The sequence below is a fragment of the Variovorax sp. LjRoot175 genome (assembly GCF_964253805.1).
Lineage (GTDB): Bacteria > Pseudomonadota > Gammaproteobacteria > Burkholderiales > Burkholderiaceae_C > Variovorax.
This window is the reverse complement of sequence record NZ_CAXURY020000001.1, coordinates 5,126,186-5,180,965: the sequence shown is the minus strand read 5'-3', so window position 1 is coordinate 5,180,965 and position 54,780 is coordinate 5,126,186. Positions and strand designations below refer to the sequence as shown.

Sequence of the window (54,780 nt, the reverse complement as noted above, 5' to 3'; positions counted from 1 at the left end):
GCGGGCGAGAAGGCCAACTCGCGCAACTCGGCATCGTTTGCCCTCGTGCCGGGCGGCTTCGACAACATCTACTACGGCTTGATGCTGCGCAAGGACGATCCAGCGTTCAAAGCCCTGGTCGACGGCGTGCTCGGCAACCTCATGAAGAGCGGCGAGTACGACAAGCTCTACAAGAAGTGGTTCGAGTCGCCGATTCCGCCGCGCAACGTGAGTCTTTCCTTTCCGATGACGGAAAAGCTGAAGGAGCGAGTCAAGGCGCCCAGCGACAGGATCGACTGAAGAACCATCTGCAACTGACCGGAGCTCGGCGTGTTCGAAGTCCTTTTCGAAACAGTCCAGGACGGAGAGGAGCTGTATCTCACCTGGCTGCTCAATGGTTTGGCTTGGACGGTGGCTCTGGCGCTGGCAGGCTGGTGTTTTGCCTTCGTCTTGGGGGTGCTGGTCGGATGCTGTCGGACATCCCCCAACCGGGGCATAGCGCTGGCCGCGCGGCTCTATGTGGAGGTTTTCCGCAATATTCCAATCATCGTCCAGATGTTCCTTTGGTATTTCGTACTGCCGGAACTGCTACCAGCCGATCTCGGCAGTGCGATGAAGAAGATGCCGCCCCCCTGGGGTGCGTTCGTTCCGGCCCTCATCGCGCTTTCGCTCTACACCGGAGCGCGCGTGGCCGAGCAAGTCAAAGCGGGTATCGAGGCGTTGCCCTACGGCCAGCGTTCAGCAGCCAGGGCACTCGGCATGAGCGAGCTAAGGGTGTATCGCACCATCCTGCTTCCGCAGGCGCTGCGAATCATCATGCCGACGCTGACCAGCGAGGTGATGGGCATCTTCAAGAACACGTCCGTAGCTCTAACCATCGGGCTTCTCGAACTCACCGCCCAAGCCCGACAAATTAACGAGTTCACCTTCAAGACGTTCCAAGCCTTTGGCGCGGCGACCCTTCTCTATCTGCTGCTCGCTCTCTTCGTCTACACAATCATGCATGGCTTGGAACGGCGCCTTCGCACGCCTGGCTCGGAACTCACGATCGCGCGGCGCCGCTTCTTCTTGTTGAGGAAGGAGCCTGCAAAGCCATGAATCACTTCGATTTCTCCGTGATTGCGCAGGCCTACCCGTTCCTGCTCAAAGGATTGGTGTTCTCGCTGGAGCTTACCGCGGTCGGCTTCGTCGGAGGGTTGGTACTCGGTATCGGCTTGGCTCTTGTGCGGCACCTTGAAGTTCCGGTGGCATCGCAACTGGCAAGCGCGTACGTCACGCTGATTCGCTCAGTGCCGCTGATCATGGTGCTCTTCTGGTTCTTCTTCCTCATGCCGCTCGTGCTGATGTGGATGACAGGAGCTTCAAGGCCGGTGCAGATCGGACCTGTGTGGACGGCCTTCGTGACCTTCACATTGTTCGAGGCCGCCTACTACGCCGAGATCATCCGCGCCGGGTTCAAGTCGATAGCAAAGGGGCAGTATGGCGCTTGCAGAGCGTTGGGAATGTCCACCTGGCAGAGCTATCGGCTGATCATCCTCCCGCAGGTCCTGCGGGTTGTCAGTCCGATCCTGCTCACGCAGACGATCATCCTGTTTCAGGACACGTCGCTGGTCTACGTGCTTTCCGTGACCGATCTCTTGGGTGCAGCGTCGAAGATCGCCCAACGTGATGGGCGCCTCGTCGAGATGTACCTGGCGGTCGCCGTGATTTACATGGTGCTTTGCTCGATCACGTCGCAACTCGTTGCCGTACTGAAGAATCGCTATGCAGTTCCAGGACGGCGCTAGAGTCCCAATAATCCGGTCATGAGCACATCGACCAGGAAGGCCAGGAAGACTTCGACAGCCGTCGCAGGAACGCCCGTCGAACGACTGTTCGCGGTCCTCAACCTGGCGGCCAAGATGGGCATGATCTCCGCAGCCGATATCGTCTACCTCCTCGATCTGCCCAGGCCTACGGCTCACCGGATGATTGCCTCGCTGGAGGAACTGCAGTTTCTTCAGAAGATGCCGGTCAAGGGCAAGTACGCCGTCGCGCCCAAGCTGGTCGGATTGGCGACCTCGATCCTGAGCTCCACGATTGTCTACGCGCCCATCCAGGCGCTGTTGACCGCCGTTGCACAAAAGACCGGAGAGACTTGTGGGCTGGCACTGATGTCCTTCGGCGAGGTCGAGTACATCGCAAGCGTCATGGGCCAGTCGCCGCTCACGCTGCAGTTCCAGGCTGGGCAAAAGGCGCCGCTGCACTGCACGTCCAGCGGTCAGGTCTTTCTTGCAGCGTTGCCGCCGGATGAACTCGCAAAGTTCATGGCCTCCGGCCCCTGGGAGCCGCTGACGCCCAAGACCGTCACCGAACCGAAGGGGCTTCTCGAGCGCCTCCGAAAGGTGAAGAACCAAGGTTATGCGGCCAACGAGTCCGAGTACATCGTGGGCGTCGTCGGTGCCGCAGTACCCATACAGGGCACAGATGGCCAGGTTGTGGCGGCGCTCACGATTTCTGCGCCGAAGAGCCGACGCACGCTCGAGGAAGTCGTCGCGATGGTACCTACGTTGACGACCTACGCAGATCGGATCAGGAGGGCGATCCAACCTAGACTGACGCAATGAACCAAGCCCAAATACTGGCGTCCATGGTGCAGCTCGGCGACAACGACTCCGCCACTCAAGCCGGACATCGCCCTGGCGTTCTTGTCCGAGTACCTCGAGCGGATGCACCTGACGATGAATCAGGCGGACTACGAAGGCCTTCTGTACACCGGCGCTTTGGTGTGGAAGCTCAAGCAGAGATGAAATAAGGACTAGAAGCCGGGGGTCAATGGAGTTGCCGGCTGCGCCCGCCCTGCGCGGATACGGGTCGCTTGCGCCAACGCGTGGGTGGTTCCTCGCCCTCGTCCTGTTCCTCTCACTCCCGCATCGTGTACACGATGACCAGGTAGCTGACCGGGACCTCCTGGACTTGCTCGATGCCATGCAACGCGCTCGCTTCGAACAGAAGGGAGTCCCCGGGTTTCAAGTCCATCGCCTTGGTGCCATACCGGTAGCGCACCCTGCCCGAAGTCAGGTGGAGGAACTTCATTCCCGGGTGCTGGAAGCCGACATAGGGCTTGGCATCAGGCAACAGCCGCACAAGATAGGGCTCCACGAACAGATTGCCCGACAGCAGGTGCCCCAGCAGCTCATACCGGTAGTGCTCCACCGCGCCGATGCGATCCACAACGATGCCATGGCCGGCGCGCACGAGCGACAGATCCGACCTGCTGCGCTGATCTGAGAAGAAGCGCGACAGCGAGACATCCAGGCCCTCGGCGATTCGGCTGAGCGTCTCCACCGAAGGGGACACCAACCCGCGCTCGACGCGCGAGAGCAGCGAGCTCGAGACTCCGCACTGCGCGGCAAGCTCGCCGCCCGTTTTGCCTGCCGCAATGCGAAGCGCCTTGATCTGCTCTCCAAGTCGCGATAGCGGTTCGCTTTTCGCGGGTGCGACCCGAGCACGCGGACGCAACAGGCTGGCAGGAAGCCTCAGCTTTTCGGCCGTCGGGAAGGGTGACGCCTGTGCTCTAAACACAGGCGCCACCATAAGAAGCTTCAGGTCCTTTTGGGCTTCGGCACCGCATGCGCCCAAGGACGTCAAGTGTTTCAATCGACGGCGAGACAAAGCCGCACTCGATGCGATACGGCATCGACCGGGAGACCACTGTCGCGATGGCCAGAGTCCCTTCGGAGATATGGGGGGCCAGGCGCAGCGCTCGAATGTGCAGCCCGACGCTAGCCGGCGTAGCGCTGCGCCTTGGCCGAGACTCTGTTCTGGCACTCGGAGGCAGCCACACCGCAGGCTTGCGAGCCGTGCGGAGAGGAGACGGGGACGATCGTTTCCTCACAGGGCCAACCCTTCTGCCGGCACGAAGCTTGGAAACCTTTGCGCTGTTCACCATAGGCTGCCGATGCAGCGTCAGACTATTGAGCGCTTCTCGCCGGATGCCCGCAGGAATCCGGCACCGGGGCGCATTGCCTGCCCGCCCCCGTTTCGCCATCGTTTATCTCTGGGCGCGATCGCCCACATGAGAGAACTGCCTTTTCCATGTGCACTCCTTGTGGCAGTGAGGACAGCCTCAAGCCCGCCTGAAAGAGGCAAAGTTTACATCAAATAGTCGGCTTACGACTATTCCGTAAAGGACTTAACGATCGGGAGGTATGCCCGTCTCCCTCTATCAAGCCGAGTACCAAGCTTTGCGCAAGCTTATGCGCAGCATCCGGATGAAGGCGGGACTTACCCAGGCGCAGATGGCCGAGGCTTTGGGTGTGGGTCAGTCTTACGTGTCGAAACTTGAGCGAGGTGAGAATTTCGTCGACGTTCTGCTGTACGCGAGGTGGTGTGCCGCCTGCGGCGTAAGAGCGGGCGCCAATCTGGACAAGTTGTTGGCGACCTTAGATAGACACCTCTGTTGACCTGCGACGATCTAATCCTTTGGTTCTGGCCGGGGCGAATATCAAGTGGGGTGAGAACTGAATCGAGGCAGGAATATGCAGGCAACAACTAGATAGGATCTCAGCGGTCTCGGCGCCACCGGCCCGAATCCGCACACACACTGGCCCGTGCGCCGTTCAGCCAGACTTGCTCTTCATCCAGTTGCAACGAGGTCGAAGCGTCGATGTCGAAGTCGATCCGAAGTGCGCGCGCGACATCGGCATTCTCGATGGGAAGCTCCCAGGTCAGGAATACCTGGGTGCAATCCTGGTCGGATGAGAAGTCGGCCACATGGAAGCCGCCGCTGCGGCGCTTGATGACGGCGTGCGGCTGGCCGGTATCGAATATCACAGCCGTACCCCTGGCAAGCGGGATTCGATGACCTGTAGCGGGGAAATGCAAGTCCAGACCCCGGTCCTCGCTCAGGAAGAGATTGCAGAAGGCCGCACCGCCATAGTGTTCGCCGTCATGATGGTACTTGGCGCCGCGGCAGGCCATGAGGGCTACGTCACAGGAGGCAAGCACCTCAGGCAGGCCGAGCGTGCGCGTCCAATCGGACACCGCCTTCACGCAGTGCCTGTAGTCCGGCCAGCGCGCACGCGCTCGCGCCAGAGGCAATGCCTCGACGTCTCCGGATTCCAGGCCCAAGCGCAACGATGTCTCCCTTTCCCAATCTGCCATCAGCCTTGCGGAGGGCGCAGGCACGTCGACCGTGCCAGACAGCACCACATCACTCACGCTTCGACTGCGGATGGCATCGCCACTCCAGAAATAGGAAGCAAGAAGGTCTCGCACGCGATGCGGTTGAGGGGGGTGGCTCATCCGACCAGTGTAGTAATCGGCGATGGATCGCCCATCGCAAGCAGCCGTGCTGCGGTTGGCGCTGTTGTGGCAGGATGCGGCCAGAACCAGGCGATCGAACTCGCCGACTGCAACTCAACTTCCCGGCCCATCCCATGTCCACGTTTCCGGACGACATCTACACCGAGCCTTCCAACCTGGATGGAAGAACCCTCTCCAACCTCGGTCCGCTGCGCAGGATGGCGGGCCTGTGGCAGGGCGAGAAGGGCGTGGACGTCAAGCCCAAGGCGCAGGGACCGAAGACGCAGGTCTATGTAGAGCACTACGAATTGCAGCCGATCGATCCCCAGACCAACGGCCCGCAAGTGCTGTATGGCCTGCGCTATCACACCTACATCCACAAGCCGGGCCTGACCAAGATGTATCACGATCAGGTCGGCTACTGGTTGTGGGAACCTGCCACCGGCACCGTCATGCACACACTGGCGATTCCGCGAGGCCAGGTAGCGATGGCGAGCGGCCAAGTGAAGGCGGACGCAGATCGCTTTGAACTCGTCGCTACGCGCGGGAGCCTCGTGAACGGCATCGTGTCCAACGCGTTCATCGAGCATGCTTTCACCACGCTGGAGTGGCGTATCGAGGTCGCGTTCAATGCCGATGGCACCTGGTCGTACAACCAAGATACCGTCATGCAGATCCAAGGACTTGCTGAACCCTTTCATCACACCGACCGCAACACACTCACGAAGATCGGTGAGCCGGCTCCCAATCCGTTGGCAATGCAGGATTGAGCGTCGACGCCAGGATCGGTGGCGAACAGTCAGAATGCACCAAGCCCATTGCCCGTCGCTGCATTTCCCCCGGCTTGCCCTGATGGCGCTCGCGGTCGCTCTGCTGGGCGGCTGCGCTTCCGCGCCAGCTTCAGCGCCATCGCAGCCATCAACAGTGCTCCCGACGCCCATGCCCGCGGCCGTGGACGACGCAGAGCTCCGCAAGCGGTTCGCACAGTGGGTCGCGGACTTCCGCGCGACCGCGCGCGCAGGAGGCATCGGCGAGGCCACGCTGCGCAGCGCATTCGACAATGTCCAGTACCTGCCGCGCGTCATCGAACTGGATCGTGTGCAGCCCGAACTCACGCGCACGGTCTGGGACTATCTTGATAGAACCGTGACCGCCCAGCGTGTTGCGGCGGGCCAGGACAAGCTCCTGCAGGTTCGCAACGAAGCCGAAGCGGCGGCCTCGCGCTACGGCGTCCCGCCCAGCATCGTGGTCGCCATCTGGGGCATGGAGAGCAACTACGGCAGCAATTACGGCAGTACCCCGACCATCGACGCGCTGGCGACGCTGGGTTTCGAGGGGCGTCGCGCGGACTGGGCGCGCGCTGAGTTGCTCGCGGCGCTGAAGATCGTCGACAACGGCGACATCGATCGCGAACACCTGGTCGGCTCCTGGGCTGGTGCCATGGGCCAGACCCAGTTCCTGCCGTCGAACTTCCTGGCCTACGCGGTGGATGCCGATGGCGATGGCCGGCGTGACATCTGGGGCAGCATGGCGGACGTGATGGCCTCGACCGCCAACTTCCTGTTGCGCGCGGGCTGGCAGGCGGACAAGCCTTGGGGCGTCGAGGTCCGGTTGCCGACTGGCTTCGACTACGGTCGGGCCGACACAGCCGTGCGCCAGTCCACGGCCCAATGGGCCGGCGAGGGGCTGCGAAGCGCGGACGGTCAGCCACTGCCGGAGTTTGCGGACGGCACGATCCTGCTGCCCGCAGGCGCCCGCGGGCCGGCCTTCCTGGTCGGATCGAACTTCCGAGCCATCTTGCGCTACAACAACTCGACCAGCTATGCGCTCGCGGTCGGCCTTCTTGCGCAACGCCTGACTGGCGGCCCCGACGTGCAGTCCCCTTGGCCGCGGGATCTGGCCGCTCTCACGCGCAGCCAACTGATCGAGCTCCAGAGCGCGCTCAATCAGCGTGGCTTTGCCAGCGGAGCGCCCGACGGCGTGATGGGCCCCGCCACCCGTGACGGCCTGCGCCGCTATCAACGCAGTGTCGGCTTGCCCGCGGACGGCTATCCAAGCGCAGAGTTGCTTCAGCGCCTGCAACAGCGCTAGCCGAGGTCTGCGAGCATCGTGCCGCGGCAATTGGGAGACCCGCAACGGCAGGGATAGTCCGAGGCCGGCGAGCCGTCGTCCGCTGTCAGGCAATAGTCGATGAACAGTTCGTCCCCCGCGTTCACGGGAGCGATCGTCTGGAACTTCAGCAACAACTGGCCTGCGTCGTCGTACTCCTCGACCGCTTCGCAGTTCGGGTCGCAGGCGTGATTCAGGTGGCGAGTGCCATTGCCTCCCTTGGCGCCATCGATGGTTTCCCGGTTGGACAAGGTGAACAGGTAAGTGAGCTGGTCATCCCAAACCCTCGAGGCGATCTCCTGCTGTGAGTAGCGCCGGCCTTCGTAGATACCCAGCAATGCGAAAGCGGGCAACGCGCGCGTCGCGAAGGCGCCGAGGCCGTGGACTTCGCTGGGCCCCACCCTGAGGCAGGGGGTCGAGGAATGGTGTTTGCGAAGCTTTGCCATGTGAGTCGGATTTGTAGACGGAGCCCGAACTTGCCGAAGGCCGTATCGGGTAGTTGAACAGGTTCTTTCTGAAGCCGCTCCAGATCGGCGGTTTCATCCGAACAGCTGGGCCACGGCGCCATTTTTGAATACTTTAGTATTGTTTATTGCGCACGCAAGGACTAAGCTGGCACCCGTCGGATGAAGATCAAAAAAGGAGGAACGATGACCAGCGTTCCATCGGCGCGCGCCTTGCGCGGCCTTGCTTATGTGTCCCTGGTGTTCCTGGCTTGGTGCGGCGGTGACGACGGAGGCGGCGGCAGAGCGCAGGGCGCCAACGCGGCGCTCGCGGACGTGTCCGCATCGAGCAACAGGCCGGCGCCGGGCGGAGAGCCTGCGATCCTGACCAGTCCGCCCCCCGGCACCAAGTTCGCCAGCCGCAGCGCGACCTTCGTCTGGACCAACACCGGCGCCAACCAGTACGGCTTCGCGATCCAGTCGACCTCCTCGGCGACACCGGTGGTCGACACCGTGACCAGCGCGACCACGCTGACGGTGACGAACCTGCCCACGGACGGCGCGGGACTCGTGGTCCGGCTGCGTTCCCGATTCAAGGGAAAGTGGCTGCCATCCAACGAGTACAGCTTCACGGCAGCCGGATACACCGCGGCGCAGTCCACCGCTGCCGTCAAGCCCTGGTCCGATCCGATCGCGCTGCCGCTCGTGCCCGCCTCGGCCGCCAACCTGCCGGACGGCAAGCTGCTGCTGTGGGCGGCCCGCTCGCCCACCAGCTTCAGCTCGAGCAGCAACGAGGCCTACACCTACACCTCGGTGTTCGACCCCGCCACGCGATCGTCGAGCCCCCTCACGGTCACGGCCACGGGCCACCAGATGTTCTGCCCCGGCCTCAGCATGCTGGCCGACGGCAGCGTGCTGGTCACCGGCGGCAGCGATGCGGTGAAGACCTCGATCTACGACCCGGCGCTGGGCGGCTGGGTGACGGGTGCGCAACTCGGGATCGCACGTGCCTACCAATCCAGCACGACGATGTCCGACGGCTCCGTATTCACGGTCGGCGGTTCGTGGAACGGCGGGCTGGGCGGCAAGTATGGCGAGGTGTGGTCGGCCAGCACCAGGACTTGGCGCACGCTGTCCGGCGTACCGGCCAACATGCCGGACGCGAGCAATGTCTCCAACCCGCCGCTGGCCGGCCCGGACGAGGCCGGGGTCTACCGAGGCGACAACCACATGTGGCTGTTCGGCGCCGCCGGCGGCTGGGTGTTCCACGCCGGTCCCGCCGCCGCGATGCACTGGATCGACACGCTCGGCAGCGGTGCCATCCTGCAGGCCGGCCCGCGCAGCGACGACCCGTACGCCATGACCGCCAGCGCCGTGATGTACGACATCGGCAAGATCCTCAAGCTCGGCGGCGCGCCGAACCACGACAGCGGCAACGCCTTCAAGACCGCCTACATCATCGACATCAATGCCGGCGCGCCGAACCCACCCACGGTGCGCAAGGTCTCGCCCATGGCCTATGGCCGCACCTTCGTCAACAGCGTGGTGCTGCCCAACGGCGAGGTGCTTGCGATCGGCGGCCAGACGCAGCCCGTGACCTTCTCCGACTCCTTCAGCGTGCTGGCTACCGAGCTGTGGAGCCCGGTGCTCGAGAGCTTCATCACCCTGCCGCCGATGCAGAGACCGCGCAACTACCACAGCGTGGCGTTGCTGCTGCTGGACGGACGCGTGCTGGCGGGCGGCGGCGGGCTGTGCGCCTGCCCTGCCGACCACCCGGACGCGGAGATCTACACGCCACCCTACCTGCTGGCGCCCGACGGAACGCCGGCACCCCGCCCGGCCATCACGGCCGCGCCGGCCACCGCCACATGGGGCAGCCAGATCGCCGTGGCCACCGACCGCGCGGCGGCCAGCTTTGCACTGGTGCGCATGGCGTCGGCCACTCACTCGGTCAACACCGACCAGCGTCGCATCCCGCTCTCCTTCACGGGCACGGCAGGCAACTACCAGCTGGGCATTCCGGCCGATCGCGGCGTGGTGCTGCCGGGCAACTACATGCTGTTCGCGCTGGACGGCAGCGGCGTGCCCAGCGTGGCGCGCACCATCAACATCCGCTAGTGGCCGGCGCGCTTCGCAAGCTGAGGCTCCCGATGGCGCTGGCGCTCGCAACCGCACTGGCCGCGGGCCTGGCGTGGCGCGAACCCGCCGTGCCGGCCTCGGTGGCGCGCGGCGCGCGCCTGTTCGAGGGCACCGAGCCGCTCGCCGGCACGCTGTCCGGCCACAACGTGCCGCTGCCGGTCGCAGCGACGCGCTGCACCCAGTGCCACGCCGGCCCTGGCAAGTCCGCCGCCGCGGCCTCCAATTTCGCGCCGCCGCTGGACCGGCGCCAGCTGCGCGAAGCCCGCCCGCGCCGGGGCGGCCCGCCCGTCGCGTACGAGCAGGCGTCCTTCTGCCGCACGCTGCGCACAGGCGTCGATCCGGCCCACGTCGTGTTGCCCCGAGCCATGCCGCGCTTCGATGCCGACGATGGCCAGTGCGCGGCCTTGTGGGACTACCTGACGCAGGGCCTCCCCGAATGAACGCGCATCGCCCCCTCGTCCCATCCCGGGTTGCATCCCCCGGGCGCCGGCGCCTGCTTGCCGCCGGTGCGCTGGCGTGGCTGGGGGTGCCGCCGGCCGCCCGTGCCAACGCCGGCGTCGGTCCGGTGATGCCGGCCGTGGCGGCCCCGGCCTTGCCGTTGCGGCGCCACGACGGCGCCGCGCCGACGCTTGCGGCGCAGCTGCGCGGCGCCCCGACCGTCGTTCAATTAATGTTCACCGGCTGCAGCACGGTCTGCCCGATCCAGGGCGCCTTGTTCTCGGCGCTGCAGGCCGCATTGCTGGCCGAGCGCGATGCGGCGGCGCGCCTGCTGTCGCTGAGCATCGACCCGCTGGCCGACGACCCCGCCGCCCTGAGCGACTGGCTGCGGCGTTTCGGCGCCAGGCCCGCATGGAGCGCGGCGGCGCCTGCCCCCGAGGCGCTCGAGCCGATGCTCTCGCTGTTCAAGGGGGGCGCGGCCGCGGGCGACCGCCATACCGGCCAGGTTTATCTGTTCGATCGCCACGCTCGGCTGGTCTGGCGTACCAGTGAGCTGCCGCCGGCGGCCGAGGTCATGGCCGCGCTACGGCGCGTTGCGTAGCCGCAACCTCAGGCCTACGGGCGACATCGTGAACGCCAGGCGCTCCTGCACTTCCGTGCCGTCGGCGGTGGATACGTCCGCGATCTCGAACGCGCCGAGCAGCATGGCGGCCACCATCTTCATCTCCGACAGCGCGAGGTAGCGGCCGGGACAGGTGCGCGGCCCGGCGCCGAAAGGCATGGCGACCCGCTTGGCCGAGCCCGCGGCCCGGCCCGGGCCATCCCCGGCGAGCCAGCGTTCCGGCCGGAACGCCTCGGGATCGGCGAAATGCGCGGCATTCACGGCCCCGGGGCGCATCAGGCACATCACCGGCGTGCCGGCAGGCACTGCCACACCGTCCACCACGGTATCGCGCACGGCCTCCTGGATGAGGAGCGGGGCGACCGGCTTCAGCCGCATCGTCTCGTGCGCGCAGGCTTCCACGAAATCGAGCTGGCCCAGCTGCTCGTGGGTGGGATGCGATCCCTCGCCGATCACGCTGCGCACTTCCTCGGCGGCCCGTTGCGCGGCCTCGGGATGGCGATGCAGCAGCCAGACCATCCACGCCAGCGTGTTGGCCGTCGTGTCCTCGCCGGCCAGCAGCATGGTCAGCATGTTGCCGGAAACGTCCTCGTCGGTCAGCTCGGAGCCGGGCCGGTCGCGCTCGGCGACCATGGCTTCGATGAGGTTGCGGGGGTGCTCGCGCAGTTCAGGCTCGTCGGCGAGCCGTTGCCTCGCGGCGGCGATGAAGCCGTTCACGGCGCCGTGCACCGCCGCCAGATCCGCTTCCACCGCCCGGTCGCGCCGCGTCAGCCAGCGCGGCAGCGGCGACAGCACGCGCTTGGCCAGCGCGGGCAGCAGCTTGTCCAGGTGCTGCTGGATCACCTCCTCGTCCGACTCCAACGTGTTGATGTCCGTGCCGAAGGCCAGGCCCGCGGTCACATCGACGGTGTAGCGCATCAGGTCCGCCTGCAGGTCGATCGGCTGTCCGGCCTCCGCGGCCCGGCGCCAGCGGCCCTCGAAACGCTGCGTGACCTTTACCAGCGTCGGATGGAAGGCCTTGATGTGGGTCGGGTCCAGGCCGCGCAGCACCATGGGCCGGTGCCGCCTCCATTCGTCGCCGTTGATGGTGAACAGGCCATTGAAGCCCAGCGAGCGAGCCGCCGCGTTGAGCTTTGCGCCGCGCTGGAATCCGTCGGGCCGGTTGCGCAGCACCGCGGCGACCGTCCCCGGGTTGGAGATGACGACGAACTCGCGGGAGGCGATGCGGAAGCGGTAGATCTCGCCGTACTCGCGCGCCCACTGCTCGACCTTCTGGTGCAGGCGTTCGCGCTCGATCTGGAGGGCATTGCCCAGCAGAGGCAGGCCGCGCGGCCCCGGCAGCTCGCGAATGCGCCGCACGGGTGCATCCGCACGCGGTCCATCGGTGGTGATCGCCATGTCGGTCCCTTCGTGTGCCGGCGCGCTAAAAGCGCGGCATCTTATCTCGACCCACGGGAGGCCATTCAGAAGCCGAACTGGAAGAGCTGGTTGTTCAGCCAGCGCCGCAGCACGTCCACGGGCCGCGGCGCGGGCGCCTGCTGCAGCCGCGGGGCCACGCCACGTTCCATGCGCAGCACCGGCCGATCGGCGCCCTGGGCGCACGCGACGAAGCCCATGCGCTGCATGAAGCGGATCATCCGGCGGTTGGAAGACGGCACCTCGCCGACAAGCCGGTGCAGGCCGGCATCGCGCGCCGCTTCGAGCAGGCGATCGAGCAATTGCTCGGCCAGCCCCTGGCCCTGCCAGAAGTCGGCCACGACAAGCGTCAGCTCCGCGCAGTCGCCGTCCGCGCCGACGTCGTAGCGCGCCTCCCCGATCACCTCCTCGTCGTGGTCCAGCCTCAGCGTTGCGACGAAGCCGGCATGGCGAACGCCGTCCACGTTGACCAGATCCAGCAGCATGGCCGGCGAGCAGGCACCGAAGCCGCGGCCGAAGCGCTCGCATCGCGAGGCGGCCGACAGCCTGGCGACGAAGCCGCCGAAGCGCTTCGCGTCGTCGGAGCGCAGGGAACGGATCTGGGCCGGTACGCCGTTGCGCAGCCGCACGTGCCGAGGCAGTCCCACGGCACGCCGCGTCGCGGCGATGGCTGCGGCCGGGGTGGTGTTCAGCTTGAGCATGGCGCTATTCCGTTGGCTGGTGAAAAGAAGTGCCAAGCTTCTCGCGCCGCGCCCTTCCAGTCCTTAAGTAGTACTGAAGCGTGCTGAAGCCCGCTTCAGGCGGCCGCCGGCCTCCCGAATTCAGAACGCTTAAGGGCCGAATTCATGACGCCGCGGCCGCCTTCGGCGACAGTCCCGGCACGGACCCGGCCGGGTCCACAGATCCGCCCACGAACCATGGCCTTGAATGCACCGCGTTATGTCTGCCTGTCCGACCTTCACCTCGGCGCCGCCTACAGCACCCTGACCTACGCCGACGCGCAGGGACGGCCCGATCCCGGCCGCCCCAGCGACACCCAGATCGCCTTCGGCAGCGCCTTGCGCCAGCTGCTGTCCACCATGGAAGGCCCGCCCCCGACACTGATCCTGCTGGGCGACGTGCTCGACATGGGCCTGTCGCCGATGGGCGACGTGGCGGCGGCCTTCCGGTGCTTCGTGGAAACGGTGATGCAGGACGGCGGCCGTGCGGTGTTCGCCCCGCGCGTGCTGTACGTGCCCGGCAACCACGACCACCATCTCTGGCGCATCGCACAGGACCAGCAGTTCCAGGACGCGCTGCAGCAGGGCCGCATCGAGGACGACCTGATCAAGCACACCGCGCTGTTCGAGGACGCTGTAGCGGGAGACGTGGCCGGCGCCGCCCGGATCGCTTCGTCGATGCTGACGCGCCTCGTGGCCGGCTGCCCGGGCCTGGCCGACGCGCGGGTGGACATCGCCTACCCGAATCTCGGCCTGCTCGATGCGTCGCGCCGCCGCTGCGTCGTGCTGCACCACGGGCACTACATCGACCCGATGTACCGGGTGATGACGATCCTGAATGCGCAGGCTCCGGGCCGGAGCGCGGGACGCAACCCCGGCACCGTGACGATCTCGGATCTGGAGGGCCAGAACGGCGCCTGGGTCGACTTCATGTGGTCCGACCTCGGCAGTTCCGGCATGACCGGGGCCGGCGCCGGCAAGCTCTACGAGGTGATGCGCGATGCCGCCGCATCGCACGACTTCTCGCAACGGCTGGCCGCCCTGCTGGTGGCCAAGCTCGACCAGAACTTCGGCATGAGCGGGAGCATGGACGTGTTCCAGGGCATCACGGTCAGCCAGCTCGTGCTCGGCACGCTCGACGCCACGCTGGGCCGGGGCGCCGAGTCGCAGCGCGACGGCTATGCCGAAGTGATGAGCGCCGACGACGTGGCGGACCTGCGCTGGTACCTGTCGGGGCCGGTGAAGCTGCAGCTCGAGCAGGCCGGGCTCAAGCCGTCGGAGCTGGATTTCAGCTTCGTCTTCGGCCACAGCCACAAGCCTTTCGAGGACGAGCTGCCGGTGGCCGGCTTCGACCGGCCGGTCGGCATCTTCAACACCGGCGGCTGGGTGATGGACCAGCCCACCATGACCACCACGCAGGGCGCCTCGGCCATGTTCATCGACGATGCGCTGAACGTCGCGTCGCTGCGCCTGTTCAACGATCCGGTGAACGGGCGCATGCCCCCCGTGCACGCACGCGGCATCGGCGGTTTCCGCGACCGCGACAACCCGATGCTGGCGGCGCTGGCCGCCGGCATCGAACGCACGGCACCGGCCTGGCAGGCGTTCTCGCGCAACGCGCAACAGGCCACGCAGAGCCGCGCCACGCTGCTGCTCGACGAATTCTTCACCGCCTCGGTCGCGGTGATTGCGGACGCACGGGCCGAGATGGAGGCCCGGGCAAAGACGATGGCAAAGGCGAACGCATGACGATGAAGCCCATTTCCCGTTCGCTCGACGAGATCGCCTCGCACTACACGGCGGTCGTGGTGGGTTCCGGCTATGGCGCCGGCGTGGCGGCTTCGCGCCTCGCGCGTGCCGGCCAGACGGTCTGCGTGCTGGAGCGCGGCCGCGAGATCCTGCCCGGCCAGTTCCCGAACGACATCGCCACCGCGCAGGCCGACATGCAGATCGACGGTGCGCGCGGCAAGCTCGGCGCGCCCGACGGCCTGTACAACCTGCACCTAAACGACGACATGCTGGCGATGGTGGGCTGCGGCCTGGGCGGCACCTCGCTGATCAATGCCAACGTCGCGCTGGAGATCGATCCGCGCCTGTTCGACGCGACGCGCTGGCCGGCCGAGTTCCGCCGCGACCCGAAGCTGCTCGATCCCTACATCGCACGCGCCCGGCAGATGCTCGACCCCTCGCCCTATCCCGAGGATTCGGAAGACTTCCCGCCGCTGAACAAGCTGCTGGCGCTGCAGAAATCGGCCGCGGCGATGAAGAAGCCGTTCAAGCGCCCGCCGATCGCGGTGAACTTCGTCGACCAGGTGAACCCGTTCGGCGTGACGCAGCCGCGCTGCAACCTGTGCGGCGATTGCACCAGCGGCTGCAACGTGGGTGCGAAGAACACCACGCGCATGAACTACCTGCCCGACGCGCACGGCCACGGCGCGCAGATCTTCACGGGCGCGCGGGTCAGCCACGTCGAGCGCGACGGCGCGCGCTGGCGCGTGTTCTTCGACGAGGTCGGCTTGCGGGGTCCGGACGGCCCGGCCGCGCAGGGGACCGCCGGCCGGCGCAGCGTCAGCGCCGATGTGGTGATGCTCGGCGCAGGCGCCCTGGGCTCGACCGAGATCCTGCTGCGCTCCAAGGCGCACGGACTGCCCCTGTCGGACCGGCTCGGCCAGCGCTTCTCCGGCAACGGCGACGTGCTCGCCCTGGGCTACAACAGCTACTGGCAGTCCGGCACCGATGCGCAGGGCCAGGCGGTCCAGCGCAAGATCAACGGCGTGGGCACGGGGCGCAACGAGGTCGCGCCGGCCGATCTGCCGGGGCCGTGCATCACCGGCGTGATCGACATGCGCCAGACGCCCGAGGTGGGCGACGGGCTGGTGATCGAGGAGGGCGTGATCCCCGGCGCGCTGGCCCCGCTGCTGACGCCGGCGCTGTTCTTCGCCGACGCCATGCTGGGCGGCGAGTTCGCGTACGGCGCCACGCAAGCCAAGTCCCGCCTGCTCGATGCCCAGGCCCTGGGCGAGGCGGTGCAGGGCGACCCCGGCAGCCTGACCCAACTGGCCTACAGCGGCGCGGTGGCCCGCACGCAGACCTACCTGGTGATGAGCGTGGACGAGGCGGCCGGCCGCCTGCACCTCGAGGACGACCGGCTGCGCATCGACTGGCCGAAGGCCGGCGCCAGCCCCACGATCGCCAGGGACGAGACGTGGCTGAAGGCCGCCAACGACGCGGTCCAGGGCCAGTTCATCCCGAACCCGCTGTCGGCCGAATCGCTCGGCCGCAAGCTGATCACCGTGCACCCGCTCGGCGGCTGCGGCATGGGCGACAGTGCGCGCGATGGCGTGGTCAATCACCAGAGCCAGGTGTTCTCGGGCAACGACGGCGAGGCGGTGCACGAGGGCCTGTACGTCTGCGACGGCGCGGTGCTGCCGGGCGCGGCAGGCGTGAATCCGCTGCTGACCATCACCGCGCTGGCCGAGCGCGCCAGCCAGAACCTGTGCGACGCGCGAGGCTGGGCGATCGACCTTGGCCTGAAGCCACGCCAGATCTTGCCGACGCGCAGCAGCGCATCCTCGCCTCGCGCCGCGCCTCCTTCGGGCCTGCTGGAGCGCCTGGAGCGCGAGATCTCGTCGATCGCGCACGACGCCGAAGCGCTGCTCCAGAGCGTGACCGGGAATCTCGAAACAGGCGCCATCGAGCTGGCGAAGTACGCGATCAAGAAGCTCATCGAGAAGGATCCGGCGCTGCTCAGCCCGAGCTTCCAGTTCACTGAAACCATGCAAGGCTGGATCAGCACCGAGGCGGTGGTCGCGCGCCCCGACGCGGCGCGCCGCATCGCCGACGACTACGAAGTCGCCTGCGCGTGGGGCCGCGTGCGCAACCAGACGATGTGCTTCGAGCTGACCATCCATACCCACGACCTGCACGCGATGGTCTCGGACCCGACCCACGCCGCAACCATCTCCGGCACCGTCACCTGCCCGGCGCTGTGGCACGAGCCGATGCCGGTCGTGAGCGGCGTGTTCCACCTGCTGCCGGCCGATGCGCAGCGCGTGGAAACCTGGACCATGACCTACGAGATGATGCTGCAGCGCGGCGACTCGCGGCTGCGCTTCAAGGGCCACAAGCTGCTGCACCAGCGGCCCGGGTCCTCACCCTGGACCGACACCACCACGCTGTTCGTGCGCGTGCACGACGTGGAAAGCGCCGAGAGCCCGCTGGTCGCGCAGGGCATCCTGACGCTCGACCTCGACGATCTCCTGTGGCAGGCCTCCTCCATCAAGCTCGAGCCGCCCGCGAACCTGCTGGGCGAGGTGGAGCAGCAGGTGCCGGCCGCGCGCGACGCCATCAACGCCGCCTACCTGGCCAAGTTCGGCGGCTTCTTCGCCACGACGCTGTTCCGCGCCTACGGCGGACTGCTGGCGGACCTGAACAACTTCCCGGCGCTCGACCTCCCCCAGCTGCAGCGGCGCGCATTGCACGCACCGGTGCCGGTGCCGCACAGCGTGGACGTCGGCGACGGCTTCCGCATCAAGCTCACCCGCTATGCCGGCGGCGCGCGCGGGCCGGTGGTGCTGGCGCCGGGCTTCTCGGTGCGGGCGTCGTCCTTCGCCACCGACACGGTGGAGCAGAACCTGGTGGAAGCGCTCTGTGCGCGCGGCTGGGACGTGTGGCTGTTCGATTACCGGGCCAGCCCCGATTCCGGCAGCCCGATCGCCCCCTTCACCATCGACGACATCGCCCGCATCGACTGGCCGGCCGCGGTGCGCTTCATCCTGGAGGCCACGGGCGCACGGGATCTGCAGGCGATCGCGCACTGCGTCGGTTCGATGAGCCTGCTGATGGCCTTGCTCGACGGCATGACCGGCGTGCGGTCGATCGTCTCCTCGCAGCTGACGCTGCATCCGGTGACGAACTGGCTCAACTACGCCAAGGCCGATCTCGGCCTGGCCCGGCTGCTGGAAGGCTATGCACCGCTGGAGGACCGCTTCGACAGCGTGCCCGGCACCACCGACCTGGACCGCGAAATCGACACGCTCGCCTGGAAGGTGCCCATTCCCGCCGGCGAGGAATGCAAGAACCCGCTGTGCCGCCGCGTGTTCTCCATCTTCGGCCCCTCGTATGCGCATGCGCAGCTGAACAACGCCACCCACACGGCGCTGGCGGAAATGTTCGGCTGCGTCTCGCTGCGCCCCTTCGAGCAGCTCAGCCTGATGATGCAGCAGGCCAAGGCGGTGGACAGCGAGGGGCGCGACGTCTACGTCGTGCCGGAGAACGCGCCGCGGCTGGCGCTGCCGATCAGCTTCGTGGCCGGCGCCGGCAACCAGCTCTTCTTCCCGGAAACCTGCATCCGCACGCAGAGCTGGCTGTCGGCCTTCAACGACCCGGCGCTCTACACGCGCCACATCTTCGACGGCTACGCCCACATGGACCTGTTCATCGGGCGCGATGCGGCGCGGGATGTCTTCCCTTACCTGATCACGCAGCTCGAACGTGCGGACCCGAGGCAGCGTTGAGAGGGTGCCGCTCGGACACCAGCGCCACGATGTCGTCCTCGTCGAGCCCGGCCCCTTCGAGGCGCCAGGCCTCGATGCTGGCCGCCGGATGCGCGGCACCGATGAGCGCCAGGGCGGCCGCCATCGCGCGGTCGTCGCTGGGCGAGCGCCGCTCGCCGCGCCGCTGGCGCGCGGCGTCGTCGCAGCCGATCAGCAACGCGGCCTCGCGCAGCCGGCCCTGGCGCGCCGCCAGCAGCGCCAGCATGCCCGCGAAGTGGCGCAGCCCGACCGAACGGCGGCAATGCGGCAGGCTTCGAAGCACCTGGGTCTGGGCCTCCTCGAGCGCGCCCTGGCCGGTCAGCGTATGCGCGTACCAGTTCAGCGCGAAGGCCATCATCTGCGCATCGGCCAGCGGCGAGCGCTGCAAATGGTCGATGAGCCCGCGGAACTGGGCCACCGCCTCGTCGACATGCCCCAGTTCGTGATGCATGGCAGCCAGGTTGTTGAGCACATGGAACAGCGTGCGCGCGTTGCCCTCCGACCGCACCAGCGGCAGCGCTTGGGAGAAGGCAGACAACGCCTGGACGGGCTGGTCCTGGTAGCGCCGCACCATGCCCGTGCAGTACAGCCAGGTGCCCTTGAAGGGGCGCAAGCCGGGTTGCTCGACCAGCTCACGGCATTGCACCAGCCTGCGCTCGGCGCTGTCGAAATCGCCGCTCACGGCTGCCACGTAGGCGTTCGAGCACAGGGTGAGGGCCAGCAGGCCGTGCGGCGGCTGCCGCTCGAAGATGTCGCAGGCCCGGTCGAGCAGTTGCATCCGCCGCTGCGCGCTGATGCCGCCGTGCAGCCCGACCAGCGCCAGGCCGAGGCTGAACTCGGCCACCACCTGCGCCGGCGTGGCCTCGTCGATCAGGGGCTCGGCCATCAGCATCCAGCGCAGGCATTCGGGGTAGCGGCCTGCCTGGTACATCAGCACCGCGGCGATGTTCACCAGGTCGAGCGCCAGCGCGGCATCGCCGCCGGGGCCGCAGGCCCATTCGATCGCGCTGCGCAGGTTGTCGATCTCGGGGCTGCAGGCCAGCACCCACTGGTCCACCGTCTCGGCGCCCAGGTGGCCGGCACGCACGCGCCGGTCGAGCGCCGACTGCATGCAGCGCGCATGCCATTGGCGCAGGCTGTCCCATTCGGAGGCCGCCTCGAGCTGCTCGCGGGCGTAGACGCGGGCCGTCTCCAGCAGGCGGTAGCGCGGCACCGGGCCGGCATCGACCACGACGATCGACTTGTCGACCAGGTTGCCGAGATGGTCCAGCACGGCCCAGACATCGATGCTCTCGTCGGACGCCACCTGCTGCGCCAGTTCGAGGCCGAAGCCGCCGACGAACACACCGAGCCGGCGGAACACCTTCTGCTCATCCGGGCTCAGCAGCGCATGGCTCCAATCGAGCGTGGTGCGCAGGGTGCGATGGCGCGAGGGGGCATCGCGCACGCCGCTCTTCAGCACATGCAGGCGCTGGGCCAGGTGCTGCCGCACGCCCTGCACGCCCAGGAGCGGCACGCGCGCGGCGGCGAGTTCCAGCGCCAGCGGCAGGCCGTCGAGCTCGCGGCAGATGTCCACCACCGCGTCCAGATTGCCTTCGTCGAGCCGGAAGCCCGGCTGCATGGCGCCGACGCGGGCCACGAACAGGGCCACCGCGCCATGCGTCGCCGCATCGGCCAGGACGGCATGGTCCGGCACTGCCAGGGCGCCGAGCCGGACCGGCCGCTCGGTGGCCAGCTTCAAGGGCTCCTGGCTGGTGACCAGGACATGCAGCTTGGGCACGGCTTCGAGCAAGTAGCCCACGAGCGCAGCCACGGGCTCGATCAGGTGCTCGCAGTTGTCCAGCACCAGCAGTTCGTGGCCGCGCAGGCGTTCGGCCAGCTCGACGCTCGCGTCGGCCCGTCCGGGCAGGTTGATGCTCAGGGCGAGCGCCACCGCGCCGGGCAGCGCGGCCGGGTCCGAGATGGAGGCCAGTTCCACCATCCAGGCGCCGTCCCGGAAGTCGTGCGCCACCTGGCGGGCGGCGGCGCGGGCCAGGCTGGTCTTGCCGATGCCGCCCGGCCCTAGCAGGCTGAGCAGCCGATGCTGCTGCAGCACCAGCTCGCGCAGCATCGTCAGCTCGGCATCCCGGCCCAGCAAGGGGGGCAGCAGGGCAGGCAGGTTGCCGGTGTCCGAGCGCAGGGCCCTGGCGGCGGATGCCATGGGAGAGCCCCTGGGACTCGGTGCGGGCGCGCCGGCGCTCGCGGCGACCGCGGCCAAAGCGGGCAGGGCGTCCAGCGCGGCGGCGAAGCGATAGCCGCGGCCCGGAATCGTGACGATGGCTTTGGGCCCCAGCAGCTTGCGCAGCGCGCTCACATGCACCTGGAGGTTGTTTTCCTCCACCACCAGGTTCGGCCACACCATCTCGAGCAGCTCGTTCTTGGTCAGCATCCGCTCGCGGTGCGCGATCAAGGCCGAAAGCACATCGAAGGCACGGCTCCCCAGGTTGGCGGGCTGGCCCCCTACCAGCAGTTGCCGGGTGGAAGGGCGCAATTCGATGTTGTCGAAGCGGTAGATCGAATCAGTCGGAAGCAAAGCGACCTCAAAGCGGTATGAACACAGGCAAAGCCAGGGTTGTAACCGCGTCGGTCGAAAGTAACAACTCCGGTAACAATTTTTGTCGATGCCCGGCTACTTCGAGTTGAGTCTGGCGGCCGTGTCCCCCGTCCCAATCCAGCGGTTGATCTTGGTGTCGTCTTTCCACGTAAAGACCTGCACCCATTCGGACTCGTGCATCTTGCCATCCGGGAGCGCCCTGCTCTTTACGCGGCCGAGGACCGTCACGTGGTTGGGCCCTTCGAGGAACTCGCGAGGCTCGAACTCCTGGATCTCATCGGCCTGCGCGAGCTTTCCGAAGAATTCGGCCACCTGCTGCTTGCCCTTGCAGGTTCCGCCATAGGGCGTACCGGTTTCCGGACTGCCCAGGAATCTCCATTCCACATCATCTGCAAGGAGCTCGAGGAGCGCAGGAATATCGCGGCTGGCGAACGCTGCGTAGCCTTGCTTCGCAATCTCGGTGGGGGTACCCATGGCGCGTCTCCTTGTGGGTTGAAAGGGGCGAATAGTTTAGTACTACAAGTGCAAGGTGCAACGCCGCGCTGCGGTTAAGCGTTTCGCTGGCACCGGTGAGCTACTTCCTTGCGCATGCATGGGCTGTTCGAATCGCGGCTGAGATAGTGACCAGGCCGCAGGTCACATCGGGCGGCGCCGCGGGTGGTGGGTTCGTCGTGACGTCGGGGCGATTCACGGACGAGGCGCGCGAGTTCGCCAAGGGACGCAATGCCAAGTTGATTTGGGTGGCGATGTGCTCTTCGAGTTGATCCGATCGGCGCGTGGAGCAGGGCTCGACGAGCGCTCATGGAGTGCTGAAGCAAAGCCCCAGCCTGAAGCGACGGACACCAGCAGCGCATCGGCAACGCCTGTATGCCCACGATGCGCGGGGCACATGGTGCGAAGGACCGCGAGGAAGGGCGCGCATGTGGGCGAATCGTTCGGGGGATGCGCTGGGTTTCCCAAATGCAGGGGCACTGCATGAGCGCCGGTCGAGGTCGCGCGTGAAGAAGCTGATGGACGGTGCGGAACATCCATGCGCGGCTGGACAAGGGCGCTTGAGCGATTCGCTGTGTCGGCGCCGAGATTGAATCTCGGCGAACGTCCGATGAAGAGATTGGAAGGACCGCCGCTGATTCAACCTTCGACAAGGAAACTTGGCAGCAGCCTGGCTGCACTCTGCAGAAGCTCGAACTCGTCATCAGACAGCGGCAGGGACGCCATGGCGAAATGGCTCAGCGTGCCCCACAGCTCGCCGGCAGCTGTCACCAGCGGAACGCTGTGATACGAGACGACCACGCCTCGATAAGGATGGCCTTCGAGCCTTGGGTCAGCCGCCGAGTCGTCTGTTCTGGTGCGCCAGCGTCTGCCGTCCGTTCGTTAACGCACTCAGCGCGTTCCGAGGTGCCTTCTTGATGTCAGGAATGCGCAGTGCTCCGATTCCACGGCGCCAGTTCAAAGCTTCGTGACATCCACCGCTCTATGCCCGAGATGACGGATGCATCACTGCGACCGAACACGCCGATGTCCGACAGAGGCAACCCAAGGCGATGAAGGACCTGCGCCAAGCCTTTTCCGTCGATACACCGCACCTCGTACGTGCGCTCAGCGTTGGTTTCATTTTCGCTCTCGAAGTGAAGCCAGCACTCACGATGAAAAAGCTGCTTTCCCACCAAGAGAGTGCCCGTTTTTGCATCGTAGCCAGTGAACAGATGCCACCTGTCCTGCAGCCGATTGCGAGAGATGCCCACGTACAGGATGACTTGGTCGTCGCCAGCCACCAGGTAGAGATAGGGCCTTAACGCCTCCCATGCCGCTTCGTCGAGAATTTCGTACCGGGCTCGGAGGAAGGGTCCGCCGGCTTGCGGGCCCTTGGAGACGTCGCGCTTCCAGCGTCTGTCGCCAAGGCTGCTGATGCGGATGACGGGTGTTGCCGCCAGGAATATCTGTCGAGCGTCGTCGACTGCAGATGAGGTCATGAGGAGCCTAGGCGCCGCAGGTAGCAGCGACACCAAGTGGTAGCACTTTGTTGGGGTGTGCAGTGTCGGCGGTCGCCGCCATTCCCAAATCCTTTTGGCCTTCGACTGCCTACTTCTTGGGCAAACGTAGAAGAAAGCACGTCTTGTAAGGTTCGATTGGATGTAGGAGTATTCCTACCAATCAATCGCTACCTTGGTTGTGGAGAATCCAAATCCTTACTCTGTTCACCCCCCAGGACCACCGGCGCGCGCAAAGGAGTCCGTCGTGATTACTTCCCCCGCATCCACTGGCTATGAGTTGCTCTTCCGCTCTCTCATTTCCACTCGTCGCGCCTATGTCTTTCCGTGCGACGCGGTCGGTCATGTCGATATGGACTCACTCTCCGAGCGCGCGCGCGACAACTACCTGTATGCGCGAGCGGTCATGGGAATGGAAGTTGAATGGCCTGACGTCCGGCCAACGACGTCGCACTGAAGCGGTCCGTACAAGAGGCACCTTTGCCCGTATTCCGGCCCATCAGAAAAAGCAACCCGAACGGGACTCACCATGATCGACAAGACTACCCACGTGTCGCATTCGGTCCCGGCCGGCGTCGAGGCCGACCCGGACGTCACTGTGCTCAGGGATTGGAACCGCCTGCTGATGGCAGTGATTGCAAAGCTGCGATCGAGCGTCGGGGAGCCATACGATGAACCCTTATCTGCCCGGACCAAGGTCGCACGCCAGATCCAGGGGGCCGTTCTAGGCTGCGCGATAGACCTCGATCTACTGCATACCGCGCTGAGTGCGGAGAGTGCGCGGCGGCGCAGGTTCGAAGCCGGGGTTGCCGAGGCGAACACGGCCCTAATGACCTGGTAGCCGCCGAAGAAACGCCTCCCCGCCACATCTCGGGCGGGATCGCGTACCCGAAACCGTCTTCGGTCAAGGAATCTGCTGAACCGGTTGTTGGTTGAAGACCTTTGGTGCTCGCAGCGGCGTTGATCAAGCCCGGTCGAAGGAACATGTCTTCGCTCATCGGCCGCGCGCCTCCGAAGGCGACTACGCTTTGAAAGCGAACGCGGTCAGCTCCCCCGCGGCTTCGCCAGGTGCGAGGTGAATCAAGGTGAGGGAGGTCCAGCGTATTTCCTGCTCCAGGCCTATCCGAATCAGCTGCAGCCCCGTCAGCCCCTTCAAGAGACTCTGGAACTCGTCCCCAAGCGTGTTACCAAAGGCCGTGCCCTGCTGGGCGTACTCCATGCCGTCTCGAAGAGCCGATTCCGAGGCCGAGTGCCAACGGCCGCCGTTCGTGGCACGGTATAGCTCGACCAGCAGGCGCGCGTGTTCACCCGTCAGCTGCACTTTCTCCGGGCCGAGGACGGTGCCCAGTGCTGCAGTGAGTGCCGCGAGGGTTGCACGAGCCCGCCTCGAAGCGGCGCCAAGGGCGTCGAGCAGCGTTCCCACCAGCACCCAGCTGGGCAATCGCAAACGCCGCGGCTGACGGTCGCCCACGACATCCCACATGGCCACTTTGACCGCGGCCGCCAGGTTTCCCGTCAAGTAGCCGGCCACCCCCAGTACGGAAGGCCAGGGGTGAATCTCGTTGCAGAACTCGGTGATTTCACTCAATCGCTCCCGGCCGGTCGCGAGCGCTTCGAGCACTGCGCGAAAGACAAGTTGGTCGTTCTCCGTGGGCTCGGGCTGCCAGGTGCGGGTCAGCATGCTCTCGACCCGGGGTGCGAGGTCATCCAGGACGCCGCGACGCAGAACCCAAAGCATTCGTTTTCCGCTGGATGTGATGATGGTCTGCGGCTGAAGAGCGTTCCAGAGGTCGATCTGGCTTCGCGGAGGCAGCTTAGCCATGACAGCATCGAAAGCGGCCTGGCACGAAGCCACCAGCCCGATGTACTCGGGGAGATTCAGACGGCGTTCGCCTCGAGAGAACGCGTCCTCCCCCCTAGCCCGGGCCATGGTGGCAGCAATCGCGGACGAGGGATTCAGCGGCAAATAGCGAAAGGGCCATGAGGTTGCTCGATATGCCCGATGGGCACAACGTCAGGCTATCGCTGAAACATCAGTTGGTCTGTTCGATACCAAACCCAAGGCAATGGTCGCCTCTAGCCCAGCGCATGCGATCAGTACGGCACCTTCCGGAGCATCGACGAGATACCGTGCCGCCCGGAGCTCATTCCGGTTTTAGCGGGCAGCGCGGAAGGCGAATGCTGAAAACGCATCCGGTGCCAGGCACGTCTCGAACAGTCAACGTGCCGGAGTCGGCCTCAACGCTCTGCCGGGCGATGCAAAGACCGAGACCCAGGCCTGATTTGTCATCACTGCCTTGATTAAAGGGGATGAACATCTTGGCGGCACTTTCGGGCGACAGCCCGCCGCAGTGGTCCTCGACTTCGATGAGGACGTGCTCTCCCACTCCGCGAGCCGTCAACATGACCTTTGTGTGAGAGCGAGTGAATTTGAACGCGTTCTGCAGGAGGTTGGTCAACGCAGCGAGCAAGAGTTCGCGGTTCGCGCTAACGCCCAGAAGAGGGTCTACTGGTGCGACCTCGAAGGCGCAACCTGCGGCGCTTGCAACTAGCTGGGCCGCGTTTTCGGCGTCCGTTATCAACGAGGCTACGGAGAATGTATGGCGTTGCTCCGGTGAGCTACTGCGTACCTCGGCGAGCGACCGACTGATCAGATTTCCCAGCGATGAAAGGCTGCGTTTCAGGACGGCTCCAGTGGCGCCGCCCACTGTCATGTTGCCCAACTCAAGGGCTCGGACCGCGAGAATTGCCGTACCCAAGGAGTTACGCAACTCATGAACCAGGAAGCCGAGACGCTCGTGCGCATCGACGTCTTGCTGCCGGGCAATCTGTGTGTCGCGTTGAAGACTGAACTCTGTGACAGCGTCGGCGATGGCATTGTCCAGACACCGATTCAGGGTGCGGAACTCCCCGATGGCGAATGGCGCATCTCTCTCAAATGCCAAATCAGTGATTGCCTGGCAGACGTCGCCGTAGTCGTGAACGACCTGGTCGACTGAATAGCCAAGCTTCAGCAGTTCTCTTCCATGCGCAGCGGCGCTCAGGCCCAGCTCAGACAAAGCCAGCGAATCCCCGCCCGAGGCACCCGAGATTCTGATGCCTTCCTCAGCTTCGTCGGCCTTTTCCGCTGCAAGTGTTCTTGTCAGTTGGTCAAGAAACAATGGAACGCCATTTGCAAGCTGTTGTTCAGTTGCGGCTCGTCTGGGTCTCTGCGCAACCTTTGTCTTGCAGCGTGAGATCAGCTCATCCCGGTTGTTGATCAAGAATCTGTGCATCATGGAACGCCTCGCGAGCTTCTAACGTACTTCATCTCGACGAACGCCGAACTCTCGTTCTTCTCTTCTACGACTTCAAGCGCGATGAGTCCGTGCGGTAAAGCACAGAGAAGTTCCAGCTCGCGCAGTCCAGGCGCGTCACATGGGGGTATCTTTTGGCGCATTGCAGAAGTCGAAAAACCCGTCCAGCTCGGTAGATTTGTCGAAGACGGCATCCGCACCCAGAGCCATGCATCGCGCACGGATGTCGACCGTGCAGTAGTTCGTGAGGATGACCACTCGTTGGTGCGGCTGTCGGTGGTCGCACCCTTTCAGAACACCGAGCCCTGACCCATCCTTGAGAAAGAGGTCGACCACCGCCAAGTCCCAGGAGCCGTTGTGGCCGTCGAGCCACTCGCTCGCGTCATGCTCGCCTTCGGCAAACCCTACGACCCTGCAGTTGGAAAGATCGTGCAGCGTAGGAATCAAGTTTTCCCTGATGGTCGCATTGTCCTCAACGAGATAAGTGATGGCTGCCACAGGCGCACGCATTGGAGAGAGGGGAGCCTATGGCGCCTGACTCACCCAAGGAGGTGGGTGGGCATGCTGCCCGACTTCTTGTGGGACCAACACCTGCTGGCAGCTGCAAGCTGCTTAAGGCAACGCTGATCAAGCAGCCGATCTCGGCCATCCAGTATGTCGATAGCGCGAGATGCATGAATTGAGACGGTTTTCGCAGGTTGTGCGCGAAATCGGCGCAAGATCCAGCGCACTCTGACCCAATTCGGGCCGCTTTGCGAGCCGCGGGCTCGCTCGATGCCCCTTATGGGCGCACCTGCTCATACAGTACTCCGCGTGCGAGATAGATGTTGGCCAGCCCGAGCGCGACGAACGAGCGCGTGGCATTCTTGCTCAGGCCGCGGTAGCGCACCTTGTCGAAGCCCCACAGGCGCTTGACGACGGCGAATACGTGCTCGACCCGGGCTCGCACCCTGGACTTGATGCGGTTGACCATGCGCTCGAGTTCCTCGGTGACGCTGCCCTTGCGGACCTTCTGGTTGGTGAAGTCCGCGGCCCCCGGCGCCTTGCCCTCGATCAACTTCTTCTGCGAGGCATAGGCGCAGTCGCCGTAGACCCGCTTCTCTTGGCCGTGCAGAAGGTCGGGCAGCGGATGCTTGTCGTGCACGTTGGCTGCCGTGACTACCGCGCTGTGCGCAAGACCCGTCTGGCTGTCTACGCCGATGTGCAATTTCATGCCGAAATACCATTGCCGCCCCTTGCGGGTCTGGTGCATCTGCGGGTCGCGCTTCTTCTCCTTGTTCTTGGTGGAGCTGGGTGCGCCGATGATCGTGGCGTCCACAATCGTGCCGGTGCCGACATTCAGGCCATGGACCTGCAGCACCTCGCCCACCTTGGCGAATAGCGCTTCGCCCAGCTTGTGTTTCTCCAGCAGGCGGCGGAACTTCAACAACGTGGTCGCGTCGGGCACTCGCTCTCGGCCCAGGTCTATGCCAACGAATCGGCGCAGCGCCGTGCTGTCCAGCAACGCGTCCTCGCACGCTGCATCGGCCAGGTTGAACCAATGCTGCACGAAGTACATCCGCAGCATCCGTTCCAGTCCCACCGGAGGTCGCCCATTGCCGGCCTTCGGGTAGTGCGGCTCGATGACCTCGCACAATGCAGCCCACGGCACGATCTGCTCCATCGTCGCCAGGAACATGTCGCGCTTCGTTGGCCTGCGGTAGCGCTCGTACTGCACGTTCTGATCAGCGGCCATAGCCAGGGTCTGTTGCTTCATGTGGAAGACGATGCATGCGGCATGCCAGCGGTCGACTTGATCAGCGTTGCCTTAAGCCTTGAACGCCAAAATAATCCGATCCATAAACGCAAACACGAGCTCCGTCCCGTACCCCGCCACAAACGCCAGCGTCCATATCGGCAGACTGCTCGACAGCCCCACCTGCTGCGGCGTCAGCAGCCAGGTCGATGCGATGCCGGCCAGTGCGCCGAGCGAGAGCCGCGCGATGTGGTGCAGTGACGAGTGCGGCGCAAACTGTTGGGCTCGAATCTCCAGGCTGATGTTGCGCAGCAGGTAAGAGTAGGAGCCGAGCAGCCCGAAGAGCAGGGGCAGCACGATGCGGTTGAGTCGGTCCAGCGTGGTCCTGGCGCTGTCGAGCACTTCGGCGGCGGATGTCGTGCCGTTGCCGTTGCCGTTGCCGTTGCCGTTGCGGACGTTGCCGCCGTTGCCATTGCCGCTGTCCAGGCACAGCCACGCCTTCAGCAGCCACGTGTTGCACGGCCGCTGCTCCCAGCGGGCCAATGTCGGCGGGATGCCGTCTCTTTCGGATTCGAGCTGCTTCTTCTGCTCGGCCTTCACCACCAGTTCGTCCCCGGCCTGCCGCACCGCGTTCGCAAGGGCACGTGCCGCAGGCGATCCGGGCTCCGACCGGTCCCTGTCGGACAGCGCCTGCTTGTCGAACATCGCGGCCTGCAGCCTCACCCTGTCGTCGGCCAGCTTGGTGATGTCGTCGCTCAGCGCCTTGTGGCGCGCCAGCGCGGCGCTGCCGATGGTCTGGTGGCCCAGCGCCAGGGCGGCCATGATGAGCACGACGACGAAAAGCACCGCGTGGATGAAGCGGCCCCAGGTCATGCCCGACATCCGGGTCATGAAGTTGCCGCGCAACTGCAACAGCGACGACAGCGGGGGCAGCCGCTGCATCGATGCCTGCAGCGTTTCGGCGGTCACGGGCGCGAGCTTGCGGGTCAGTTCCTGGTAGGCCTTGAAGAACTTCTGCTCGTCCTCGAGCGTTGCCGCGTGGCGGCCGACGAGGTCGTGGGTCGAGATGATGGCGTTGCGCAAGTCGTCGTCGATGTCGGGGCTCTTGGTCGATGCCGCATGGCGCAGCAGCTTCATCGCGTCGTCGACCATGGGCGCGAGGCGCATCGACCGTTCGCGTGCGCGCGTGGCCGGCGCGGTGGCCGACCTGGCGCGCGCCGCTTCCACCGTGATGGCGGGGAGCGGGGTCGAGACCGGCGCACCCGCGATGTCGGTCGCCGCGTTCCACGATTCGCCGTCCTTCAGCTGGCGCATGGCGCCCGAGACGAGGTCGACGACCAGCGGCGGCTTGGTTTCTTCGCCGAAGTCGAGCTGCTTGTCCGCGGTGCTGGCCGCGTTGTCGACCTCGAAGACCGCGCTGCTCGCGCAGATCACCTGCCACCTGCCGGGGGGAAGAACGATGAAACCCATGCTGCCGGCTCCGAGAGTGGTCGCAGGCCGCATGATGACCCGCGCGCCCGCGGGCGCCATCCACTAAAGGATGTATGGCCGGGCGCTCAGTCCAGCGTCAAATTCCTGTACCCCGCCAGCTCGGTGCGCTGAAAGTCCCCCACAGGAATCCGCCGCTCCGCCATCCCCGGAAAGCGCGCGACGATCTCACCGCGTTCGCGGACCCAGCAGCCCTTCAGCGTCGCCGAGTCCCACCAGCTCAGGTAGGCCACGCGGCCGGGGGTGTCGCAGACGTCCTGCGCATCGGTCAGGCTCATCACGTTGAAGTCGGCGCCGTTGGCAACGTAGATCACGCCGGGCGTCATGTCGCAGCCGGTGGCGATCCATGCGCAGGCGGCGAGGAGCGCAGCGGTGGCAAGGCGTTTTTTTTGGAACTGCATGGTGCTTCCTTCCTTCGATCGGCACGCGCTGAATGAAACGCGCGTGCATGCAATCTAGAAAAGAAGCCCCGCGGCGGAAATGCCGCCTTCGCGTTTGGCATCCCGCGTTCGGGGGAAGGGGGCCGACGCTCGGTTCATGAGGCGCCTGAGAGAGAAATTTCACGAACGGTTGCGAAACCTGGGGGCAGTTTCAGGGCGCGGCGGCCTTTGCTGTACAACAAGTTACATTTCCCGCTTCTCTTTCTCTAACAACCAGAAGAAAGAGCGAGAGATGGCATCACGCCTGAGACTGATCTCGATGTGCACGGCTGCGCTTCTAGCCACCGGCTGCGCGCAACTGATCGCACCCCCTTACTCCAGCGACTACGAAGCGCTCGACCGCCTGAAGCGCGTCCCAGCGGAGCGCGTCGCCGTGGCGACCGTGCAGCCCACGGACGCGAACAACGCCGTCAACAACCTGTCGCTGCGCGGCGCGGGTTTTCGGTCGGGCAGCGGCACTTTCGCCAAGTACCTGGAAGACGCGCTGGTTGGCGACCTGAAGGAAATCTCGTTGTACGACGCCGCCGCCCGTACGCGCATCGACACGGTCATTCAGAAGAACGAAATCGCCGTGGCCAACATATCGACCGGCACCGGGCTGATGGACGTCGAGCTGACGGTCGCCCGCGACGGCAAGCAAAGGCTGCGCAAGGTGTATTCGGCGCAGACGAGCTTCGAGTCGAGCTTCGCGGGCGCGGTGGCGATCCCGAAGGGCCAAGCCGAATACCCGAACCTCGTGCGCGCGCTGCTGCGCGAGGTGTACACAGACCCGGCGTTCATCGCCGCCATCAGCAAGTGAAAAAGAAAGATCCCATGTCCATCCTCAGTTTTGTTCGTCTTTGTGCCGCGACCGCAGTCGTTGCCGTTCTCGCCGGTTGTGCCCACCCCATCGTGGTCAGCGCCGAGAAGACGCCGGAACGCGTCGATTCCCAGTTGATCCAGAAGAAGGTCGCCTATGCAATGACCGATGCGGACCGCGCCAAGGAAGTGACGACCGAAGGCGGCGGCGGCGACCGCGTCAGCTACTACCCGTATCGCGATCTGGAGAAGGCGATCCGCGAAGCGCTTCGCTCGGTGTATGCGGACGTGGTCGTGATCCGTTCGGCGGCCGACGCCAACGCGATGCGCGACTCGGGCGTGGCGCTGGTCTTCACGCCCGAGATCAAGACCACCTCCGGATCGCCGTCTCCGTTCACCTGGCCGCCGACGCGCTTTACCAGCGAGATCGCGTGCAAGGTCACGGATGCGTCCGGCCAGGAAGTTGCCAGCGTGCGTGCTGCCGGATCGGGCAACGCGGAGTTCAGCGAATTCAAGAGCAACTTCAGCCTCGCGGCGAACCGTGCGGGTTCGGATGTCGCCAGCAAGCTGAGCGCCGAGATCAGGGCCAACGACAAGCTGCGCTGAAGGCGCGTCGCGCCTGAGGGATTGGGTGGCGAGCCGGACTTCCGGCTGCCTCAGCCGAGGCTCACGCCCACCTTCGCCCCGGCCGCGACGATCTCGCCCCAGGTCGCGTCGTCGAGCCAGATGCCCTCGCGCTCGCGCGCCGCACGCGCCTTGCGTTCGGGTTCGCCGGCGATCTGCACCGCGTCGAAACCCTGGCCCGCCGGGCTCTGGCGCAGCCAGGCGATGAAGGCGCTCGCCTCCTCTTCGAAGCTCGCCTGCGTGCCGAGCTTGGCCGGGTCGATGACGATGGCCAGCATGCCGTTGAGCACCGTGCGTGCGGTGTCGGCGGGGCGGTGCCAGGTGCCGCCGCCGGTTAGCGCGCCGCCGAGCAGTTCGCAGGCCACCGCCATGCCGTAGCCCTTGTGTTCGCCGAAGGTCATCAGCGCGCCGAAGAGGCCGTTGCTCTGGGGCACGACGACCACGCCGGGGTCGTCGGTGGGCGCGCCGTGTTCGTCGATCAGGTAGCCGGGCGGCACGCGCTCGCCCTTGTTGTGGGCCACGCGCATCTTGCCTTGCGCAACGCGGCTGGTCGCATAGTCGAGGATGAAGGGCTCTGCGCCCTTGATCGGTATGCCGATGCAGCACGGGTTGGTGCCGAAGCGCCCGTCGCCGCCGCCCCAGGGCGCGACCACGGGGCGCGAGAGCACGTTGACGAAGTGCATCGCCACCAGGCCCTGCGCAGTCGCCATCTCGGCGAAGTGGCCGATGCGGCCCAGGTGGTGCGCGTTGGCGAGCGAGAGGATGCAGCTGCCGTGCTGCTCGGCGCGCGCGATGGCCAGCTCCATCGCCTGCACGCCGACGATCTGGCCGTAGCCGCGCTGGCCGTCGAGAGCGAGCATGGGGCCGGTGTCGAGGTTGATCTTGACGCTGGCGTTGGGTTTGAGGCCGCCTTCGGCTGCGGCGTCGACATAGCGCGGGACCATGCCCACGCCATGCGAATCGTGGCCGCTGAGGTTGGCGAGCACGAGGTTGGCGGCGACCTGTTCGGCTTCGGCGGGCGTGCTGCCGGTGCCGGCGATGATGGCGGCGACTTGGGTGCGGAGGGTGGATGCTTGAAGTGTTTGGGGCATGAAGATTTCCAATCCGGCTACATCACGGCGCCGACTTGCCACGGCACGAATTCGTTCTGCCCGTAGCCGTGCTTCTCGCTCTTGCTCTGCTCGCCCGAGGCCGTGGCCAGCACCAGCTCGAAGATGCGCTGCCCCATCTCCTGGATCGACACCGTGCCTTCGACGATCTCGCCGCAGTTGATGTCCATGTCCTCTTCCTGCCGCTGCCACAGCGCCGAGTTGGTCGCGAGCTTGAGCGAGGGCGAGGGCGCGCAGCCGTAGGCCGAGCCGCGGCCGGTGGTGAAGCAGATCATGTTGGCGCCGCCCGCGACCTGGCCGGTCGCGCTCACCGGGTCGTAGCCCGGCGTGTCCATGTAGACGAAGCCGTGCGCCGTCACCGGCTCGGCGTATTCGTACACCGCCTCGAGGTTGCTGGTGCCGCCCTTGGCCACCGCGCCCAGCGATTTCTCGAGGATGGTGGTGAGCCCGCCGGCCTTGTTGCCGGGCGAGGGGTTGTTGTTCATCTCGCCCTCGTTGATCTCGGTGTAGTGCTCCCACCAGCGGATGCGCTCGACCAGCTTCTCGCCCACTTCGCGCTTCACCGCGCGGCGCGTGAGCAGGTGTTCGGCGCCGTAGACCTCGGGCGTTTCCGACAGGATGGCGGTGCCGCCGTGCGCCACCAGCAGGTCGACCGCGGCGCCCAGCGCCGGATTGGCGCTGATGCCCGAATAGCCGTCCGAGCCGCCGCACTGCAGGCCGATGGTGATGTGCGCCGCGCTGCAGGGCTCGCGCTTCACCGCGTTGGCGCGCGGCAGCATCTCGTTGATGAGCGCCACGCCTTTCTCCACCGTCTTGCGCGTGCCGCCCGTGTCCTGGATGTTGAAGACGCGGAAGTTCTCGCCCTCGGCGAGGTTGCCGGTCGCGAGCCAGGCGTTGATCTGGTTGGCCTCGCAGCCCAGGCCGACCACCAGCACGGCCGCGAAGTTGGCGTGCGTGGCGTAGCCGGTGAGCGTGCGTTCGAGGATCTGCATGCCCATCCCGCCGGTGTCCATGCCGCAGCCGGTGCCGTGCGTGAGCGCGACCACGCCGTCGACGTTGGGGTAGTCCGCGAGTGCGGCCGGATTGGTCTTGCGCGAGAAGTGGTCGGCAATGGCGCGCGCCGCGGTGGCCGAGCAGTTCACGCTGGTCAGCACGCCGATGTAGTTGCGCGTGGCTACGCGGCCGTCGGCGCGCTTGATGCCCATGAAGGTGGCTTCGCGCCGCGCGGGCGGCGGCTTCACGTCGGCGCCGTAGGCGTAGTCGCGGTCGAAGTGGCCCTTGTCGGGGCCCATGTCGAGGTTGTGCGTGTGCACGTGCTCGCCGGGCGCGATCGGCTTGCTCGCGAAGCCGATGATCTGGTTGTAGCGGCGCACCGGCTCGCCCTGGGCGATGGCGCGAATGGCGATCTTGTGGCCGGGCGGGATCAGGCCGCGCGCGGCGACGCCTTCGACCGGCGTGCCGCCGAGCAGCTGGCCGCGCGCAATGACGACATCGTCGGCGGGGTGGAGGCGGATAAAGGGGTTCATCGTGTGTGTCCTTGAAGTATCAAGCGGCATTCGCGCGTCGCCAGCTCGCGCTGAATCGCTGGTGCGACTTGTCCATGTGCGCGTGCATCGCGCGGCGCGCCGCGTCGGCGTCGCGCGCGGCGATCGCATCGCGGATCGCCTCGTGCTCGGCGATGGCGCTGCGCCACGATTTCACGGTCTCGAAGTAGCCGCCCAGCCGGGTGAAGATGGGCCCCTTGCGCGAATCCCAGAAGGCCTGCACCGTTTCGGAAAGCACCACGTTGCCGCAGCAGTCGACGATCGCAAGGTGGAAGGCGCGGTCGCCATCGAGCGGCATCAGGTTGCGGTCGGCCAGCTCACGCATGCGCTCGATGGCGCGCGTCATCGCATCGATATCCTTGCGCGTGGCGAGCTCCGCCGCGATCGCCGCGGTCTCGCCCTCGACCACGCGGCGCGCGCGGATCAATTCGAGCGGGCCCCATTCGGTGGCGGCCACGGGCGCCGCGGCGCGGTGCGAGCGGTCGAGCACATAGACGCCCGAGCCGGTGCGCACCTCGACCCAGCCCTCGACCTCGAGCGCGATCAGCGCCTCGCGCACCGAGGGCCGGCTCACGCCCAGCTGCTTGGCCAGGTCGCGTTCGGCAGGCAGGCGTGCGCCGGCTGCGAACTCGCCCTTGGCGATCAGCGCGCGCAGCTGGTCGGCGATCTGGCGGTAAAGGCGTCTGGGTTCGACGGTCTGCAGGGGCACGTGGGTCAATGGGTTTAAGGGTTGTCCTGAATTGGACAAGTGGTAAGGCCAATTCAGAATACGATTCTCGCCGCGATGCGGCCATCGGGCCAAACCCTGAACGCCTGCATCGCTTCCCTTTTTTCGACCCAGATCCAACGAGGAAACCCCATGAGACTCAAGGGCAAGACCGCGCTCGTGACCGCGGCCGGGCAGGGCATCGGCCATGCCAGCGCACTCGCACTCGCCGCCGAGGGGGCGCAGGTCTGGGCCACCGACGTCAACGAGAAGCTGCTCGCGCGCTACGCAGGCGTCGCCAACATCCAGGCCGCCACGCTCGACGTGCTCGACAAAGCCGCGATCGACGCCTTCACCAAGACCCTGCCCACGCTCGACATATTGTTCAATTGCGCGGGCGTGGTGCACAACGGCGCCGCGCTGCAGGCCACCGACGACGACCTCGACTTCGCCTTCCGGCTCAACGTGCGGGCCCAGTTCTGGCTGATCCAGGCCGTGCTGCCCGGCATGCTGGCCGCGGGCCGCGGCAGCATCATCAACATGGCCAGCGTGTGTTCGAGCATCAAGGGCCTGCCGAACCGCTGCGTCTACGGCACCACCAAGGCCGCGGTGCTGGGGCTCACCAAGAGCGTCGCGGCCGACTACGTGGGGCAGGGCATCCGCTGCAATGCGGTGTGCCCCGGCACGGTGGACACGCCCTCGCTGGGCGAGCGCATCAACGCCAATGCCGACCCGGTCGAAGCGCGCAAGGCTTTCATCGCGCGTCAGCCGATGGGCCGGCTTGCGCAGGCAGAAGAGATCGCGCCGCTGGTCGTGTTCCTCGCCAGCGACGAATCGCAGTTCGTCACCGGCCAGGCCTACGCGGCCGACGGCGGCATCACCATATGAACCAGCTCGATTTCGCCGGCCGGCACGCAGTCGTCACCGGCGGCGCGACGGGCTTGGGCTACGGCATCGCGCAGCGGCTCATCGCCTCCGGCGGCAGCGTGACCTTGTGGGACCGCGACAGCGAAGCGGTCACCAAGGCGGCCTGGGCGCTCGGCGCCAAGGCCTTCGCGCTCGCGGTCGACGTGTCGCAGCGGCCCTCGGTGGCGAAGGCCGTGGCGGACACGCTGGCGCAGGCGAAGCGCATCGATGCGCTGGTCAACAGCGCCGGCATCACCGGGCCCAACACCCGGCTCTGGGACTATCCGGTGGATGCATGGCGCGAGGTGATGGAGGTCAACATCAACGGTGTTTTTCTCTGCTGCCGCGAGGTCGTGCCGCAGATGCGCAAGCAGGGTTATGGCCGCATCGTCAACATCGCCTCGGTCGCGGGCAAGGACGGCAATCCCAACGCCAGCGCCTACAGCGCGAGCAAGGCGGCCGTGATCGCGCTCACCAAGTCACTGGGCAAGGAGCTGGCCGACACCGGCATCCGCGTCAACTGCGTGACGCCGGCCGCGGTGAAGACCGCGATCTTCGACCAGATGACGCCCGAGCACATCGCCTTCATGCTCTCGAAGATCCCGATGGGGCGCTTCGGTACGGTGGAGGAGATCGCCGCGATGGTGAGCTGGCTTTGCACCGAAGATTGCTCCTTCTCCACCGGCGCCGTGTTCGACCTGTCCGGCGGCCGCTCCACTTACTGAACTCGCAACAAGAAAGGCACACATGAAACTCGTTCGCTATGGCAACCCCGGCAAGGAGAAGCCCGGCCTCATCGACGACAAGGGTCTGCTGCGCGACCTGAGCGCGGTGGTCGAGGACATCGGCCCCAAGCAGCTGGGCGATGCCGCGCTGGCCAAGCTGCGCAAGCTGAAGACCGACAAGCTGCCGCTGGTCAAGGGCAAGCCACGCTACGGCAGCCCGGTCGCCGATGTCGGCAAGTTCATCGCCATCGGCCTCAACTACGCCGACCACGCGGCCGAGTCGGGCCTGCCGATCCCGGCCGAGCCGGTGGTCTTCATGAAGGCCACGAGCTGCATCCAGGGCCCGAACGATCCGGTCATGCTGCCCAAGAACTCGGTCAAGAGCGACTGGGAGGTGGAGCTCGGCGTGGTGATCGGCGCCCAGGCGCGCTACGTCTCGCAGAAGAGCGCGCTCGACTACGTGGCCGGCTACTGCGTCATCAACGACGTGAGCGAGCGCGAGTACCAGATCGAGCGTGGCGGCACCTGGGACAAGGGCAAGGGCTGCGACACCTTCGGCCCCATCGGCCCCTGGCTGGTGACGCGCGACGAAGTGCCCAACCCGCAGAAGCTCTCGATGTGGCTGGACCTCAACGGCAAGCGCATGCAGACCGGCAACACGAAGACCATGATCTTCAACATCGCCAAGATCGTGAGCTACGTGAGCCAGTTCATGACGCTTGTGCCCGGCGACGTCATCACCACCGGCACGCCGCCCGGCGTCGGCCTCGGCATGAAGCCGCCGCTCTATTTGAAGAAGGGCGACGTGATGACGCTGGGCATCGAGGGGCTGGGGGAGCAGCGGCAGGACGTGGTGGCGTTCAAGCTGTAGTCGTTTGCCGTTCGCCGAGTCTTCAGATTTCCAGGATCGAAGCTAACTCTTCGCACGCCGATCTGAAGACGGCTGGAGGCGCCTGCTTCCACGGATGCTGTCGAGCGCCGCGGGCGCGCCAGTCGAAAGACTTCGGCTGGTGACAGAGAACGTAGCAGGCCTCGTTCTTCGGGCCCTGAAACTTCACGGCGAACGGGTTGTCCTCATTCATCTCCGAATGCGTCATCGGCAGCCCGATGACGATGCCCGTTCGCTCGTTGAAGGCTTTGACCGAAAGAACCAGCAGCGGATGCGCGCCCGGCATCTCCTTGCCTGCCTTCGGGTCATGGTTGATCCAGATGACATCGCGCCGCTCGGGCGCCCAATTGCCAGCCATCAGAGAATTTCGCGGCCCACAGGCTGGCTGGCCATCGCTTCGCCGCCGTGCTTCTGCGGATCGAAGGCCTTGAGCTTCTGGGCCAAGGTCAGTCGCGGGCGGCCTGCCGGTCGCAAGAGCACGCCTTCCTCGACCACTTCAACCGTGATGGGAAGGCCGCGAGCGAAATGCGCGGCCTTCGCGATGGGCGCTGTGATACGAACACCCAGTCCGTTGCCCCATTCCTGGATCGTTTGGGCGACCTTGACTGTTGTTGTCATCCCTGTTCCTTTCGTTGCGCGAGGAGTCAGTATAGAGAGACTGAGCCGTTGTTTCAACGTGTATATACATTGTCGTTGCGCCGACTTGAAATGTCCCACGCCGCCTCCCTACCAGCGCACCGAAGCGGCTGCGCTGGTAGGCAATTTGCACTTGTGGCTCGATGCTCCAGCGCGTGTCGAGCGCGAAAGGCTTGCCCGCTTCGATCGAGGCCGGCACGCCTTCAAAGCGGCGTGGGGCGTCCGGGAAGCGTCGTACGACCGCGCGCGCGAAGACTGTCGATGAGGCGCAACTCCTTCTGCGCCCGCCTGTCGCCGGCATCGAGTTCGAGGCAGCGGCGATAGCGGCTCTCGGCTTCGTCGAGACGGCCCATCTCGATGAGGGCGAAGCCCTGGCCGCGCAGTGCGCGGGTTTGGTGGCGAACCCTTTCGTCGTCCTTGGAAAACTCGATGAGGCGCTCGGCCTCGGTGAAGATCTCGAGCGCCTTCGGCCAGTTCTTGTCGACCTGGTAGGTGTGGCCGAGCTCCGAGCGGAATTGCGCATTGGCAGGCGAGAGCTCGATCGCGCGCTCGATCGCGCGGCGTCCTTCGGGAACTCGCTTCAGTTCGATCAGCGCATAGCCCTTGAGGTATTGGGCATGGCCCCAGGTCGGGCCGACGTCGATCGCATCCTTCCGATCGCTCGCCGCCTGGGTCATGTAGTAGAGGCTTTCGGGCAAGGTGCGCGCGCTGTAGATGCGCTGCTTGCTGTCGCGGTATCGGGCCTCGAAGCGACCGATCAATGCATCGATCACTTGCAGACCTTCCGCAGGCTTGGCTTGCTTGAAGACCAGAAGGCTCGCCTTCTGGAAGTCGGCCAAGTCCTGTGCCTGTGTCTCCTTCGCGATGGGCGCCGTTGCCTTGGCACCCGGGCCGGTCGCGCAGCCGGAAGCGAGGAAGGCGACGGTCATCGCCAGCGCCAGCAGGAATGTCCTCACGTTTCCCTCCTCCTCTGCGGGCGAGCTTAGCTGAACACGCGTCCCCAGGACAGAGGGCCCATGCCGACTTCAAATGTCTCATTGACAGAACATTAGAACTCCACAAACATTCAGGGCATGTCGCAGATGCCCTTGCCGAAATACCACCAGATCTACCTGGTGCTGCGCGAGCAGTTGGATGAAGGGCGTTTCGCCGAAGGCGTGCCGGGCGAGCTGGCGCTGATGGCGCAGTTCGGCGTGGCGCGCGTCACTGTGCGGCGCGCGCTGGAGCGGCTGTCCACCGAAGGGCTGATCTCGCGCAACCCCGGGCGCCGGACGCGGCCGGTGCCGCCCGTGTCGGCCGCCGAGCCGCGCGAGAACGAGGGCAGCCAGCGCGCCAATCTGCATGGCCTGCTGGAGAACCTGGTCACCATGGGCCTGCGCACCTCGGTCAAGGTGGTCGATGTCGCGATGGTGTCGGCTTCGACGCAGGTGGCCGAGGCGCTGCAGATCCAGCTCGGCGATGCGGTGCAGAAGGCGGTGCGCGTGCGCTCGACGCGCGAGGGGCCGCTCTCGCACATCACCACCTACGTGCCGGCCGAGGTGGCGCGGCGCTTCGGGCGGCGCGAACTCGCCAAGAAGCCCATCCTCGTGCTGCTGGAAGAGGCGGGCGTCAAGGTCGGGCGCGCGCACCAGACGATCTCTGCGCGGCTTGCGGACAACGTGCTGGCCGAACACCTCGAAGTCTCCGTCGGCTCGGCGCTGCTGGCCGTGCGCCGCCTCGTCTACGACGACGCCGATCGGCCGGTGCAGTGGCTGCACGGCTTCTACCGGCCCGACCGCTACACCTACGAGATGCAGTTGTCCCGCGTGGGCAGCATCGACGCCAAGGTGTGGGTCAGCAAGGATGTGTCAGCCCAGTTCAACTGAAAGAGGAAAAGCCCCATGTCGAATCGTCGCCGCTTCATGTCGCAATCCGCCGCCGTGGCTTCCGCCATCGCATTCCCGCTCGTGGCCGGCGCGCAGCCGAAGACCGTCAAGGTCGGCGTGCTGCATCCGGTGACCGGCGCGCTCGCCTATTCGGGCCAGCAATGCCGCCTGGGCGCACAGCTCGCGATCGAGGACATCAACAAGGCCGGCGGCATCAAGTCGCTCGGCGGCGCGCAGATCGAGGCCCTGCTCGGCGATGCGCAGTCGCAGCCGCAGGCCGGCACGGCGGAGGTCGAGAAGATGAACGAGGCCGGCGTCTCGGCCATCGTCGGCGCCTATGCCTCGGCCATCTGCCTCGCGACCACGCAGGCCGCGGCCAAGTACAACCTGCCGCACGTGGTGGATGTGGGCGTGGCCGACCAGATCGTCGAGCGCGGCCTGAAGAACACCTTTCGCTTCGGCCCCGGCTACAAGAAGTCGACCGAGGTCGCGATGGCCAATCTGCTGGTGCTCAACAAGGCCGCGGGCAATCCGGCCAAGACGGTGATGATCATCCACGAGGAGTCGCTGTTCGGCGCCGGCACGGCGGCGCTGCTGTCGCGCGAGCTGCCGGGCTATGGCTTCGACGTGAAGGAAGTGGTGAAGCACGCGAATCCGACGCGCGACTTCAACAACATCGTGCTGCGCATGAAGTCGGTCAACCCGGACATCGTGATCCCGGCCAACTACTACAACGAGTACGCGCTCCTGGTGCGCACCATGCAGCAGCAGAAGGTCAGTCCCAAGGCGATCTTCTCGGTGCTGGGCGGCGCGGCATCGAGCTACAAGTTCGTGAAGGAGTTTCCGGACGCGGCCAACGGCATCATCGACTGCAACCACTGGTTCAACCCGAAGGACAAGCGCTCGCAGGAACTGAAGAAGCGGGTCGAGGCCAAGGGCCAGTTCTTCAGCTACGAGGTGTTCATGACCTATACCGCGATGTGGCTGTTGGCCGATGCGCTGGAGCGTGCCAGGTCGGCCGAGCGCGCTGCCATCATCGATGCGCTGGAGAAGAGCACCTTCTCGAATCACATCATGCCGTATGGCCCGACGAAATTCACGAACGGCCAGAACGAGGGCGCGCAGCCGCTGATGACGCAGGTGGTGAAGAACGACATCAAGGTGATCATTCCGCGCGACTACCGCGAGGTGGATCCCGTGTTCCCGCTCAAGGCATGAGCACCATCTCTTGTTCCCTCCCCTCCCGGGGGAGGGCTAGGGTGGGGGCTGCGGGCCTGTCCATCGGCGTGCATCTTCGAGACGCCTGACCATGCTCGACTTCGGCATTCTCTTTCCCTCCGTCCTCAACGGCCTCACCACCGGCGCGGTCTATGCGCTGATCGCGCTCGGCCTCACGCTGATCTACGGCGTGCTGCACATCATCAACTTCGCGCACGGTGCCTGCCTGATGCTGGCGCTGTACGCGGTGTACTTCCTCAAGGAGCGCTGGGGCGTTGACCCCTACCTGGCGCTGCCGATCGTCGTGCCGGGCATGTTCGCGCTCGGCTACGCGCTGCAGCGCATCGTGATCAACCGCGCGGGCCACGGCAAGGACGAGAACATCCTGCTCGCCACGCTGGGCATCGCGATCGTGATGGAGAACCTCGCGCTGATCTTCTTCAAGTCCGACACGCGCAACATCGACACCGCCTATTCGCTCAGCACGGTGGCCATCGGGCCCGCGATGATCGCGGTGCCCAAGTTGGTGGCCTTCGCGGGCGCGCTGGTGGTGTCGGCACTGCTGTTCTGGATCATGGGCCGTACCGACCTGGGCCGCGCGATCCGCGCGGTGGCCAAGGAAAAGGAAGGCGCCAAGCTCATGGGCATCGACGTCGACCATGTCTACGCGATGAGCTTCGGCATCGGCCTGGCCTGCCTGGGCGCGGCCGCGTGCTTCCTGCTGCCGGCCTACTACGTCAACCCGCAGGTGGGCAGCGGCTTCGTGCTGGTGGCCTTCACCATCGTCGTGCTCGGCGGCATGGGCAGCTTCGTCGGCGCGCTCCTCGGCGGCTTCCTGGTCGGGGTGGTGGAGTCGCTGGGCGGGCTCTACCTCGGCGAGTCGCTGGGGCAGATCGGCATCTTCGCGATCTTCATCGGCGTCGTGCTGTTCCGGCCCGAAGGCATGTTCGGAGCGAGGGCATGAGCGCAGGCAACCGGCAACTCGCCCTCATTGCGCTGTTCGCGGTGCTCGTGGCCTGCGTGCCGCTGGTCACGGCGTCCGGCACCACGCTCAACTTCGTGATGATGGCGCTCTATGCCACGCTCATTGCGCAGGCCTGGAACATCCTCGGCGGCTTTGGCGGGCAGTTCTCCTTCGGCCATGCGCTCTTCTTCGGCACCGGCGCCTACATCCAGGCCATCGCGCAGCTGCAGGGCGGCATCAACGCCTGGGTCGCGCTGCCGCTCGCGGTGGCGGGCGCGGCGCTGGTGGGGCTCTTCGTCGGCGCGCTGAGCTTCCGCTACGGACTCAAGGGTTCCTACTTCGCGCTGGTCACGCTGGCTTTCGCGGAGGCGTTCCGCATCCTCGCGCTGTCGGTGCCTTTCACCGGCGGCGGCGTGGGCTTGATGGTGCCGCTGCGCGAGTCCGCCGCCAACCTGCAGTTCGCCTCGCGCAGCGGCTACCTGTGGCTGGTGCTGGGCTTCGTCACGGCCGCGCTCATCGTCACCTGGTGGCTGCGCAACAGCCGCTTCGGCGCCTGCCTGCAGGCGGTGCGCGACAACGAGGATGCGGCGCGCGCAGTGGGCGTGAACCCCTTCAACGTCAAGCTCGCGGCCATCGGCATCTCGGGCGCCTTCATGGGCGCGGCCGGCGCGTTCTACGTGCAGGTGTTCCAGTACATCGACCCCGGCATCGCCTACGGCCCCGCGACCTCGGTCGAGGCGCTGGTCGCGGCCATCGTCGGCGGCATGGGCACGCTGTGGGGGCCGGTGCTGGGCGCGCTCGTGCTGCACGTGCTGTCGGACTTCACGCGCAACCTGTTCGGCGAGCTCCCGGGCATCAACATGGTGATCTACGGCGTGGTGCTGGTGCTGATCGTGATCTTCGTGCCGCGCGGCATCGCGGGCATCGGCCTGTCGGCACGGCAGCTCTGGGCCGGGAAGGGAGGCCGCCGTGGCTGAAGCGCTGCTGACCCTCGCCGGCATCTCGCGTTCCTTCGGCGGCCTCGCGGCGGTGCAGGACGTGAGCCTCGCGGTGGAAGAAGGGCGCCTGTGCGCGCTGATCGGCCCCAACGGCGCCGGCAAGACCACGCTGTTCGCGCTGATGTCGGGCTTCCTCAAGCCCGACAGCGGCACGGTGCGCTTCGCGGGTCAGGACATCACGGGCCGCGAGCCGCATCGCAATGCGCTCCTGGGAATGACGCGCACCTTCCAGATCGTCAAGCCTTTCGCGGCCCAGACGGTGCGCGAGAACATCGCGGTCGGCGCGCACCTGCACGAGCGCAGCCGCGGCATCGCGCTGGCGCGCGCGGAGGCGGTGGCGCAGCAAGTGGGCCTTGCGCGACAGATCGACAAACCGGCCTCCGACCTCACCGTGGCCGGCCGCAAGCGGCTGGAGCTGGCACGCGCGCTCGCCACGCAGCCGCGCCTGCTGCTGCTCGACGAGGTGCTGGCCGGCCTCAATCCGCAGGAGATCGCCGAGATGATGCCGGTGGTGCGTGGCATTGCCGCGAGCGGCGTGACGGTGCTGATGATCGAGCACGTGATGCAGGCCGTGATGCACCTGGCCGAGCATGTCTGGGTTCTGGCGCAGGGCCGCCTGATCGCCGAGGGCAGCCCGGCCGAGGTCACGTCGAACGACAAGGTGGTCGAGGCCTACCTGGGCCACGGCACGGCGGCGCGGCTGCGCGCCGCGGGAGCGGCGGCATGACGGTCCTGCTCGACATCAAGGAGTTGCGCGGCGGCTACGGCCGCGTCGAAGTGCTGCGCGGGGTCGACCTGCAGGTAAATGCCGGCGAGATGGTCGCGCTCTTGGGCAGCAACGGCGCCGGCAAGTCCACGCTCAACAAGGTGGTCTGCGGCCTCTGCCCGGCCTGGGCCGGCACGGTGCGCTTCGACGGGCAGGACCTGAGCGGCGCCCACTACCGCGAGGTGGTGCGCGCCGGGCTGATCCAGGTGCCCGAGGGCCGCAAGGTGTTCCCCAACCTCAGCGTGCTGGAGAACCTCGAGCTCGGTTCCTTCACGCGCGCCCGCGAACGCCGCGCGCTCAACCTGGAGCGCGTGTTCGCGATCTTCCCGCGCCTGAAGGAGCGCCTGCGCCAGCACGCCGGCACGATGAGCGGCGGCGAGCAGCAGATGCTCGCGATCGGCCGCGGCCTCATGGCCGAGCCGGTGCTGCTGATCCTCGACGAGCCCTCGCTGGGCCTGTCGCCGCTGCTGGTGGAGGAGATGTTCTCGCTCATTCGCCAACTGCGCGACGACGGCCTTGCGGTGCTGCTGGTCGAGCAGAACGTGGGCCAGTCGCTGGAGATCGCGGATCGTGCGTACGTGCTGGAGAACGGCAGCGTGCGCTTCTCGGGCTTGCCGAAGGACTTGCTGGCAAGTGATGACTTGCGGCGCGCTTACCTGGGCCTTTGATCCGGCCGCGCCAGAAGGAGACAACATGAAACGTCGTGACATCCTCATTGCACCCATGGCGGCGGCATTCGCCGGCGGCGTGCGCGCCCAGATCGGCGGCGCGCCGGTGCGCATCCTGGTCGGCGCGCCGGCCGGCGGCTCCACCGACACGCTGGCGCGCACGCTGGCGGCCAGCATGGGGCCGGTGCTCGGCCGCACGGTGATCGTCGAGAACCGGCCGGGTGCCGGCGGCAACATCGCGGCGGACGCGGTGGCCAAGGCGGCGCCGGACGGCAGCACGCTCCTGATGAGCTTCACCAGCCATGCGATCAATGCCACGCTCTACCCGTCGCTGCCCTTCGATCCGGTGAAGGACTTCACGGCGCTAACCTGCGTCGCGACCGCGCCTTCCATCCTGGTCGCGCATCCATCGGTGCCGGCCAACAACGTGCGCGAACTGATCGCGCTGGCCAAGAGCAAGCCGGGGCAGCTCAACTTCGCGATCGGCGGCATTGGCTCCTCGCTGCACATGGCGGGCGACGCCTTCAAGATGCAGTCGGGCGCCTTCATCGTGAACATCCCCTACCGCGGCACCGCGCCGGCCGTGCAGGACGTGCTCGCGGGCCAGGTGCAGCTGATGTTCGCGGCAGTCGGCAACGTGCAGGCGCATATCAAGGCCGGCAAGCTGAAGGCGCTGGGCGTGACGAGCGCGAAGCGCCTGCCCGCCTTCCCCGAGGTGCCTGCGATCGCCGAGGTGCTGCCGGGCTACGAGTCGAGCGCCTGGTTCGGGCTCTTCGGGCCGGGCAACATGCCGGCCGACGTCGCGCGCCGCACCAGCGATGCGGCGCGGCAGGCGATTGCGCAACCCGAGATGCGCAAGCGCCTGGAGACCGAGGGCGCGATCCCGGTCGGCAACGCGCCCGAGCAGTTCGCGGCTTTCGTGCAGAGCGAGATCACGCGCTGGGCCAAGGTGGTCAAGTTCTCCGGAGCGAGGCCGGAATGAGCGCCGCTGCACGCGCGCCGCAGACGCTGGCGCAGAAGCTCATTGCCCGCGCCTGCGGGCGCGCGCAGGTGGCGGTGGGCGAGGTCGTGACCTGCGCGGTCGATCTCGCGATGTTCCACGACTCATCGGGCCCGCGCCGGCTGCAGCCGATGCTCGAGGAACTGGGCGCACAGGTCTGGGACAAGTCGCGCATCGTGCTGGTGATGGACCATTACGTGCCCGAGCGCGACGAGGACTCGCGCCGCATCGTGCGCATCGCGCGCGACTGGGCGCGCGACCAGAAGCTGCCGCATGTCTACGACAGCCAGGGCATCTGCCACGTGGTGGTGCCGCAGCACGGGCACATCCGCCCCGGCATGCTGTGCGTGGGCGGCGATTCGCATTCGCCCACCGGCGGCGCGTTCGGTGCCTACATGTTCGGCGTCGGCAGCACCGAGATGCTCGGCGTGGTGGTCACCGGTGAGATCTGGCTGCGCGTGCCCGAGACCATCCGCATGTGGTGGGATGGCGCGCTGCCTGCCGGCGTGACGGCCAAGGACATGATGCTCTCCATGATCGGCCGCTTCGGCATGAACGGCGGGCGCTACCAGGCGGTCGAGTTCTGCGGCCCGGCCGTGACCGCGCTGTCGATGCAGGAACGCATGACGCTGTCGAACATGAGCGCCGAGCTCGGCGCGCAGGCCGGGCTGATCGCGCCGGACGCGACCACCGCCGCCTACCTCGCCGAGGCCGGCGCGCCGCCGGTGGACATCGCGCCGTGGTTCACTGATGAAAGTGCCACGTTCGAGCAGCACCGCTTCGACGCCGCTGCGCTGGAGCCGCAGGTCGCGGCGCCGCACAGCCCGGCCAATGCCCACGGCGTGAGCCGCGATGCCGGCACGCCGGTCGACGTGGCCTACATCGGCGCCTGCACCGGCGCCAAGCTCGACGACCTGCGCGCCGCCGCGCAGGTGCTGCGCGGTCACAAGGTGGCGGCCGGGGTGCGCCTGATCGTCGCGCCGGCCAGCCTGCAGGACCAGGAGCAGGCGCGCGAAGAGGGCGTGCTGCAGGTGCTGATGGACGCTGGCGCCGAACTCTTCCCGACCGCCTGCGGCGCGTGCTCCGGCTATGGCGATCCGATGGGCGACGACATCACCGTGATCTCGACCACCGCGCGCAACTTCAAGGGGCGCATGGGTTCGGCGACGGCGCAGGTGTACCTCGGTTCGCCCTATACCGTGGCCGCTTCGGCGCTGCGCGGGTGCGTCACGGACCCGCGGGAGATCCTGCAATGACTCACCGCGTGTGGCGCCTGGGCGCTGATATCGACACCGACGCGCTGGCCCCCGGCCATGCGATGAAGCACGGCATCGAGACCATCGCGCAGCATTGCCTCGAAGCCGTGCGCCCCGAGTTCGCGCGCGAGGTGCGGCGCGGCGACGTGATCGTGGCCGGCCCGAACTTCGGCATCGGCTCTTCGCGCGAGCAGGCCGCGGCGGTGCTGGTGCAGCTGGGCGTGGCGGCGGTGATCGCACCCTCGTACAGCGGGCTTTACTTCCGCAACGCCTTCAACGTGGGGCTGCTGCTGCTCACTTGCGCGGAAGCCGAATCGCTGCAGGAAGGCGAGAGGGTAGAGCTCGATGTAGAGACGCCGGCTGTGCGCACCGCCGAGGGCCGCACGCTGGCCTGCGAGCCGGTGCCGGCTTTCCTCATGGACATGGCGCGCGCGGGCGGCTTGTTGAAGCAGCTGCGCCTGCGTCTCGCCACCGGGGACGCGCATGCGCGCTGAAGAAGGCGACCTGCGCCGCTGGGACGCGCATCTCGCGGTGCTGCATGCCACCGTGGCGCGGCACGCGGCGCGCTCGGCAGAGCCCGAAGCCGCGCAGCAGGCGCGGCGCCTGCTCGTCGACACCGTCGGCTGCGCGATCGCAGGCCGCCATGCAAGAGAGGTGCGGCAGCTCGAAGCGGCGGTGGCCGATTGCGAACCCGGCGGCTTCGCGCTGCCCGACGGTCCCTCGATGAGCGTGCACGCCGCGGCCCAGGTGCTGGCCATGGCCGCCACCTGGGACGAAGCCTGCGAAGGCCACGCGCTCGCGCACGGCCGGCCCGGCGTGCCGCTGGTGGCGGCGCTGCTGCCGCTGGCGCTGCAGCGAGATACGACGCTCGACGCCTTTGTCGATGCCTTCGTGCTCGGCTACGAGGTCGGCGCGCGCTGCGGCGCCTGGCTGCGCATTCGCCCGGGCATGCATGTCGATGCCAACTGGCCGGCGCTCGGCGTCGCCGCCGGCGTGGCGCGGCTCATCGGATTGCCCGCGGCGGGCATCGTGCAGGCGATCGACATCGCCGCCTGCCAGCTCGCGACCAGCCTCTACCTGCCCGTGACCCAGGGCCGCACGGCGCGCAACACCTACCTCGGGCACAGCGCCTCGCTCGGCCTGCAAGCGGCCTTCGCGAGCGCGGCGGGCATCGACGCGCCGGCCGATGCGCTGGCCCACTATGCCAACGCGCATGCGGCCGCCGCGCAGCAGGCGCTGCCCGATGCGGAGATCACGCTGTTGCTGGATGCGTATCTCAAGCCCTTCGCGGCGGTGCGCCACGTTCACTACGGCGCGGTTGCTGCGCGGCAGCTTCGCGAACGACTGGCCGGCGATACCCGGGGCATTCAGGGCATCGCGCTCAAGGTCTACGAAGAAGCCATCGTCTACTGCGGCAACCGCGCGCCGCGCACGCCGATCCAGGCGCAGTTCAGCCTCAGCTTCGGCATCGCGGCGATGCTGCGCTTCGGCGACATCGACCCCTCGGTCTACACTGAAGCGCGCTTCGACGACGCCGAGCTGCGGCGGCTCGAAGCGCTGGTGGTGCTCAAGCCCGATGCGGAGCTGACGGCGCGCAAGCAGCGCGGCGCCACGCTGGTGGTGGAGCATTCCTCCGGCCGCTTGCAGGAAGCCGTGCACACCATTGCGGGCGATGCCGCCCATCCGCTCGACTGCGCGGCGCTCGTCTCCAAGTTCAGGCGCTACGCCGCGCGCAGCCTCGCCGGCGAGCGGGCCGCGCTCTTCTGCAACACCGCGCTCGACGCGCAGCAGGACATCGACCTGCGCCTGCTCTGGCAGCAACTCGTTCCTCTTCACACCACTTCCACACGACCATGAAACGCCTGCGCCATCTCGCGACCACGCTCCTCCTTAGCCTGCCGCTTCTCGCCGCGGCCCAGGCCGACGACTTCCCGAACAAGTCGATCCGCATCGTCGTGCCCTTCCCGGCTGGCGGCGCCACCGACGCCGCGGCGCGCCTGGTCGCCACCAAGATGAGCGAGAAGTGGAACCAGCCGGTGGTGGTGGACAACCGCGCGGGCGCCGGCGGCAATGTCGGCTCCGACTTCGTCGCCAAGTCCGCGCCCGACGGCTACACGCTGGTGATGGGCGTGACCGGATCGCACGCGATCAACACCTCGCTCTACAGCAAGATGCCCTACGACCCGGTGGCCGACTTCGTCGCCATCAGCCAGGTCGCGGTGGTGCCCAACGTGCTGGTGGTGCACCCCTCCGTGCCGGTCAACAACCTGGCCGAGCTGGTGGCGCTCGCCAGGCGCGAGCCCGGCAAGCTCAACTACGCATCGCTCGGCAACGGCACGGCCGCGCACCTGGGCATGGAGATGCTCAAGTCCGCCGCCGGCATCGAGATCACGCATGTGCCCTACAAGGGCAGTGCGCCCGCGGTCTCCGACCTGCTGGCCGGTCAGGTGCAGATGATGGTCGATGGCCTGCCTTCGGCGCTGCCGCACGTGAAGGCCGGCAAGCTGCGCGCCATTGCGCTGACCAGCCTGCACCGCGCGCCGGCACTGCCCGAGCTGCCGACCATCGCCGAGAGCTACCCGGGCTTCTACGCTGACGCGTGGTCGGGCCTGTTCGCACCCAAGGGCACGCCGAAGCCGGTGGTGGACAAGCTCTCGGCCGAGGTGCAGCGCATCCTGAAGCTGCCCGAGGTGCGCGAGAAGCTGGCCGCGCTGGGCGCCGAGCCGGTGGGCTCCACGCAGGTCCAGTTTGCGGCGCATGTGAAGCGCGAAATCGACAAGTGGGGCAAGGTCGTGAAGACCAGCGGAGCGAAAGTGGATTGACCATGAACGACGCACTCGACCCCGTTACCCTCGCCGTGCTGCGCGGCCGCCTCGAACAGGTGGCCGACGAGATGGACGCGACGCTCTACCGCAGCGCCTTCAACCCGATCATCGCGGAGGCCCACGACGCCTGCCACGGCCTCTACGACGCGGTGAGCGGCGACACGCTGGTGCAGGGCAAGTCGGGCCTGCCGGTGTTCGTCGGCGCCATGGCCTTCGCGGTGCGCATGACCGCGGCCGCGGCGGCGCCGCGCGGCGGTATGGTCGACGGCGACATCTGGATCAGCAACGACGCCTACGACGGCGGCACGCACGCCAACGACTTCAAGCTGGTGCGGCCCTTCTTCCGCAGCGGCAAGCTCTATTGCTACATGGCCTCGGCCGCGCACTGGCACGACGTCGGCGGCGCGGTGCCCGGCAACTACAACCCGGCGGCCACCGAGTGCTGGCAGGAGGCGGTGCAGATCCCACCGGTGCGCATCGTGCGCGGCGGCGAGCTCGACGCCGACGTGCTGGCGATCCTGCGCGCCAACACGCGCCTGCCCGAAAGCCTGTGGGGCGACTTGAACGGCCAGCTCGCCGCGCTGGAGCTCGGCACGAAGCGGCTGCACGGACTGCTCGACGAGTACGGCGATGCGCTGGTGCTGCAGGCCATGGGCGAGCTGCGCAGCCGCGCGCTCAAGCTGATGCGCGCGCACATCGCCTCGCTGCCCGACGGCCGCTACAGCTTCGAGGACCTGCTCGACAACGACGGCATCACCAGCGAGCCGCTCACCATCGCGCTCGACATGACGGTGGCCGGCGAGCGGCTCCTGCTCGACTTCTCGCGCAGCTCGCCACAGTGCGCGGGGCCGGTCAACATCTCGCGCGCCACGGCGGTCGCGGCCTGCTACGTCGCGCTCAAGCACCTGTTCCCCGATGTGCCGGCCAATGCCGGTGTGCTCGACGCGGTGGACTTCGAGATCCCCGACCGGCTGGTGATCAGCGCCGAGCGGCCACGTCCGATGGGCGGCTACACCGAGACCATCCTGCGCATGATCGACGTGATCTTCAGCGCCGCGGCGCAGGCCGATCCGGCGCGCGCTGTCGCGCAGGCTTACGGCACCATCAATGCGCTGTCGATCGCGGGCCACCGCAGCGACGCGGGGCGCGAGGGGCAGCGCTGGGTGATGTTCAGCTTCTTCGGCGGCGGGCATGGCGGGCACTCGGGCGGCGACGGCCTCTCGCACGGCAACGCGCCGATCTCCACCGCCACCATCCCGCCGCTGGAGATCCTCGAGGCCGCCTACCCGGTGCGCTTCACCGAATGGTCGCTGCGCGCTGACTCGGGCGGCGACGGGCAGTTCCGCGGCGGCCTCGGCGCGGTCTACGAGATCGAGCTGCTCGAGAAGGATGCCGAGGTCTTCGTCTTCGGCGAGCGCGGCAGCTCGCCGCCCAAGGGCATCGCGGGCGGCGGCGCGGGTGCGCTCAATGTCTTTCGCTACGAGAACGAAGGCGCCTGGCACGTGCCGCCGATGGTGTCGAAGATGCGCGGCATCCGGCTCGCGCGCGGCGAACGCGTGCGGCTCGAAACGCCCGGCGGCGGCGGCTGGGGCGATGCGGCGGAACGCCGGCCAGAACAGCGCGCGCAGGACAGGGCGATGGGCTACGTGAGCGTCGAGCCCGCGAAGAAGAAAGATCAGCAATGACAGCAGCAATCAAATCCGCTGAAGGCGGCTCGCTGGTCGTCGGCGTCGACGTCGGCGGCACCTTCACCGACCTCTTCGTGCTCGACGAGTCGGCCGGCACGGCGCGCATCGTCAAGGTGCCTTCCACCCGCGGCGAGGAAGCGCGCGGCTTCATGAACGGCGTGGCGCGCGTGACCGATTCGGCCGCGGCCATCGCCACCATCGTGCACGGCACCACGGTCGGCACCAACGCGCTGCTCGAACGCAAGGTGGCGAAAACCGGCATCCTCACCACGCGCGGCTTCCGCGACGTGCTGGAAATGCGCCGCCGCGACCGGCCGCAGACCTGGGGCCTGCGCGGCAGCTTCACGCCGGTGGTGCCGCGCAACCTGCGACGCGAGGTCGACGAGCGCGTGCTGGCCGACGGCACGCTGCACACGCCGGTCGACCTCGACCAAGTGCGCGTTGAAGCGCGCGCGCTGCTGGCCGAGGGCTGCGAGGCCGTGTGCGTGTTCTTCATCAACACCTATGCGAACCCGGAGAACGAGCGTCTCGCCGTCGCCGCGGTGCGCGAGATCTGGCCCAACGCGCACGTGACCTCGGCCAGCGAGGTGCTGCCCGAGATCCGCGAGTTCGAGCGCTGCTCCACCGCCACGCTCAATGCCGCGCTGCAGCCGGTGGTCGGCAGCTACCTCGAACGGCTCGAATCCGATCTGCGCGGCCAGGGCTTCGCCGGCGAGCTGCTGGTGGTGCAGAGCAACGGCGGCGTGATGTCGCGCGCCACCGCGAGCGAGCTGCCGGTGCGCACTGCGCTCTCGGGCCCGGCGGCCGGCGTGATCGCCTGCGCCGAGATCGCGCGCGCGGCGGGCTTCCCCAACGCGATCACCGGCGACATGGGCGGCACCTCCTTCGACGTCTCGCTGGTGGCGAACGGCGAGGCGGCGCTGGCGGCGCAGACCGCGATCGAGTTTGGCATGGTGATCCGCTCGCCGATGATCCAGATCGAGACCATCGGCGCCGGCGGCGGCTCGATCGCCTCGGTGGATGCGAGCGGCATGCTGCAGGTCGGGCCCGAGTCGGCCGGCAGCGTTCCCGGCCCGGCCTGCTACGGCCGCGGCAACATGCGCCCGACGGTGACCGATGCCAACGTGCTGCTGGGCCGCATTGCGGCCGACCGGCCGCTCGGCGGCGGCCTGCTGGCGGCGCTCGACGCGGAGAAGTCCTATCAGGCCATCGAGGCGCACGTGGCGAAGCCGCTGGGGCTCGACGTCCATGCGGCGGCCGAGGCCATCCTTACGGTCGCGAACGCGCGCATGGCCGGCGCGATCCGGCTGGTGTCGATCGAGCGCGGCCACGACCCGCGCCGCTTCGCCTACATGCCCTTCGGCGGCGGCGGCGCCCTGCACGTGTGCGCGATGATGCGCGAGGTCGGCGTGGCCACCGGCATCGTGCCGCGCTATCCCGGCGTCACTTCGGCGCTGGGCTGCGTGATCGCCGACATGCGGCACGACGCGGTGCAGACCCTCAATCGGCCGCTGGCCGATCTCGACGTCGATGCCATGCGGCAGCGCATTGCGCAGCTGGCCGAGACCTGCCAGCAGCGCCTCGATTCCGCCGGCGTGCGCTTCGACGAGGTGCGCGAGATCGTCGCGCTCGACATGCTCTATGCGGGCCAGACCCATACGCTGCCGGTGCCGTTGCCGCCGGGCAGCGGCGCGACGCTCACGCGAGAGACGATCCGCGCCGCTTTCGAAGCGGGCTACGAGGCCACCTTCGGCCGCGTGCTCGACGGCATCGGCATCCGCGTGATGAACCTGCGCTACGCGCGCATCGGCGTGCGGCCCAAGTTCGACCTGGCCGTGCTGGCGCCGGAAGGCGAGGGCAGCATCGCCCCGCTGGGCACGCAGCTCGTGTTCCACCAAGGGCGCTGGCACGAGGCGCAGCGCTTCGCGCGCCTCGACCTGCCGGTGGGCGCGCGCGTCGAAGGGCCTGCGATCCTGGAGCAGGTCGACACCACCGTGTGGCTCGAGCCCGGCTTCCAGGCTGAGGTCGATGCCTTTGGCAACCTGCTGGTGAGTTCACATGGACGCTGATACACGCATTGCGGCTGCGAAGACCGCGCTGGTCATCATCGACCTGCAGAACGACTTCCTCGACCCGAAGGGTGCCTATGCGCGCGGCGGCGACACCAACCCACCTGCCTTGCTGCTGCCGGCGCGCGTGGCCGGCGTGGCGCGTGCGCTCAAGAGCGCCGGCGGCATGGTGGTCGCGAGCCAGTTCACGCTGTGGCCCGATGCGGCCGGCGAGCCCATGGTGTCGCCGCACCTGAAGGCGCTGCGGCCCTACCTGACGAAGGGCGACTTCGCGCCGGGCAGCTGGGGGCAGGCGAACGTCGACGAACTGGCAGGACTCATCGACGTGACGGTCAGCAAGGTCGCCTACTCGGCCTTCTTCAACACCCAGCTCGACTGGGTGCTGCGCCGCGCCGGCATCGATACCGTGGCCGTCTGCGGCATCGTGACCAACGGCGGCGTCGCCAGCACGGTGCGCGACGCCCACATGCGCGACTACCGCACGCTGGTGCTGGCCGACGGCTGCGCGGCCTTCGGCGAGGAGCGGCACCAGACCTCGCTGGCCGACATGCGCAACGTGGCCGAAGTCACCGACTGCGCGGCCTTCATCCAGTCGCTGGCATGACGCTGCAGCGAAACATCCGTCGCGCATCGGCCATCGATGCGGAGGCGCACACCGGCGTCGCCATCGTCGGCGCCGGCGCCTGCGGCCTCACCGCGGCGCTGATGCTGCACGACGCGGGCATCGACTGCGTGCTGCTCGAACGCGATGCGACGCCCAGTGGATCGACCGCGCTCTCTTCGGGCTTCATCCCCGCGCCGAGCACCCGCGTGCAGCGCGCGCAGGGCGTGCACGATGACAGCGCCGAACGCTTCGCCGCCGACATCCAGGCCAAGGCCCACGGCCGCGCCGCGGCCGCGCTGGTGCGGGCCTATGCCGAAGCCATCGGTCCCGCGCTCGACGCATTGCAGGCGCGGCACGGGCTCGGTTGGATCCTGCTCGACGGCTTTCTCTATCCGGGCCACAGCGCCCATCGCATGCATGCGCTGCCGCAGAAGACCGGCGCTGCGCTCATGGCCGCGCTGCAGGCGGCGGTAGAGACGGCAGGCATCCCGGTGCTTACCCAGGCACTGGTCGAAACGCTGTGCTTCGATGAAGAGGACCGTGCGATCGGCATCGGCTACCGCCGGCCCGACGGCCGCGAAGAATTGCTCGGCTGCGATGCGCTGCTGCTGGCCTGCAACGGCTTCGGCGGCAACGCGGAGATGGTGCGCGCGCTGCTGCCCGAGATGGCGGATGCCGCTTTCGGCGGCCACAC

At 67.1% G+C, this 54,780-nt stretch carries 57 protein-coding genes and 1 pseudogene (2 of these 58 only partly in view); 36 read left to right on the top strand and 22 right to left on the bottom strand.

From position 1 onward, the window contains the following. The 4 genes in view from ACSQ89_RS25695 to ACSQ89_RS25680 are tightly spaced (at most 30 nt apart) and all read left to right on the top strand, a layout consistent with a single transcriptional unit that may run on beyond the window. A protein-coding gene (locus tag ACSQ89_RS25695; protein ID WP_436295262.1) for a transporter substrate-binding domain-containing protein crosses the window boundary here: on the top strand, positions 1–279 show its end. 621 nt of this gene lie to the left of the window's left edge; only the last 279 of its 900 coding nucleotides appear in the window; the start codon falls outside the window, past its left edge; the stop codon is at positions 277–279. Positions 280–309: 30 nt separating this feature from the next. Continuing rightward, complete coding sequence (locus ACSQ89_RS25690; protein WP_436295263.1) at positions 310–1,077, top strand: amino acid ABC transporter permease; 768 nt, start codon at positions 310–312, stop codon at positions 1,075–1,077. Further along, entirely contained in the window at positions 1,074–1,766 is a 693-nt protein-coding gene (locus tag ACSQ89_RS25685; RefSeq protein WP_436295264.1) for an amino acid ABC transporter permease, read from the top strand. Before ACSQ89_RS25690 ends, ACSQ89_RS25685 begins: the two co-directional genes overlap by 4 nt. Before the next feature lie 18 nt (positions 1,767–1,784). Beyond that, positions 1,785–2,585, top strand: a complete 801-nt coding sequence (locus ACSQ89_RS25680) for an IclR family transcriptional regulator (RefSeq protein WP_436295265.1) — start codon at positions 1,785–1,787, stop codon at positions 2,583–2,585. A gap of 295 nt (positions 2,586–2,880) precedes the next feature. Here the strand turns inward: ACSQ89_RS25680 and ACSQ89_RS25675 are convergent, their stop codons facing one another. Next, positions 2,881–3,501 carry a helix-turn-helix domain-containing protein gene (locus tag ACSQ89_RS25675; RefSeq protein ID WP_436296632.1) on the bottom strand — a complete coding sequence of 207 codons (621 nt, stop codon included), beginning with the start codon at positions 3,499–3,501 and terminating at the stop codon, positions 2,881–2,883. A 668-nt stretch (positions 3,502–4,169) separates the two neighbouring features. Between ACSQ89_RS25675 and ACSQ89_RS25670 the strand changes: the two genes are divergently transcribed. Next, complete coding sequence (locus tag ACSQ89_RS25670) at positions 4,170–4,424, top strand: helix-turn-helix domain-containing protein (RefSeq protein ID WP_436295266.1); 255 nt, start codon at positions 4,170–4,172, stop codon at positions 4,422–4,424. A 100-nt stretch (positions 4,425–4,524) separates the two neighbouring features. Here ACSQ89_RS25670 and ACSQ89_RS25665 read toward each other — a convergent pair whose 3' ends face one another. Next, entirely contained in the window at positions 4,525–5,265 is a 741-nt protein-coding gene (locus tag ACSQ89_RS25665) for a hypothetical protein (protein WP_436295267.1), read from the bottom strand. 134 nt (positions 5,266–5,399) lie between these two features. Between ACSQ89_RS25665 and ACSQ89_RS25660 the strand changes: the two genes are divergently transcribed. Together ACSQ89_RS25660 and ACSQ89_RS25655 are read left to right on the top strand one after the other, a co-directional pair. After that, positions 5,400–6,035 carry an FABP family protein gene (locus ACSQ89_RS25660; RefSeq protein ID WP_436295268.1) on the top strand — a complete coding sequence of 212 codons (636 nt, stop codon included), beginning with the start codon at positions 5,400–5,402 and terminating at the stop codon, positions 6,033–6,035. A gap of 34 nt (positions 6,036–6,069) precedes the next feature. Next, positions 6,070–7,356: a lytic murein transglycosylase gene (locus ACSQ89_RS25655; RefSeq protein ID WP_436295269.1), complete on the top strand. Its 1,287-nt coding sequence runs from the start codon at positions 6,070–6,072 to the stop codon at positions 7,354–7,356. On the opposite strand, the gene ACSQ89_RS25650 is transcribed toward ACSQ89_RS25655, so the two are convergent. Beyond that, positions 7,353–7,820 carry an SET domain-containing protein gene (locus tag ACSQ89_RS25650; protein ID WP_436295270.1) on the bottom strand — a complete coding sequence of 156 codons (468 nt, stop codon included), beginning with the start codon at positions 7,818–7,820 and terminating at the stop codon, positions 7,353–7,355. The two genes, ACSQ89_RS25655 and ACSQ89_RS25650, sit on opposite strands and share 4 nt — an antisense overlap. A gap of 204 nt (positions 7,821–8,024) precedes the next feature. On the opposite strand from ACSQ89_RS25650, the gene ACSQ89_RS25645 reads away from it, so the two are divergent. Genes ACSQ89_RS25645 through ACSQ89_RS25635 form a run of 3 tightly spaced genes read left to right on the top strand, consistent with a single transcriptional unit; the run spans position 8,025 to position 10,995 of the window. Continuing rightward, complete coding sequence (locus tag ACSQ89_RS25645; RefSeq protein ID WP_436295271.1) at positions 8,025–9,935, top strand: galactose oxidase-like domain-containing protein; 1,911 nt, start codon at positions 8,025–8,027, stop codon at positions 9,933–9,935. 32 nt (positions 9,936–9,967) lie between these two features. Then, positions 9,968–10,396, top strand: a complete 429-nt coding sequence (locus tag ACSQ89_RS25640) for a hypothetical protein (protein ID WP_436295272.1) — start codon at positions 9,968–9,970, stop codon at positions 10,394–10,396. Continuing rightward, positions 10,393–10,995 (top strand): SCO family protein, encoded by a 603-nt coding sequence (locus ACSQ89_RS25635; protein WP_436295273.1) that lies wholly within the window; start codon positions 10,393–10,395, stop codon positions 10,993–10,995. The genes ACSQ89_RS25640 and ACSQ89_RS25635 overlap by 4 nt, the downstream gene beginning before the upstream one ends. Here the strand turns inward: ACSQ89_RS25635 and ACSQ89_RS25630 are convergent. Next, positions 10,978–12,414 (bottom strand): cytochrome P450, encoded by a 1,437-nt coding sequence (locus tag ACSQ89_RS25630; RefSeq protein WP_436295274.1) that lies wholly within the window; start codon positions 12,412–12,414, stop codon positions 10,978–10,980. The genes ACSQ89_RS25635 and ACSQ89_RS25630 overlap by 18 nt on opposite strands. Positions 12,415–12,479: 65 nt before the next feature. Further along, positions 12,480–13,133, bottom strand: coding sequence for an N-acetyltransferase family protein (locus ACSQ89_RS25625; protein ID WP_436295275.1), 654 nt, complete (start codon positions 13,131–13,133; stop codon positions 12,480–12,482). 222 nt (positions 13,134–13,355) lie between these two features. On the opposite strand from ACSQ89_RS25625, the gene ACSQ89_RS25620 reads away from it, so the two are divergent. Both ACSQ89_RS25620 and ACSQ89_RS25615 read left to right on the top strand, forming a co-directional pair. Further along, positions 13,356–14,900 (top strand): hypothetical protein, encoded by a 1,545-nt coding sequence (locus ACSQ89_RS25620; RefSeq protein WP_436296560.1) that lies wholly within the window; start codon positions 13,356–13,358, stop codon positions 14,898–14,900. Then, a complete protein-coding gene (locus ACSQ89_RS25615; RefSeq protein ID WP_436295277.1) occupies positions 14,897–18,667 on the top strand; it encodes an alpha/beta fold hydrolase in 3,771 nt (1,256 codons plus the stop codon). The genes ACSQ89_RS25620 and ACSQ89_RS25615 overlap by 4 nt, the downstream gene beginning before the upstream one ends. Here ACSQ89_RS25615 and ACSQ89_RS25610 read toward each other — a convergent pair. Further along, positions 18,630–21,257 (bottom strand): winged helix-turn-helix domain-containing protein, encoded by a 2,628-nt coding sequence (locus ACSQ89_RS25610; RefSeq protein WP_436295278.1) that lies wholly within the window; start codon positions 21,255–21,257, stop codon positions 18,630–18,632. The genes ACSQ89_RS25615 and ACSQ89_RS25610 overlap by 38 nt on opposite strands. A gap of 96 nt (positions 21,258–21,353) precedes the next feature. Further along, positions 21,354–21,752 carry a nuclear transport factor 2 family protein gene (locus ACSQ89_RS25605; RefSeq protein WP_436295279.1) on the bottom strand — a complete coding sequence of 133 codons (399 nt, stop codon included), beginning with the start codon at positions 21,750–21,752 and terminating at the stop codon, positions 21,354–21,356. 274 nt (positions 21,753–22,026) lie between these two features. On the opposite strand from ACSQ89_RS25605, the gene ACSQ89_RS25600 reads away from it, so the two are divergent. Beyond that, positions 22,027–22,257, top strand: a complete 231-nt coding sequence (locus tag ACSQ89_RS25600) for a topoisomerase DNA-binding C4 zinc finger domain-containing protein (RefSeq protein ID WP_436295280.1) — start codon at positions 22,027–22,029, stop codon at positions 22,255–22,257. Positions 22,258–22,409: 152 nt separating this feature from the next. Here the strand turns inward: ACSQ89_RS25600 and ACSQ89_RS25595 are convergent. Together ACSQ89_RS25595 and ACSQ89_RS25590 are read right to left on the bottom strand one after the other, a co-directional pair. After that, positions 22,410–22,595: pseudogene (locus ACSQ89_RS25595) on the bottom strand (GAF domain-containing protein); the annotation flags it as partial. A gap of 95 nt (positions 22,596–22,690) precedes the next feature. Beyond that, entirely contained in the window at positions 22,691–23,251 is a 561-nt protein-coding gene (locus ACSQ89_RS25590; RefSeq protein ID WP_436295281.1) for a hypothetical protein, read from the bottom strand. Positions 23,252–23,516: 265 nt separating this feature from the next. Between ACSQ89_RS25590 and ACSQ89_RS25585 the strand changes: the two genes are divergently transcribed. Then, complete coding sequence (locus ACSQ89_RS25585; RefSeq protein ID WP_436295282.1) at positions 23,517–23,726, top strand: hypothetical protein; 210 nt, start codon at positions 23,517–23,519, stop codon at positions 23,724–23,726. Between the two features lie 72 nt (positions 23,727–23,798). Beyond that, the gene (locus ACSQ89_RS25580) at positions 23,799–24,110 is read left to right on the top strand and encodes a hypothetical protein (RefSeq protein ID WP_436296559.1); all 312 of its coding nucleotides are present in this window, start codon (positions 23,799–23,801) and stop codon (positions 24,108–24,110) included. 180 nt (positions 24,111–24,290) lie between these two features. Here ACSQ89_RS25580 and ACSQ89_RS25575 read toward each other — a convergent pair whose 3' ends face one another. From ACSQ89_RS25575 to ACSQ89_RS25555, 5 genes are all read right to left on the bottom strand, one after another. After that, positions 24,291–25,091: a hypothetical protein gene (locus ACSQ89_RS25575; RefSeq protein WP_436295283.1), complete on the bottom strand. Its 801-nt coding sequence runs from the start codon at positions 25,089–25,091 to the stop codon at positions 24,291–24,293. Positions 25,092–25,413: 322 nt separating this feature from the next. Then, complete coding sequence (locus ACSQ89_RS25570) at positions 25,414–26,544, bottom strand: sensor histidine kinase (protein WP_436296631.1); 1,131 nt, start codon at positions 26,542–26,544, stop codon at positions 25,414–25,416. Positions 26,545–26,682: 138 nt separating this feature from the next. Next, positions 26,683–27,063 carry a response regulator gene (locus tag ACSQ89_RS25565; RefSeq protein WP_436296031.1) on the bottom strand — a complete coding sequence of 127 codons (381 nt, stop codon included), beginning with the start codon at positions 27,061–27,063 and terminating at the stop codon, positions 26,683–26,685. 283 nt (positions 27,064–27,346) lie between these two features. Beyond that, the gene (locus tag ACSQ89_RS25560; RefSeq protein WP_436296558.1) at positions 27,347–28,321 is read right to left on the bottom strand and encodes an IS5 family transposase; all 975 of its coding nucleotides are present in this window, start codon (positions 28,319–28,321) and stop codon (positions 27,347–27,349) included. A 51-nt stretch (positions 28,322–28,372) separates the two neighbouring features. Further along, positions 28,373–29,452, bottom strand: a complete 1,080-nt coding sequence (locus ACSQ89_RS25555; RefSeq protein ID WP_436293715.1) for a hypothetical protein — start codon at positions 29,450–29,452, stop codon at positions 28,373–28,375. Between ACSQ89_RS25555 and ACSQ89_RS25550 the strand changes: the two genes are divergently transcribed. Beyond that, positions 29,451–29,837: a hypothetical protein gene (locus ACSQ89_RS25550; RefSeq protein WP_436293714.1), complete on the top strand. Its 387-nt coding sequence runs from the start codon at positions 29,451–29,453 to the stop codon at positions 29,835–29,837. The two genes, ACSQ89_RS25555 and ACSQ89_RS25550, sit on opposite strands and share 2 nt — an antisense overlap. Positions 29,838–29,856: 19 nt before the next feature. Here ACSQ89_RS25550 and ACSQ89_RS25545 read toward each other — a convergent pair whose 3' ends face one another. Then, on the bottom strand, positions 29,857–30,189 hold the full coding sequence (locus ACSQ89_RS25545) for a hypothetical protein (RefSeq protein ID WP_436293713.1): 333 nt from the start codon (positions 30,187–30,189) through the stop codon (positions 29,857–29,859). 271 nt (positions 30,190–30,460) lie between these two features. Between ACSQ89_RS25545 and ACSQ89_RS25540 the strand changes: the two genes are divergently transcribed. Further along, positions 30,461–31,027, top strand: a complete 567-nt coding sequence (locus ACSQ89_RS25540; protein WP_093103834.1) for a hypothetical protein — start codon at positions 30,461–30,463, stop codon at positions 31,025–31,027. Positions 31,028–31,041: 14 nt separating this feature from the next. Continuing rightward, positions 31,042–31,632: a hypothetical protein gene (locus ACSQ89_RS25535; RefSeq protein WP_436293711.1), complete on the top strand. Its 591-nt coding sequence runs from the start codon at positions 31,042–31,044 to the stop codon at positions 31,630–31,632. Between the two features lie 50 nt (positions 31,633–31,682). Here ACSQ89_RS25535 and ACSQ89_RS25530 read toward each other — a convergent pair whose 3' ends face one another. From ACSQ89_RS25530 to ACSQ89_RS25520, 3 genes are read right to left on the bottom strand one after another with little or no spacing between them, the layout of a single operon-like run. Then, on the bottom strand, positions 31,683–32,741 hold the full coding sequence (locus ACSQ89_RS25530; RefSeq protein ID WP_436293710.1) for a malate/lactate/ureidoglycolate dehydrogenase: 1,059 nt from the start codon (positions 32,739–32,741) through the stop codon (positions 31,683–31,685). 17 nt (positions 32,742–32,758) lie between these two features. After that, on the bottom strand, positions 32,759–34,285 hold the full coding sequence (locus ACSQ89_RS25525) for a UxaA family hydrolase (RefSeq protein ID WP_093103837.1): 1,527 nt from the start codon (positions 34,283–34,285) through the stop codon (positions 32,759–32,761). Positions 34,286–34,304: 19 nt separating this feature from the next. Then, entirely contained in the window at positions 34,305–35,012 is a 708-nt protein-coding gene (locus tag ACSQ89_RS25520; protein WP_436296557.1) for a FadR/GntR family transcriptional regulator, read from the bottom strand. A gap of 150 nt (positions 35,013–35,162) precedes the next feature. On the opposite strand from ACSQ89_RS25520, the gene ACSQ89_RS25515 reads away from it, so the two are divergent. From ACSQ89_RS25515 to ACSQ89_RS25505, 3 genes are read left to right on the top strand one after another with little or no spacing between them, the layout of a single operon-like run. Then, positions 35,163–35,897 (top strand): SDR family oxidoreductase, encoded by a 735-nt coding sequence (locus ACSQ89_RS25515; protein WP_436296556.1) that lies wholly within the window; start codon positions 35,163–35,165, stop codon positions 35,895–35,897. After that, positions 35,894–36,640, top strand: coding sequence for an SDR family NAD(P)-dependent oxidoreductase (locus tag ACSQ89_RS25510; protein ID WP_093103842.1), 747 nt, complete (start codon positions 35,894–35,896; stop codon positions 36,638–36,640). The genes ACSQ89_RS25515 and ACSQ89_RS25510 overlap by 4 nt, the downstream gene beginning before the upstream one ends. A gap of 22 nt (positions 36,641–36,662) precedes the next feature. Next, complete coding sequence (locus ACSQ89_RS25505) at positions 36,663–37,511, top strand: fumarylacetoacetate hydrolase family protein (protein ID WP_093103843.1); 849 nt, start codon at positions 36,663–36,665, stop codon at positions 37,509–37,511. 22 nt (positions 37,512–37,533) lie between these two features. Here the strand turns inward: ACSQ89_RS25505 and ACSQ89_RS25500 are convergent, their stop codons facing one another. Genes ACSQ89_RS25500 through ACSQ89_RS25485 form a run of 4 tightly spaced genes read right to left on the bottom strand, consistent with a single transcriptional unit; the run spans position 37,534 to position 39,121 of the window. After that, positions 37,534–37,887, bottom strand: coding sequence for a type II toxin-antitoxin system PemK/MazF family toxin (locus ACSQ89_RS25500; RefSeq protein WP_093103845.1), 354 nt, complete (start codon positions 37,885–37,887; stop codon positions 37,534–37,536). Continuing rightward, positions 37,887–38,084 (bottom strand): AbrB/MazE/SpoVT family DNA-binding domain-containing protein, encoded by a 198-nt coding sequence (locus ACSQ89_RS25495; RefSeq protein WP_436293718.1) that lies wholly within the window; start codon positions 38,082–38,084, stop codon positions 37,887–37,889. The genes ACSQ89_RS25500 and ACSQ89_RS25495 overlap by 1 nt, the downstream gene beginning before the upstream one ends. After that, on the bottom strand, positions 38,026–38,466 hold the full coding sequence (locus ACSQ89_RS25490; RefSeq protein ID WP_139191648.1) for an autotransporter domain-containing protein: 441 nt from the start codon (positions 38,464–38,466) through the stop codon (positions 38,026–38,028). The genes ACSQ89_RS25495 and ACSQ89_RS25490 overlap by 59 nt, the downstream gene beginning before the upstream one ends. Further along, complete coding sequence (locus ACSQ89_RS25485; RefSeq protein WP_436293707.1) at positions 38,369–39,121, bottom strand: tetratricopeptide repeat protein; 753 nt, start codon at positions 39,119–39,121, stop codon at positions 38,369–38,371. The genes ACSQ89_RS25490 and ACSQ89_RS25485 overlap by 98 nt, the downstream gene beginning before the upstream one ends. Positions 39,122–39,247: 126 nt before the next feature. Here ACSQ89_RS25485 and ACSQ89_RS25480 point away from each other — a divergent pair, with 126 nt between their 5' ends. The 15 genes from ACSQ89_RS25480 to ACSQ89_RS25410 all read left to right on the top strand — a co-directional run. Beyond that, positions 39,248–40,030, top strand: a complete 783-nt coding sequence (locus ACSQ89_RS25480) for a GntR family transcriptional regulator (RefSeq protein ID WP_093104163.1) — start codon at positions 39,248–39,250, stop codon at positions 40,028–40,030. A gap of 15 nt (positions 40,031–40,045) precedes the next feature. Next, positions 40,046–41,248, top strand: coding sequence for an ABC transporter substrate-binding protein (locus ACSQ89_RS25475; RefSeq protein WP_436293706.1), 1,203 nt, complete (start codon positions 40,046–40,048; stop codon positions 41,246–41,248). A gap of 91 nt (positions 41,249–41,339) precedes the next feature. Continuing rightward, entirely contained in the window at positions 41,340–42,212 is an 873-nt protein-coding gene (locus ACSQ89_RS25470; RefSeq protein WP_436293705.1) for a branched-chain amino acid ABC transporter permease, read from the top strand. Then, on the top strand, positions 42,209–43,189 hold the full coding sequence (locus tag ACSQ89_RS25465; RefSeq protein WP_093103852.1) for a branched-chain amino acid ABC transporter permease: 981 nt from the start codon (positions 42,209–42,211) through the stop codon (positions 43,187–43,189). Before ACSQ89_RS25470 ends, ACSQ89_RS25465 begins: the two co-directional genes overlap by 4 nt. Further along, a complete protein-coding gene (locus ACSQ89_RS25460) occupies positions 43,182–43,937 on the top strand; it encodes an ABC transporter ATP-binding protein (RefSeq protein ID WP_436293704.1) in 756 nt (251 codons plus the stop codon). Before ACSQ89_RS25465 ends, ACSQ89_RS25460 begins: the two co-directional genes overlap by 8 nt. Then, positions 43,934–44,644, top strand: a complete 711-nt coding sequence (locus tag ACSQ89_RS25455; protein ID WP_436293703.1) for an ABC transporter ATP-binding protein — start codon at positions 43,934–43,936, stop codon at positions 44,642–44,644. Before ACSQ89_RS25460 ends, ACSQ89_RS25455 begins: the two co-directional genes overlap by 4 nt. A gap of 25 nt (positions 44,645–44,669) precedes the next feature. Then, positions 44,670–45,626 carry a tripartite tricarboxylate transporter substrate binding protein gene (locus tag ACSQ89_RS25450; protein ID WP_436293702.1) on the top strand — a complete coding sequence of 319 codons (957 nt, stop codon included), beginning with the start codon at positions 44,670–44,672 and terminating at the stop codon, positions 45,624–45,626. After that, positions 45,623–46,900, top strand: a complete 1,278-nt coding sequence (locus ACSQ89_RS25445) for a 3-isopropylmalate dehydratase large subunit (protein ID WP_436293701.1) — start codon at positions 45,623–45,625, stop codon at positions 46,898–46,900. The genes ACSQ89_RS25450 and ACSQ89_RS25445 overlap by 4 nt, the downstream gene beginning before the upstream one ends. Further along, positions 46,897–47,394, top strand: coding sequence for a 3-isopropylmalate dehydratase (locus tag ACSQ89_RS25440; RefSeq protein WP_093103861.1), 498 nt, complete (start codon positions 46,897–46,899; stop codon positions 47,392–47,394). Before ACSQ89_RS25445 ends, ACSQ89_RS25440 begins: the two co-directional genes overlap by 4 nt. Further along, positions 47,384–48,757, top strand: coding sequence for an MmgE/PrpD family protein (locus tag ACSQ89_RS25435; RefSeq protein WP_436293700.1), 1,374 nt, complete (start codon positions 47,384–47,386; stop codon positions 48,755–48,757). The genes ACSQ89_RS25440 and ACSQ89_RS25435 overlap by 11 nt, the downstream gene beginning before the upstream one ends. Further along, positions 48,754–49,722 carry a tripartite tricarboxylate transporter substrate binding protein gene (locus tag ACSQ89_RS25430; protein WP_093103863.1) on the top strand — a complete coding sequence of 323 codons (969 nt, stop codon included), beginning with the start codon at positions 48,754–48,756 and terminating at the stop codon, positions 49,720–49,722. Before ACSQ89_RS25435 ends, ACSQ89_RS25430 begins: the two co-directional genes overlap by 4 nt. Positions 49,723–49,724: 2 nt before the next feature. Next, a complete protein-coding gene (locus tag ACSQ89_RS25425) occupies positions 49,725–51,410 on the top strand; it encodes a hydantoinase B/oxoprolinase family protein (RefSeq protein ID WP_436293699.1) in 1,686 nt (561 codons plus the stop codon). Beyond that, entirely contained in the window at positions 51,407–53,482 is a 2,076-nt protein-coding gene (locus ACSQ89_RS25420) for a hydantoinase/oxoprolinase family protein (protein ID WP_436293698.1), read from the top strand. The genes ACSQ89_RS25425 and ACSQ89_RS25420 overlap by 4 nt, the downstream gene beginning before the upstream one ends. After that, on the top strand, positions 53,472–54,086 hold the full coding sequence (locus ACSQ89_RS25415) for a cysteine hydrolase family protein (protein ID WP_093103867.1): 615 nt from the start codon (positions 53,472–53,474) through the stop codon (positions 54,084–54,086). The genes ACSQ89_RS25420 and ACSQ89_RS25415 overlap by 11 nt, the downstream gene beginning before the upstream one ends. Beyond that, positions 54,083–54,780 carry the 5' end (the start) of an FAD-dependent oxidoreductase gene (locus ACSQ89_RS25410; protein WP_436293697.1) on the top strand. It continues 718 nt past the right edge of the window, so the window shows 698 of its 1,416 coding nt (coding positions 1–698); the start codon lies at positions 54,083–54,085; its stop codon lies beyond the right edge, outside the window. The genes ACSQ89_RS25415 and ACSQ89_RS25410 overlap by 4 nt, the downstream gene beginning before the upstream one ends.

Bases quoted from the DNA above. Each gene is read 5' to 3' on its own strand.
- ACSQ89_RS25685 (WP_436295264.1), top strand. From the start codon at position 1,074: ATGAATCACTTCGATTTCTCCGTGATTGCGCAGGCCTACCCGTTCCTG.
- ACSQ89_RS25680 (WP_436295265.1), top strand. From the start codon at position 1,785: ATGAGCACATCGACCAGGAAGGCCAGGAAGACTTCGACAGCCGTCGCA.
- ACSQ89_RS25670 (WP_436295266.1), top strand. From the start codon at position 4,170: ATGCCCGTCTCCCTCTATCAAGCCGAGTACCAAGCTTTGCGCAAGCTT.
- ACSQ89_RS25665 (WP_436295267.1), bottom strand. From the start codon at position 5,265: ATGAGCCACCCCCCTCAACCGCATCGCGTGCGAGACCTTCTTGCTTCC.
- ACSQ89_RS25660 (WP_436295268.1), top strand. From the start codon at position 5,400: ATGTCCACGTTTCCGGACGACATCTACACCGAGCCTTCCAACCTGGAT.
- ACSQ89_RS25655 (WP_436295269.1), top strand. From the start codon at position 6,070: ATGCACCAAGCCCATTGCCCGTCGCTGCATTTCCCCCGGCTTGCCCTG.
- ACSQ89_RS25650 (WP_436295270.1), bottom strand. From the start codon at position 7,820: ATGGCAAAGCTTCGCAAACACCATTCCTCGACCCCCTGCCTCAGGGTG.
- ACSQ89_RS25645 (WP_436295271.1), top strand. From the start codon at position 8,025: ATGACCAGCGTTCCATCGGCGCGCGCCTTGCGCGGCCTTGCTTATGTG.
- ACSQ89_RS25640 (WP_436295272.1), top strand. From the start codon at position 9,968: ATGGCGCTGGCGCTCGCAACCGCACTGGCCGCGGGCCTGGCGTGGCGC.
- ACSQ89_RS25635 (WP_436295273.1), top strand. From the start codon at position 10,393: ATGAACGCGCATCGCCCCCTCGTCCCATCCCGGGTTGCATCCCCCGGG.
- ACSQ89_RS25630 (WP_436295274.1), bottom strand. From the start codon at position 12,414: ATGGCGATCACCACCGATGGACCGCGTGCGGATGCACCCGTGCGGCGC.
- ACSQ89_RS25625 (WP_436295275.1), bottom strand. From the start codon at position 13,133: ATGCTCAAGCTGAACACCACCCCGGCCGCAGCCATCGCCGCGACGCGG.
- ACSQ89_RS25615 (WP_436295277.1), top strand. From the start codon at position 14,897: ATGACGATGAAGCCCATTTCCCGTTCGCTCGACGAGATCGCCTCGCAC.
- ACSQ89_RS25605 (WP_436295279.1), bottom strand. From the start codon at position 21,752: ATGGGTACCCCCACCGAGATTGCGAAGCAAGGCTACGCAGCGTTCGCC.
- ACSQ89_RS25590 (WP_436295281.1), bottom strand. From the start codon at position 23,251: ATGACCTCATCTGCAGTCGACGACGCTCGACAGATATTCCTGGCGGCA.
- ACSQ89_RS25580 (WP_436296559.1), top strand. From the start codon at position 23,799: ATGATCGACAAGACTACCCACGTGTCGCATTCGGTCCCGGCCGGCGTC.
- ACSQ89_RS25575 (WP_436295283.1), bottom strand. From the start codon at position 25,091: ATGGCTAAGCTGCCTCCGCGAAGCCAGATCGACCTCTGGAACGCTCTT.
- ACSQ89_RS25570 (WP_436296631.1), bottom strand. From the start codon at position 26,544: ATGCACAGATTCTTGATCAACAACCGGGATGAGCTGATCTCACGCTGC.
- ACSQ89_RS25560 (WP_436296558.1), bottom strand. From the start codon at position 28,321: ATGAAGCAACAGACCCTGGCTATGGCCGCTGATCAGAACGTGCAGTAC.
- ACSQ89_RS25550 (WP_436293714.1), top strand. From the start codon at position 29,451: ATGGGCGCGAGGCGCATCGACCGTTCGCGTGCGCGCGTGGCCGGCGCG.
- ACSQ89_RS25555 (WP_436293715.1), bottom strand. From the start codon at position 29,452: ATGGTCGACGACGCGATGAAGCTGCTGCGCCATGCGGCATCGACCAAG.
- ACSQ89_RS25545 (WP_436293713.1), bottom strand. From the start codon at position 30,189: ATGCAGTTCCAAAAAAAACGCCTTGCCACCGCTGCGCTCCTCGCCGCC.
- ACSQ89_RS25540 (WP_093103834.1), top strand. From the start codon at position 30,461: ATGGCATCACGCCTGAGACTGATCTCGATGTGCACGGCTGCGCTTCTA.
- ACSQ89_RS25535 (WP_436293711.1), top strand. From the start codon at position 31,042: ATGTCCATCCTCAGTTTTGTTCGTCTTTGTGCCGCGACCGCAGTCGTT.
- ACSQ89_RS25530 (WP_436293710.1), bottom strand. From the start codon at position 32,741: ATGCCCCAAACACTTCAAGCATCCACCCTCCGCACCCAAGTCGCCGCC.
- ACSQ89_RS25525 (WP_093103837.1), bottom strand. From the start codon at position 34,285: ATGAACCCCTTTATCCGCCTCCACCCCGCCGACGATGTCGTCATTGCG.
- ACSQ89_RS25515 (WP_436296556.1), top strand. From the start codon at position 35,163: ATGAGACTCAAGGGCAAGACCGCGCTCGTGACCGCGGCCGGGCAGGGC.
- ACSQ89_RS25510 (WP_093103842.1), top strand. From the start codon at position 35,894: ATGAACCAGCTCGATTTCGCCGGCCGGCACGCAGTCGTCACCGGCGGC.
- ACSQ89_RS25505 (WP_093103843.1), top strand. From the start codon at position 36,663: ATGAAACTCGTTCGCTATGGCAACCCCGGCAAGGAGAAGCCCGGCCTC.
- ACSQ89_RS25500 (WP_093103845.1), bottom strand. From the start codon at position 37,887: ATGGCTGGCAATTGGGCGCCCGAGCGGCGCGATGTCATCTGGATCAAC.
- ACSQ89_RS25490 (WP_139191648.1), bottom strand. From the start codon at position 38,466: ATGCCGGCGACAGGCGGGCGCAGAAGGAGTTGCGCCTCATCGACAGTC.
- ACSQ89_RS25480 (WP_093104163.1), top strand. From the start codon at position 39,248: ATGCCCTTGCCGAAATACCACCAGATCTACCTGGTGCTGCGCGAGCAG.
- ACSQ89_RS25475 (WP_436293706.1), top strand. From the start codon at position 40,046: ATGTCGAATCGTCGCCGCTTCATGTCGCAATCCGCCGCCGTGGCTTCC.
- ACSQ89_RS25470 (WP_436293705.1), top strand. From the start codon at position 41,340: ATGCTCGACTTCGGCATTCTCTTTCCCTCCGTCCTCAACGGCCTCACC.
- ACSQ89_RS25465 (WP_093103852.1), top strand. From the start codon at position 42,209: ATGAGCGCAGGCAACCGGCAACTCGCCCTCATTGCGCTGTTCGCGGTG.
- ACSQ89_RS25455 (WP_436293703.1), top strand. From the start codon at position 43,934: ATGACGGTCCTGCTCGACATCAAGGAGTTGCGCGGCGGCTACGGCCGC.
- ACSQ89_RS25450 (WP_436293702.1), top strand. From the start codon at position 44,670: ATGAAACGTCGTGACATCCTCATTGCACCCATGGCGGCGGCATTCGCC.
- ACSQ89_RS25445 (WP_436293701.1), top strand. From the start codon at position 45,623: ATGAGCGCCGCTGCACGCGCGCCGCAGACGCTGGCGCAGAAGCTCATT.
- ACSQ89_RS25440 (WP_093103861.1), top strand. From the start codon at position 46,897: ATGACTCACCGCGTGTGGCGCCTGGGCGCTGATATCGACACCGACGCG.
- ACSQ89_RS25435 (WP_436293700.1), top strand. From the start codon at position 47,384: ATGCGCGCTGAAGAAGGCGACCTGCGCCGCTGGGACGCGCATCTCGCG.
- ACSQ89_RS25430 (WP_093103863.1), top strand. From the start codon at position 48,754: ATGAAACGCCTGCGCCATCTCGCGACCACGCTCCTCCTTAGCCTGCCG.
- ACSQ89_RS25425 (WP_436293699.1), top strand. From the start codon at position 49,725: ATGAACGACGCACTCGACCCCGTTACCCTCGCCGTGCTGCGCGGCCGC.
- ACSQ89_RS25420 (WP_436293698.1), top strand. From the start codon at position 51,407: ATGACAGCAGCAATCAAATCCGCTGAAGGCGGCTCGCTGGTCGTCGGC.
- ACSQ89_RS25415 (WP_093103867.1), top strand. From the start codon at position 53,472: ATGGACGCTGATACACGCATTGCGGCTGCGAAGACCGCGCTGGTCATC.